Raw genomic sequence first — 56,837 nt, forward strand, 5'->3', positions numbered from 1 at the left:
GGCCCGAGCTCCCCCCCCTCGGCGGCGCCCTCCGCGGCGGCGGCCTCCGGAGCGCGGGGCTCGGCGTCGGCCGGCGCCGCGGCCTGGTCCCCGGCCCCACCGCCGCGCCCGCGGGCGCACCCGCCCCCGGCACCCCGGCCGGGTCCCTCGCCCGCCCCGTCGACGACGTGGCGGCCCCCCCGGCGGGACGGGCCCTGGCCCTCGCCGGCGCGCCCTACCTCGTGCTGGTCGGCGTGGTGCTGGTCACCCGGCTCGTCCCGCCGGTCCAGGACGCCCTCCGCAGCGTGTCGTGGAGCTGGACGGTCGCCGACGCGTTCAGCGGCTCCGTCGAACCGCTGTACCACCCCGGCACCGTCCTGGCGGTCGGCTTCGTCGCCGGCGTGGTCGCCAACCGCCTCGGCCGCGCCGACGTCGTCGCGGTCGTCGGCTACACCGTCCGGAAGCTCGGACCCGTCGCCGTGGCCTTGCTCGGGATGCTCGGCCTGTCGCGACTCATGGTCCACGCGGGCATGACCGACACCCTGGCCACGGCTGCCGCGGGCGCCGCCGGCGGGCTGTGGCCGCTCCTCGCCCCCTTCGTCGGGACGCTCGGGACCTTCGTCACCGGGTCGGCGACGGCGTCGAACATCCTGTTCACCGACTTCCAGGTGTCGACGGCCCAGGCGGTCGACCTGCCCGTGGCGGCCATCGCCGGCGGCCAGAACTTCGGCGCGGCGACCGGCAACATCATCTGCCCGCACAACATCGTCGCCGCGGGAGCGACCGTCGACCTGGCGGGCGCGGAGGGGGAGATCCTCCGCCAGACCCTGTGGGTCGCGGCGCTGTACGCGGCTGCGGGGGGTCTGCTCGCCCTGCTGGTCCTCACCTGAGGGTCCCGACCGGAGGTCCCGGCCGGCGTGGGGACCTCCGTCCCGCGCGGTCAGGGCCGGTCGGCATGTCGCGGACTGAGGGACTCGGCGAACGTGTGGGTCGTCCCGGAGACACCAGGAACCACCAGGTGTGGGACATCGGCACACGAGGAGTCGATCCAGATGAGCACCATCGAGCGCGAGACCGTCGAGACCACCGAGACCGCCCCCCTGGCGATGAAGCTGCGGACCCACCGCCTGTTCTCCATCGTCGCCATCGCCGCCATGGTGATCGGCATCGGCTCGGTGCTGGGCGGCTTCGCCGGCGCGGTCTACACCTACGACCAGGCCGCCACCCAGGACATCACCACCCCGGAGGACGCCCGCATCGCCGAGGCGCCCGTCCGCGGCCCGCTGACGATGTGGGCGCAGTCCGACATCATCACCCACCACCAGCTGGACCGGACCGGCGGCCTGTACTACTCCCAGATGGAGCGCGAGGTGCAGGCGGTCGACGAGGAGGGCAACGCGGTCGTGGACGACGACGGCCAGCCCGTGATGGTGCCGAACGAGGCCCGGATGTCCTGGCTCGACGCGACCACCCTGACCACCAGCCTGAACATGGGGATCATGGCCTACGCACTGGCGGCCTTCGCGGTCGTCGTCGGCCTGGTCCTGACCGGCACCGGCTGGGTCATCTGGCGCCTCCGCGACGCCGAGGTCGCCCTCCACTGACACGATCGGCGCGACCAGCCCGCCGACCACCCATCACCGACCCGAGGGCCCCGCGACGCGGGGCCCTCGCCCGTTTGGGCGGACGGAGGTCGCCTCGCTACCGTCCTGCGCCATGACTCGAGTCAGGTGGGTGCTGCTCGTCCTCCTCGGAGTGCTGGTCGTCGCGCTCGGCGGGGCGTACCTCTACGCCAGACCGCTGCTGCTGACCGGCACCGGGTACGCCGCCCACAACGCCTGCGCGGTCCAGCTGGTCGCCGGTCGCGACGCGGCCGCCCCCGCGCGGGACCTGCCGCCGAACCCGCTGGTCCCGTACCTGCGCACATCCGTCGACGCCGAGGAGGGGACCGTCACGTCGTCCGTCCTCGGGCTGCTGGCCCGTCAGACCGCGTACCACGCCGAGGGGCTGGGCTGCACCCTCGCCGACGCGCGGCCCGAGCTGACCGCCCCCGACCCCGTCGAGGCGGGGGAGGGGGAGTGGCCCGCCGGCGAGGACGTCGGCCCCCCGCCGGCGGACGTCGACGTCGATGCGCTGACCGCCGCGGTCGACGCGGCCTTCGCCGAGGGGCACCCGAGCGGCCTGGAGGTCGGCACCCGCGCCGTCGTCGTCGTCCACGAGGGCCGCATCGTCGCCGAGCGGTACGCCGCGGGGTTCGACGCCTCCACCCGCCAGCTCGGGTGGTCGATGTCGAAGAGCGTCACGGGGATGGCGCTCGGGCGTCTCGTCGCCGACGGGGTCATCGACGTCGACGACGCCGGGCTGCTCGAGGCGTGGGACGACGAGCGCGCGGACATCACCGTCGAGGACCTGCTGCGCATGTCGAGCGGGCTGTCCTGGGACGAGGCCTACGACCTCGGCACCGAGATCACCCGGATGCTCTACCTCGAGGACGACATGGGCGCCTTCGCGGCCGACCAGCCGCTCGCCCACGACCCCGGCACGTTCCAGTCGTACTCCTCGGGCACCACGAACATCCTCTGCGACGTCATGCAGCAGCGGTCCGGGATGGGCACCGAGATGCTGCACGAGCTGGTGTTCGAGCCGCTCGGCATGGCGTCGGCCATCATCGAACCGGATGCCGACGGCGGGCTGGTCTGCGCCTCCTACGTCTGGGCGACCCCGCGGGACTGGGCCCGGTTCGGCCTCTGGGCCCTGCAGGGCGGTGAGTGGGACGGCGAGCAGCTCGTCGACGAGACCTGGGTCGGCGACACGACGTCCCTGGTCGACGTCGAGACCGAGGAGCTGGGCCACGCCGCCCACTGGTGGGTCAACGAGACGGCGCAGGGGTCCCTCCGGTTCCCCGAGATGCCCGCCGACGCGTTCTGGGCGTCGGGCCACGACGGGCAGCGGGTCGTCGTGGTTCCCTCTGCCGACCTCGTCGTGGTCCGCCAGGGCTTCACCCCGGGCCTCCCCGGCGAGGAGCTCGGCATCGACGTGCTGGTGCGCGACGTGATCGCAGCCCTCGGCGCCTGACCCTGGTCGACCGAGGCCCTTGACCCTCAGGTGACCTGAGGGTCGATGCTGCGCACATGCCCGCATCGCCTCCGCTGCTCAGCATCGGCAGCTTCAGCCGTCTGGCCCACCTGAGCGTCCCCGCCCTGCGGCACTACCACGAGCTCGGTCTCCTCGAGCCCGCGGCGGTCGACCCCCGGACCGGGTACCGCCGCTACGCGCCCGAGCAGGCCGAGGCCGCCCACCTGATCCGTCGACTGCGGGCGCTCGAGATGCCCCTCGAGGAGGTCGCGGCGGTCCTCGCCACCGACGACCCCGACGCCCGCGACCGGGTCATCGCTGCCCACCTCGCCCGCATGGAGGCGGCCCTGGACCGCACCCGCTGGGCGGTCGCGAGCCTCCGCGCCCTGCTGTCCGATGACGTCGAGGGCGGCCTGGTCGTCGAGCGGCGCCACCTCCCCGCCTGCCGGGCGCTGACCCGCACGACCGTCGTCGACGTCGACGCGATCAGCGACTGGTTCGCCGACACCCACCCGCGGCTGGGGCGGGCCCTCGCGGACCTGGGGGTCGCGCCGGTCGGCCCGTTCGGGGCGACCTACGACGATGCGTGGTTCGCCGACGGTGCCGGGACGGTGACCGCGTTCGTCCCGATCGCCACCGCCACCCGCGTCGGCGCGGACCTGGGCGGCCTTGAGGTCATCGAGCTGCCCGCCGGCGACGTCGCCGTGGCCACCCACGTCGGCGGCTACGGCGACCTCGACCGGACCTACGGCGCGCTCGGCCGCCACGTGGCGGAGGCCGGCGTCGAAGGGCCCGGCCCGATCCGCGAGCACTACCTGATCGGTCCCGGCGACGCCCCGGACCCGGCGGGCTGGCGCACCGAGGTGTGCTGGCCCGTCACCCGCTGACGACGAGGAGGAGCACACCATGTCCGCACGCATCGCCCACATCTGCGTCGACGCCGTCGACGCCGCCGCCCTGGCCGCCTTCTGGAGCCAGGTGCTCGACCAGCCCGTCGACGAGGGCGCGAGCCCGTACTACGCCGGCATCGGCATCGCCGACCGCCAGCCGGGACGGACCGCCATGATGTTCCTGATGGTCCCCGAGCCGCCGTCGGGGACGAAGAACCGGGTCCACGTCGACCTGGTCGCCGACGGGGACCTCGCGGCGGAGACCGCGCGCGTCGTCGCCCTCGGCGCCACCCACGTCGGGGACTTCGACGAGTACGGCACCACCTGGGCCAGCTTCACCGACCCCGAGGGCAACGCCTTCGACATCGCGGTGGCCGGCGCCCACCAGTGACGCCGGCCGAGGGGGTCAGCTCGCCAGGTCGCCGACGATGTCGGCGGCCACCGCCTCGCTCACGTACGAGGTGTCGCCGATGATGAACGCCGTCGACGCACGGGGGTCGAGCGCCTGCAGGAACCCCGCGGTCTCCGCGGGGCAGCGGTCGCTGCCGACCCCGAGCTGCGGCGCGTCGTTCCGGGCCGACAGGGGTGCGGAGGCGAGCGTCAACGCCCACCCGTCCTCGCGGTCGAGGTTGGTGATCACGACCTGGTCGACGGGCCCGTCGAGGACCGCCGGCCACAGGGTGGTGGCGACCGCGGCGGCCGTCCCCATCCGGTTGTCACCCGCGATCCGACGGCTGCCCGGCGCCGCCGCCGCTGCGACGTCGCTGATCGCGTTCGGACCGCCGAGGACCGTCGTGGTGGTGATGCCCAGGTCGGTCAGCGCCCGCTGGGCTGCGGGGTGCAGGGCGGCGGTGGGGGTCAGGACGATCGGCACGCCGGCCTCGGCGCCGTACGCACCGCCGGTCACCGCGTCCGGGAAGCGCTCGCCGAAGGCCAGCAGCGCCTCGGTGGCGCCGGGACGCTCGGTGACCACCCGGCGGGCGATCGCCTCCGCCGTCTCGTAGCGCGTCGGGCCGGCGAAGCGCTCGACGACGTAGCCGGCCGTGGTCAGCTCGGACTCGACGGCCGTGGAGACCGCGTTCGTGCCACCCATGATCCGCACGCGTCCGCCGTCGGGGAGGGCGCGGTCGAGCTCGGTCCGCGTGGCCGGGTCCAGCGCCGCGGTCGGCCCCCCGGCGGTGTAGAGGATGCACGAGTCGTCCGCGGCGAGCGGCGCGCCCGCGAGCGCGTCGGCGAACACGTCGTCGCGGGCCAGCACCACCGTGCGGGCCTGGTCCGGTTCGGTGAACAGGAACTGGCACAGGTTGATGGCCACCCGCTGGACGCCGTCGCCCTCGATGCGGGGCACGTCCCCCTCCACCACCTGGACCGGTGCGGTCGGGCCGGTCGGGCTGACCGTGTGGTCGACGGCCAGCGCGGTCGCCTCGTTGTGGTAGGTGCCCGGCACCGCGCTGGCGGTGACACCGAACGTCAGGGTCACGGTGCCACCGGCCGGGGCGGTGAGCGGGCCGTCCCAGGTGAGGGTCCGCCCGGTCACCTGCGGGTCGGTGGTCGTCGCGCCGGTCGTGGTGCCCGCGGTGTAGGTGAAGCCCTCGGGGAGGGTGTCGCGCACCTCGGTCACGGTCACGGCCTCGTCGTTCGGGTTGTGGACGGTGATCGTGTAGCGGTCCGGCGCGCCCGGGCCGACCGGCGTGGCCTCCGCCGTCTTCGCCGTCGACAGCGGGATCCGCCCCTCCGGCGAGAACGTCGTCAGGTGGGAGTAGGTCGCCGCAGCGGACGGGGCCAGGGAGAACGACCAGCTCAGCCCGGCGCCGTTGTCGATCTGCTCGTCGCAGCGGCAGGTGTCGTCGAAGGGCTGCTGGGCGCCGATGCGGGCCCACACCTCGCTGTAGCCGGCCTCGTAGGAGTGGCTGCCGGGGGTCAGGGGGAGCCACTGCTCCACCCGGTCGCCCGGGCCGGTGCCGTCGGCGTCCACCGCCACGCAGGCGATCGCGCCGCCGGGCCCCTGGCGGCCGTAGCCGTCGTCGGAGTCCTGGAGGTAGCAGTCACCGGCCCGGTACAGGATCCCGTCGGCACCGAGGTCGCCGACGTTCTCGACGGTGACGTCGGTGCGGTAGGACTCCTCCCCGGCGACGTAGCTGTCGACCTGGGTGATCCGGAGGGTGGTGCCGGGCAGGTCGACGGTGGTGGTGATCCGGTGGGGGTCGCCCTGGGTGCCCGACCCGCTGACCGCGGACTGGCTGACCGGCGTGAACGTGGTCCGCGGTCCGGCCGCGCTCCCGGCGGGGATGTCGGCGGGACCGAACAGGGTCCCCGCCGTCGCGATCAGGGTGGCGCAGGCGGTGTCGCCGTAGAACTCGCCCTGGTCGTCGGCGATGTGGCGCACCGCGCAGTTCAGGACGTCGCTGATCTCGATCTCGGTGAGCGCGCCGGTGGGGACCTCGATCGTGGCCGTCCCCTGAGCGCCTGCGGGTCTGGGCGTCAGGAGCGCGGCCAGGACGACGGCGACGATGACCAGTGCCGTACAGGGGTGGTGGCGGCGCGCGCCGGTGCGGTGCGGGACGCCGATCGAGGAGCGGTGGGAGACGGACGTGCGCATGACGACCTCCGACGTCGGGGAGACCCTCCGATCGTCCGCCTCGCGGGCCGGCCGAGGTGAGGCCGGTGGTCCTCGGCAGGCGATGACGTTCGGCCCTCGGGAATGCTCCCGCCCGCGCCGACCTTGTAGTTCAAAATCCAACTACGCGGAGGCGATGACGTGGAGCTGCGGGACGACGTGACCGGCCGGGCCGGTTCGCGGGCCCGGCGACGGGTAGGGCACCGAGTCCAGAGGTCACCCGAGAGAGGAGCCCGCCATGGCCCAGGACCACAGCGCGAACGACCAGAAGCCGACGGACCGCCCCACCGACGAGCGCGAGGTGGAGGAGCTGCGCGAGTCCGCCAAGTCGATGGGCGTCGAGGACGCCGACCAGAAGGACCCCGACGAGGTCGTCGAGGCCGTCCAGCACACCCAGACCGACTCCGAGACCTCACCCAGCGGGTGGAAGGCCGAGGAGGAGGGCGGTGACCGCGACCGCTGATCGCGCACGGGAAGCCATCGCGGCGGTCGGGCCGGACAGCCCGGCCGCCGTCGTGCGTGCGGGCGCTGTCCGCGACGTCGAGGTCGTCGTCATCGGCGCGGGCCAGGCCGGCCTGTCCGCGGCGCACTTCCTGTCCCGGCGTGGGTTCGGCGGCGACGAGTTCGTCGTGCTGGACGCGGACGCGGCGCCGGGCGGCGCGTGGCAGCACCGCTGGCCGACGCTGACCATGCGCGACGTGCACGGGATCCACGAGCTGCCCGGGATGGACGTCCCGCCGGCGGACCCCGACGCCCGGGCCAGCGACGTGGTGCCGGCGTACTTCGCCGACTACGAGCGGACGTTCGACCTGCCGGTCCGGCGACCGGTCGCCGTGCGGTCGGTGGAGGAGGCTGGCGACGGGCGACTGGTCGTCCGCGCCGACGAGGGGGTGTGGCGGACCCGGGTCGTCGTGAACGCCACCGGCACGTGGACGCGTCCGTTCTGGCCCAGCTACCCCGGGATGGGGTCCTTCCGCGGCCGCCAGCTGCACACCCACGACTACGACGGCCCCGACGGGTTCGCCGGCCAGCACGTCGTCGTGGTCGGCGGCGGGCACTCCGCGATCCAGCACCTGGCCGAGATCAGCCGGGTGACGTCGACGACGTGGGTGACCCGGCGGCCGCCCCGGTGGCGCGAGGGTCCCTTCGACGAGGAGGCGGGGAGGGCCGCCGTCGCGAAGGTGGCCGACGCGGTCGAGGAGGGCCGGCGACCTGCCAGCGTGGTCAGCGTCACCGGGCTGGCGGTCACCCCGCCGGTGGAGGAGGCGCGTCGCCGTGGCGCCCTCGCGCGCCAGCCGATGTTCGACCGGGTCGTGCCGGACGGGGTGGTGTGGGACGAGGGGTCGGAGGGAGGCCCCCGGTTCGTCCGCGCGGACGTGATCCTGTGGGCCACCGGGTTCCGCCACGCCCTGGACCACCTCGCGCCGCTGCGGTTGCGAGGGCCGGAGGGCGGGATCCGCGTGGACGGGACGCACGTCGCCGGCGACCCGCGGATCCACCTGCTCGGCTACGGCCCCTCGGCCAGCACGATCGGGGCCAACCGCGCAGGGCGGGAGGCGAGATCCGCCGGCACCTCGACCGCGGCTGAGCTCGCGGTGGGTGCGGTCGCCGTCTCTGGGAGCGGCTGGTGCACCCGGGTGGTCGGGGTCGGTTCGGGGTGGGTGCGGTCGCCGTCGCTGGGAGCGGCTGGTGCACCCAGGTGGTCGGGGCCGGTTCGCCGTGGGTGCGGGCGCCGTCGCTGGGAGCGGCTGGTGCACCCAGGTGGTCGGGGCCGGTTCGGGGTGGGTGCGGGCGCCGTCGCTGGGAGCGGCTGGTGCACCCAGGTGGTCGGGGCCGGTTCGCCGTGGGTGCGGGCGCCGTCGCTGGGAGCGGCTGGTGCACCCAGGTGATGGCCGTGAGCGTGGACAGCTCGGCGTCACCCGGCCAGGCTGGGATCCGTGATCTCCACCGAGCTGGCCCGGGACCTCCGTGACGCCGGCCTGGTCTGGGACCCCGTCGACGGGGACCGCTTCCTCATCCCCGACCGGGACCTCGACGACCGGGTGTTCCGGATCTCCGACATGGTCTGCGAGGTCCGTCACACCCCCGCCGGTGCCGCGATCGCGTTCAACGGCACGACCGAGTGGGCGCTCGACGCGATCATGCTGCGCGAGGTGATCTGGTTGCCCCACGAGCACCAGCTCCGCGAGCGGCTCGGGAACGCCTTCGCCGCCCTCGAGCGGGACGGCGACCACTGGCACGTCCTCGTCGAGGTCCACGAGGTCCGCACGGCCTACACCGCACCGACCGCCGCGGACGCCTACGGCCGCGCGCTCCTCCACCACCTCCGGCCTGGCTGAGGACCGTCCCAGGACGCCGGAGGGCGCCGGACCCCACCGCGGGGGTCCGGCGCCGGGACGGTCGCGGCGCTGATCAGCTCATCTGCAGGGCCTTCAGCACGTCGACCCGGCTGGCCCGTCGGGCGGGGAGGATCGCCGCGGCGATCCCGGCCAGCGCGGCCGCGACGAACCCGATGACCAGCTGGGCGGCCGGCACCTCGAAGGTGCTGATCCCCTGGTCGGCGAGGGCGAGCGTCATCAGCCGCCCGAACGTGACCCCGATCGCCAACCCGAGGGTGGCGCCGAGGCCGGCGATCAGCACCGCCTCCCAGCGGACCATCGCCCGGACCTGCCGGCGGGAGGCCCCGACGGCGCGGAGCAGCCCGAGCTCGCGAATCCGCTCGTAGACGCTCAGGCCGAGGGTGTTCACGATCCCGACCAGCGCGATGACGATCGACAGCACCAGGAGCGCCGACATCAGCCCGAGCATTTGGTCGACCTGCGCCTGCAGGTCCGCCTTCAGCTCCGCCTGGTCCATCAGCCGCGCGGTGGGGAACGGGCCCAACGCCACCTCCAGGTCCGCGCGGGCCTCGTCGACGTCCACGCCGTCGGCCAACCGGACGAACAGCTGCCCCAGCGGCGCACCCTCGGTCACCTCGCGGACCGTCGCGTTGTCGAACAGCCACGAGGTGTCGACGTCGGCCTCGAACACCGCGCGGATCGGCACGGCGACCTCACCGGCGGAGGGGAAGGTCAGGTCGACGACGTCGCCGACGTGCCACCCCTCGTCCTCCGCCACGGCGGCCTTGACCGCCACCCCGCCCTCGGCCAGATCGGCCATCGCCCCCTCGACCTCGTCGACGACCAGGGTCTGGCCGAAGGTGGCCGGGTCGACGCCGGCGCCGAAGATCTCGGTGCCCGCGTGGGTGAAGTCGGTGTAGGTCATCGCGTTGACCGCGGCGACCCCGTCGACGGACTCGACCGCGCCGACGACCTGCTCGGGGATGCCGACGGGGCCGACCTGGGTGGAGCGGATGTTGAACTCGGCCAGGAAGGACTCGTCGATCGAGGCCGACGTGGACGCGGTGATCGACGACGCGAAGATCATCGTGAACGTCACCAGGCCGAGGCCGATCATCAGCGCCGACGCGGTCGACGCGGTCCGGGTCGGGTTGCGCATCGCGTTCTGGCGGGCCAGGTCGCCGCGGATGCCCATCACCCGGGCGATCGGCACCCCCATCAGCCCGACGACCGGGCGGGCGACCACCGCGGCCAGCAGGGACATGCCGACCATCACCATCGCCGCCCCGCCACCGGCCACCGCGGCACCGCCGCCGGCCAGCAGGCCGGCGCTCATGACGGCCAGGCCGCCGAGCAGGACGAGCACGCCGAGGACGTTCCGGACCCTCCCGCCCCGCGGGGTGGCGGGCACCGCGACGGCCTGCAGGGCCGCGACCGGGGGGACGCGGACGGCGCGCAGGGCCGGGCCGATCGCGGCGAGGGTGGTGACGACCACGCCGACGGCCAGGCCGACGACGGCGGTGGCGGGCTCGACGACCAGCGGGCCCTCGGGGAGGGTCAGGCCGAAGGTGTCCAGCACGCTGCGCAGCCCGGCGGCCACGCCGACCCCGACGCCGACGCCGACGACCGACCCGACGACCCCGACCGCCAGCGCCTCACCCAGCACCGACGCGACCACCTGACGACGGCTCGCGCCGACCGCGCGGAGCAGCGCCAGCTCGCGGGTGCGCTGGGCGACGATGATCCCGAAGGTGTTCGCGATGATGAACGAGCCGACGAACAGGCTGATGCCGGCGAAGACCAGCAGGGCGGTGGTGATGATCCCCAGCCCCTCGGTGACCTGGGACGCGGCGTCCTCGCCGAGCTGGGCGCTGGTCAGCACCTCGTAGTCCGCCCCGATCGCGCGGGCGATCCGGTCGCGGAGGACGTCGTGGTCGACCCCGTCGGCGGCGACGGTGACCATGGCGTAGCCGCCGTCGGTGTTGAACCGCTCGAAGGCGGTGTCCGGGTCGAACAGCGCCATCGTGGCGCCGGCGAGGTTGTCGAGGTCGCCGTAGCCGATGAAGCCGACGATCGTGTGGGTGGTGGCGGGGCCGTCGGCGACGACCTGCACGCGGTCGCCGACGACCAGGTCCTCGGTGGTGGCGGTGCCGACGTCGACGACGACCTCGTCGGCGGTCTCGGCGAAGCGGCCCTCGCGGAGCACGACGGCGGACATCCCCTCCTCGGTGGGCACCGATCCGGCGATGGACGGCGCCTGGGGGTTGCCGAGCTGCTCGCCGTCGAGGTCGAGCAGCACCGCGGTGCCCTGGACGTCGCCCATGGCGGCGGCGACCCCCTCCACCGCGGTGATCCGGTCCACGACGTCGACCGGGACGCCGGATGCGTCGGTGGCGACGGCGCTGTCGTCGGACTCCGCGCTCATGACGGCGACGTCGATGTCGGCGTAGGCCTCGGCGAACAGGTCGTCGAAGGTGGCGCGGAGGGTGTCGGTCAGGACGAGGGTGCCGGCGACGAACGCGACGCCGAGCACCACCGAGAGGGCGGTCATGGACAGGCGCACCTTGTGCGCCAGCAGGCTCTTGATGACGGTGGAGAGCATCGCTACGCACCCAGCCCCTTCATGGTGTCGAGGACGGCCTCTGCCGTCGGGTCGGTGAGCTCGCCGACCAGCCGGCCGTCGGCGAGGAAGACGACCCGGTCGGCGTGGGCGGCGGCGGTCGGGTCGTGGGTGACCATCACGATGGTCTGGCCGTGCTCGTCGACGCTGCGGCGCATGAAGCGGAGGACCTCCGCACCGCTGCGCGAGTCCAGGTTGCCGGGGGGCTCGTCGGCGAAGACGATGTCGGGGCGGCCGGCCAGGGCGCGGGCGACGGCGACGCGCTGCTGCTGGCCGCCGGACAGCTCCGCGGGGCGGTGGCCGAGCCGATCGCGGAGGCCGACCATGTCGACGACCCGGTCGAGCCAGCCGGCGTCGGCCGTCCGACCTGCCAGGCGCTGGGGGAGGGTGATGTTCTCCGCGGCGGTCAGCATCGGCAGCAGGTTGAAGGACTGGAAGACGAAGCCGATCCGGTCGCGACGCAGGGTGGTGAGCCGGCGGTCGTCCAGGCCGCTCACCTCGGTGTCGCCGATCGTGACCGTGCCGCTGGTCGGGGTGTCGAGGGCCGCCATGCAGTGCATGAGGGTGGACTTGCCGGAGCCCGAGGGGCCCATGACGGCGGTGAACTCCGCGGTGCGGAAGTCGACGGACACGCCGGCGAGGGCGTGGACGGCGGCCTCTCCGCTGCCGTAGACCTTCGTCAGGTCGACGGCGCGGGCGGCGGCCGGGCTGTGCTGCGGACGGGTGGCGTCCGGGATGGTGAGAACAGATGACATGGGGGCGGTTCCTCGTCGGTGGGGGTGGCCGGTGGCGGTCCCGACCGGTCGACGAGGACGCTATGGAGGGGACCCGGCGGCGCCGTCGGGCCTTGCGCCGAACGGCGAGTCAGCCCTTCGGCGGACCCGGCATCGGCCTCCCGTGCCGCACCAGAAGTGGAGATCGCGTACACTCGGCAGGTCCCCCAGCCGGCGGACGAGGGGTCCGGCGGCGTCCACAGGAGCCGTTCGCGATGTCCGTCCGCGTCCTCCTGGTCGACGACCACCGGGTCGTGCGCCAGGGCCTCCGCATGTTCCTGTCCCTCGACCCCGACATCGAGGTCGTCGACGAGGCCGCCGACGGCCGGGAGGCCCTCCACAAGGTCCGCCGCCACACGCCCGACGTGGTGGTGATGGACCTGGTGATGCCCGTGATGGACGGTGTCGCGGCGATCGCGGCGATCAAGGCCGAGATGCCCGAGGTCGAGGTCGTCGCGGTCACCAGCGTCCTCGAGGACGAGAAGGTCATCGGCGCGGTGCAGGCCGGCGCGACCGGCTACCTGCTGAAGGACACCGACGCCGACGAGCTGTGCCGCACCATCCACGCCGCCGCCCGCGGCGAGGTGCGCCTGGCCCCCGCGGCCGCCGCCCGGCTGGTGCGGGAGGTCCGCGGGCCGGAGCAGCCCCAGTCGCTGACCGCACGCGAGACCGACGTGCTGTGCCTGATCGCGCGCGGCTGTTCGAACCGGGACATCGCCCGCGAGCTGGTCATCGGCGAGAAGACCGTCAAGACCCACGTCAGCCGCGTCCTGGCCAAGCTCGGCGTGCAGAGCCGCACCCAGGCGGCCCTCCACGCGATCCGCGTCGGCCTGGTCCCGCCCGCCGAGGCCGGCGTCATGGCCAGCCCGGCGCGGTGACCCGGCGGGGGAGGGGCGGTCAGCAGCGCCCGCACGGCGTGCCGGCGCGCCGGTCGCAGACCTCGCGGAGCACGGCCAGCAGCGCGTCGTCGCCGTCGTGCATCGACACGAACGCCGTCGCCGACCCCTCGGACGGGCACGCGGCGCTGTCGTCGAGGCTCACGACCACGACCGGGACGCCCGGGTGGGTGCGCGCCGCCTTGGCCAGCGCGGCCAGCACCGCGTCGTCGACCCGCCGCGCGCTGAGCACCACCGCGTCGAGCGGCACGCCCGCCGTGGCGCGGGCGTCGGCGGTCGTGGCGACCACCTCCAGGTCCGCCTCGGCGGCCACCCGCAGCGCCACGCCGCGCCCCACGCCCGCATCCACGTCGACGACCGCGAGGCGGCGGCGGGGTGGTCGGGTGGGCACGGCGGTCCTGACGGGCGAGGGGACGAGCAGGTGACCACAGGGTCCCCCCGCGCCGACGTCGCGGCATGCGGTGTCCGGCGGAGATCGGGTCAGACCTTCGGCGGACCTCCCGGGGGGCCGCGGTGACGAGCCTGCGCGGGGCCACTCCGGACGAGGCCCTGGCCCGGCGCGGGGCGATCCTCGAAGCCGTCCGGCTGGCTGCCGAGAGCTTCCTCGACCCGGCTGAGCCCTGGGAGGCCAAGATGCCCCAGGCCCTGATCGGCCTGGCGCAGGCCACCGGCACCTCGCGGGTCTACCTGTTCGAGAACTACCGCTGGGACGGCGACGGGGAGGTGTGGGCCACCCAGCGCTTCGAGTGGGCGGCGCCCGGGGTCCGCTCGATCGCCGACGATCCCACGCTGCTGGCGATGCCCTACCGGGGGATCGGCTTCGGCCGGTGGGTCGAGCGGTTCCAGCGCGGCGAGACCGTCCACGGCCTGCGACGCGACTTCAGGCCCGTGGAGCAGGTGCAGCTGACCGCGGACGAGACCCTCTCCATCGCGGTGGTCCCCATCACCGTCGAGGGTCGCTGGTGGGGGATGATCGGCTTCGACGAGTGCGCCTTCGAGCGGGTCTGGACCGAGGCCGAGCTGGATGCGCTCCGGGCCGCGGCCTCGACGATCGCCACGGCGATCCGCGCCAGCCGGGCCGAGGAGGCGCTCCGCGGCCGGGTCCGGGCCCTCGCGGCCGTGGCGGAGAGCCTGACCGTCGACCAGCCGCTCGCCACCACCCTGTCCCGTCTGGCCGCCACCGTCGTGGAGGCCAGCCGGGCGACCGCCTGCTCGGTGCAGCTCGTCGATCCGGCCACGGAGGGGTTGGAGTCGGTCCACCACCACGGACTGCCCGACGGCTACCCCGAGGCGCTGGCCGAGCTGTGGCGCAGCGACGTCGAGACCCCCATCGTCACCGCCGTCCGCCGCCAGGAGAGCCTCTGGGTCCCCGACGCCCGCGACATGGTCCTGGCCGACGACGTCTTCGGCCCGCTCCAGCCGCTGATGCCCCTGGTGGAGTGGACCGGGATGCTGGTCGTGCCCCTCGACCCGCAGCGCCGCAACCTGGGCGGGCTGTGCGTCTACTACCCGCCCGGGGTCGAGGTCGACGACGGCGAGCGGGCCTTCCTCCGGGCCCTGGCCGACCAGGCGGCCGCTGCGGTGGAGAACGCGCGCCTGTACACGGCGGTGCAGCGATCGGCGGCCCTCGAGGAGCGCCAGCGGCTGGCGCGCGAGCTGCACGACTCGGTGTCCCAGGCCCTGTACGGGATCGCCCTCGGGGCCAAGACGGCCCGCCAGGTCGTCGACCGGGGGCCCGAGGCGCTGGTCGAGCCGCTCGACTACGTCGTCGGCCTGGCCGAGGCGGGGCTGGCGGAGATGCGCGCGCTGATCTTCGAGCTGCGCCCCGAGGCGCTCGAGGCAGAGGGGCTGGTCGCCGCGCTCGACCGCCAGCTCCGCGCCGTGCGCGCCCGCCACCAGATCGACGTGACGGCGGCACTGGGTCCCGAGCCGGACCTCCCGATCGCGACGAAGGAGGCGCTGTACCGCATCGCGCAGGAGGCGCTGCACAACGTGGTCAAGCACGCGGATGCGACGGCGGTCACGGTGACCCTCGGCGTCGACGGAGGGCGGCTGGCGCTGGTGATCGTCGACGACGGCGTCGGCTTCGACCCGACCGCTGACTACCCGGGCCACCTCGGCCTGCGGTCCATGCGGGAGCGCGCCGTCGGGGTGGGCGCCGAGCTCGGGTTCACGAGCGCCCCGGGCGAGGGCGCGCGACTCGAGGTCCGCATCGCGTGCGGGTGAGGCCCGGCCCTGCACGGCGTCGTGGCGCACCACCGCGCGAGCGCGCCCAGCTGGGCCGCTACATCCGCGAGCTGGTGCCCGCCTCCCCCGCGGCGTGCAGGCCGGCGTACAGCCCGCCGGCGGTGACCAGCTCGGCGTGCGGGCCGTCCTCGACGATCCGGCCGCGGTCGAAGACCAGGACCCGGTCGGCCTGCTCGGCGGTGGAGAGCCGGTGGGCGATGGTCACCGTCGTGCGGCCCTCGGTCAGCCCGGCCAGCGCCCGCTGGATCCGCACCTCCGCAGCCGGGTCCACCGCCGACGTGGCCTCGTCCAGCACCAGCACGTCCGGGTCGGCCAGGTAGGCGCGGGCCAGGGCGACGAGCTGGCGCTCCCCGGCGCTGAGCGCGTCGCCGCGCTCGCCGACCTGGGTGGCCAGGCCCTCGGGCAGGGACGCGACCCAGTCGGCCACGCCGAGGTCCTCGACGGCCCGGACGACCGCTGCCTCGTCCTGTCGCGGGTCACCCATCAGCACGTTGTCGAGGATCGAGCCGCTGAAGAGCATCCCGTCCTGGGGGACCATCACGACCCGGTCGCGGAGGCTGGCGAAGCGGACCCGGTCGAGTGCGATCCCGCCCACGCACACCGCACCCGCGGTCGGGTCCATCAGCCGCGTGAGGAGCTTCGCGAAGGTCGTCTTCCCCGACCCCGTCTCCCCGACGACCGCGACCCGGCTCTGGGCGGCGATCGCGACGTCGACGTCGAAGAGGACCTGCTCGCCCGACGTCCCGTCGGCCGTCGGGTAGGCGAAGTCGACGTGGTCGAAGCGGATGCCGAGCGGCCCCTGGGGCAGGTCGACGCCGTCCGGCCCGGGGTCGGCGACGTCCGGCTCGATGTCCAGCACCTCGATCACGCGGCGCCACCCGGCGATGGCGTTCTGCGCCTCGTTGACCGCCTCGCCGAACGCCTGGACCGGCTCCACGAACAGCTGGGCGAGGAAGAGGAACGCGACCACGTCGCCGACGGTGGTGACCCCGTTGACGGCCAGCACCGCGCCGGCCACCAGCACGCTCGCGATGACGACGGAGCTGACCAGCTCACCCACGCCGGAGAACGCCGCGGACAGCCAGCCCGCCCGCACCGCGGCCTGGCGGTGCTCGCCGATGGCGGTGTCGAGGCGGTCGCGGATGCGGTCCTCCACCCCGTAGGCCCGGATGACCTGCGCCCCCACGACGGTCTCGGCGAGGGTCCCGAGGAGCCGGCCGATCCGCTGGCGGACGATCTGGTAGGCGGCGTCGAGCCTGGTCTGGAACCGCCGGATGACCCAGACGATGAGGGGGATGAGCACCAGGACGACCAGCGCCAGCTGCCAGGACAGCACGAGCATGACGACGAGCGCCAGCGTCGCCTGCCCCGCGTTGGTGATCAGCTGCAGGCCGGCGAACTGCGTGAACCGGCTGATCTGGTCGATGTCGGTCGTGACCCGCGCGACCAGCACGCCCCGCTGCTCGGCGGCCTGGTGCAGCATCGACAGGTCGTGGATGTGGGTGAACGCCCGCTGGCGCAGGTTCGACAGCGCCCGTTCGGCGACGGTGGCCAGGCGCAGGTTCATCACCCCGGTGGCGACGGCTGTCACCGCGACGGCAGCCGCCCCCCAGCCCACCCGGATGGCGACGACGCCGAGGTCGACGGTCCCCGCCGAGGCGTCGAAGCCGTGGTCGAGGATCTGCTGGACCAGGACCGGCACGATGACCCGGCCGGCGGTGGCGACCGCGGCCAGCGCCAGGGTGACGCCCAGTCCGACGCGCAGCTCGGGTGACAGGCCGAGGCCGCGGCGGATCGTCGCACCGGCGCCGGCGCCGCTGGGCGTGCCCAGCTCGGGGCTCTCCGCGGTGAGCGCACCGGGCGGCATCAGCGCTCACCCGCCACGTCGTCGGGGACGCCGGCGCGGCGGCTGGCGTCGTAGGCGTCGATCAGGGCGGCGTAGCCGGGCAGCGTGGCGTACAGCTCGTCGTGGGTGCCCCGACCGACGATGCGGCCGCCCTCGACGTAGACGACCTCGTCGGCCAGCGCGATCGACGACCGCCGGTAGGCCACCAGGACCACGGTCGTGTCGAGCTCACCGAGCCCCTCCAGGATCGCGGACTCGACCGCCGGGTCGACCGCCGACGTCGCGTCGTCGAGGATCAGCAGCCGGGGGCGGCGCAGCAGGGCACGGGCCAGGGCGATGCGCTGGCGCTGCCCGCCGGAGAGGGACGCGCCCCGCTCGCCGAGCTGGGTGTCGTAGCCGTCCGGCAGCGCCGAGATGAACCCGTCGGCCTGCGCCAGCCGGGCGGCCCACCGGACCTCCTCGTCGCTGATCGGCGCGCCGAGGGTGAGGTTCTGGCGGACGTCGTCGTCGAAGAGGAACGCCTCCTGGAAGACCAGCGCGACCGAGTCGGCCAGCGACGTGCGGTCGAGCTCGGCCAGCGCGTGCCCGTCGAGCGACACGCGACCTCGCTGGGGGTCGAACAGCCGGGCCAGCAGGTGGGCGACGGTCGACTTGCCCGACCCGGTCGGCCCGACGATCGCGATCGTCCGCCCCGCCGGCACCTCGAGGTCGAGGTCGACCAGGCCGCGGGTGACGTCGGCGACCGTCCCGGCCGGTGCGGCCGCGGTCCGCGCCGCCAGGTCCTCGCGCACCACCGCGGGATGGCGGTACGTCACGGCGTCGGCGGTGGCGGCCGCCCCCGCTGCACCGCTGGTCCGGGCGTCCGCCGGCCCGCCGAGGACCGTCGGGCCGTAGCCGACCCGGTCGTCGGTGTCGAGCACCGCGTCCACGCGCTCCATGCCGACGATGCCGCGAGGCAGCTCGCCGAGCAGCCAGCCGAACACCCGCATCGGCAGGGCGACCAGGCGGAACAGGTACGCGAAGGTCACGAGGTCGCCGGCGGTGATCGCCCCCGCGGCGGCGCGCTGGGACCCGACGAAGAGGACCAGCAGGATCCCGATGTTCGGCAGCGCCTCCATCGCCGGGTCGAACACCGCCCGCAGCCGGCCCACCTGGATCAGCCGGTCCCGCAGGGCGTCGCTCCGCACCGCGAACTTGTCCGACTCGTCGGCTTCGCGACCCAGCGTCTTCACGACCAGGGCGGCGTCGAACGACTCGTGGGCGGTCTCGGAGACCTCTGCCCGCAACCGCTGCGCCTCGGCGGCGACGACGCGCATGCGCCGTTGGTAGACGTAGTTCGCGACGCCGAGGAGCGGCCCGACCGCGAAGCCCACGAGTGCGAGGAAGGGGTCGGTCCGCACGAGCAGCACGGCGGTGACGATCAGCATGACCACCACGCCGACCGCCATCGGGAGGGGAGCGGCGATGAAGCTGGCCGCCTCGACGTCGTCGTTGACGTTCGCGAGCAGCTGGCCGGTGGGGTGGCGGCGGTGCCACTCGATCGGCAGGTCCATGTACCGCTCGGTGACGTCCCGCCGGTCACGCTGCTGCAACCGGAACTGCGCCGAGTAGGCCCCACCGCGGCGCAGCGCGATCCCGACCGCGCGGACCATCGAGACCCCGACGACGGCGATCACCGCGACGGCCAGCGCGGCGGTGGTGACATCCCCCTCGGCCACGGCGGGGAACAGCAGCGTGTCGGTCACCCAGCCGAGCACCCGGGCGCTGACGACCGTCGCGCCGGCGTAGAGCGTCGTCCCGACCATGCCCCACGCGAACTGCGTCGGCGCCCGGCGCAGCTGGCGGCGGATCAACCGCCAGCCGGCGCCTGCGAGCGCGGGGCCACCACCCGCCGCCCGCTCGACGACGGCTGCCTCGTTCACGCTCATGTCGGGGTCACGCTCGTGGTGGGCACCCGGCCATCTTGGTCGCCGCACCTCCGCGTCGCACCGGCTCGGACCGTCGTGGGCGGCGGGCGGCGGCGCGGCTGCCACCATGGGCCGCCATGGACCAGGGACCAGACAGCAGCCGGGGGTTCGCAGGCGCACAGGGCCGAGGTGTCGGCATCGTCGCCGTCGCCGCCGGGTTGTGGGGCACCGACGCGCTGTTCCGGCGCGGGCTGGCGCTGTCCGCCCCCGCGGTGTCGGTCGTGTTCTGGGAGCACGCCGTCATCTCGGTCCTGCTGGCGACGGCGCTGTGGCGCCGCCGCGGCGAGCTGACCCGGCTGGGCCGGACCGAGTGGCTGCAGGTCGTCCTGATCGGCGGGGGCTCGTCGGTGCTCGCGACCACCCTGTTCACCCAGGCGCTGTCGATCGGCGACCCCACCCCTCCCCTGCTCCTGCAGAAGGTGCAGCCGCTGATCGCGCTCGGCCTGGCCGCCCTGCTGCTCGGCGAGCGACCGTCGCGCCGACTCGCCCTCTTCGCCGTGCCCGCGCTCGTCGGGGCCTGGCTCGTGTCCCAGCCCGAGCCGGGCGCGGTCGACCTCGACTCGGCCACCGCGGCGGCCCTGGCCGTCGGCGCCGCGGCGCTGTGGGCGATGGGCACCGTCCTCGGTCGTGGGCTCAGCGCCGTCGTCGAGCCGACCACGCTGACCGCGCTCCGCCTCACCGTCGGGTTGCCCGTGGCGGCCGTCGTGCTGGCCGTCGTCGGCGGTCCGGTCCTGCCGGCCGCCGACCAGGTGCCCGGCCTGCTCGGCCTGTCGCTGGTCCCCGGCCTGCTCGCCCTGGTCCTGTACTACCGGGGCCTGCGGACCGCGCCGGCGTCGCTGGCCACCTGGGCCGAGCTCGCGTTCCCGCTGGTCGCGATCGTGGTGAACCGGATCGCGTTCGACGCGACGCTGACGACCACCCAGTGGCTCGGGGTCGTGCTGCTGGCCGCGAGCGTCACCGGCCTGTCCCTCGTCTCCCGGCGCCGGGGTCCCGCAGCGGTCGGCGTGCGGGCTCAGGACCTCGCGCCGGACAGCCCGAGCAGCGCGGCCAGCCCCAGGGCGCTCCGCGGCCCGTAGGGGCAGGTCCACAGCCCGCCGTGCACCGCGGCGTGCGCCTCCTCCTGCCAGACGTGGGTGAGGGTGGGACCGCCGCCGTGGTGGAGGTCGGCGACCAGCAGCGCGGCCATGAGCGTGTTGGTGGTGTCGGGGTCGAAGATCTCCACGCCGAAGCGGTGGGCGCCGGCGTAGGCGGCGGCGAGCGCCCGGTTCTTCATCACCGATCGGGTGCGGGTGGCCGGCGCGACGTGCAGGGAGACGACCCCGCCGTCGGCCCTCGCGACCGTGGCGCGCCACCGGTGGATCCGCTTGGCCAGCGCGTAGTTGGGCCCCTGCTGGGGCACCAGCGCGTCGCAGATGCCCGGATCCACACCGGGTGCGTAGCCCCGGCGCAGCAGCCGTCCGGCGGACAGGGTGCGCAGCGGGCGGGCCATCAGCTTCGCCGTCCTCGACCGCCCCTCGTAGGCAGCGGTCGCCTTGTCGACGTCGGAGGCCGGGACGGCGAACACGTCGGTCGGGGTCGCCAGGAACGCGAGCGCGACGTCGGGCCGCGACGCGTGCACCCGGCAGGTCAGGGCGTCGACGGCGACGGCGGCGCGGACGTGGGTCGCCCCGTCGGCGTACACGTAGTTGCCGAGCACCGGCGCGGTGCCCTCCAGCCCGGCGATCCACTCCGCGGTGGCGGGGACCTCGCGGATGAGGTCCAGGCCGGCGCGCTCCTCCAGCGGTCGGCCGTCCTGGTCGCCGGGCTCGTCGACGGGCACCAGGAGCGTGCCGGCACCTCGTCGTGCGGTGTCGAGCACGCGGCGCCACAGCTCCGGCCGGCGCAGGTCGACGCCGGCCACGGTCGCGCCCCAGCGCAGCAGCGCCGGCAGCGGCCCCATCTCCGCGCCGGCGCCCAGCACGACCACGGTGCGGCCGTCCAGGCGCAGCCACTCGGGGTGGGCCATCACCTCGCGGACGGACTCCGCCGCCGACGGCTCGAGGATGCCGTCCGCCACCCAGCGGTCGAGCTGACCGGCCAGTGCGTCGCCGCGGAGCTGCTCGCCGCGGTACGCGAGGACCAGCTCCTCCTCCGGGTCGGCGTCGCCGCGCACTACCTCGGTGGCCGGCACGGCGTCCGGCTCGAGGGTTCTGAGGACGTCGAGGTCGTGCTCGTCCCCCCCGTCGTCGACCACGCGCATGTGGGCGTGGACGGCGGCGAGTCCGTCCCGGGCGATGGCGACCGCGCCGTCACGTGACGACAGCCCCGCGACGGTCAGCTGCGCGACGTGGTCGAGGTAGCCCGACCGCCAGTTGGTCTCGCGCTCGGCGGCGAGCGCCCCGGCGGGGTCGACGTCGCGGAGGGCCGCGGTGACCACGGCCCGGCCCACGGCGGAGGTGCTGCGCGACCCGTCCTCGGCTCGCCGGAACACGACCCCGGTGTCGTCCTCGGTGCCCATGGGCCGATCATGCCCGGACCGGCGGGCTGCGGGAAGGGGTGGCTCAGCCCTGGAGCAGGTCCTGGTAGTCGGGGTGCTCGGAGACCCACGACTCGACGAACCCGCACTCGGGCAGGAGCCGCTCACCGCGGCTGCGGATGTCGTCCAGGGCCTGGCGGACGAGGCGGCCGCCGACGCCCTCGCCGCGCAGCGACTCCGGCACCTCGGTGTGGACCAGCGCGATCACGGGCGGGTCGACGTCGTCGCGCAGCCGGTAGGCGATCGTCGCGAGGTCGGGGGGTCCGTCGCCCCCGGCACCGTCGAGTCGCCCCTCGTAGCGCTGCGCGTCGGCGTTGCGGGTCACGGTCAGGTCTGCCATCGGGTCTCCAGTCGCGTCGGTGACGACCTTCCCGGCGTGATCGCCTGCGCAACATCGGGCGCGATGGCCGGCGGCCCGGGCGCGGGGCGCCCGATGCGGAAGCCCTGCAGCCGCCGGCAGCCGGCGTCGCGGTGGACCTCGACCGGGACGGGCTCCTCGACCCCCTCGGCGACGACCTCGAGGTGGAGCTCAGCCGCCAGCGCCATGACCCCGCGCACGACCGCCACCGAGGCCGCGTCGTCCGGCAGGCCGTCGACGAAGCTGCGGTCGAGCTTGACGCGGTCGACGGGGAGCTGCTGGAGCCAGGTGAGGGTCGAGTAGCCGGTCCCGAAGTCGTCGAGGGCGAGGCGGGTGCCCATCTGCCGCAGCTCGATCAGCCGCTCGACGACGCCGGGCAGGTCGGTGAGCGATCGGCTCTCGACGATCTCGAGGCACACCCGCCCCGCGTCGAGGTCGTTCCGCGCCAGCGCCCGGCGGAGCGTCCCCGGCAGCCGGGGGTCGAGCAGCGTGGCGGCCGCCAGGTTGACGCACAGCATGAGCGTCGGATCAGCCCAGGTCGCGAGGTCGTCGCAGGCGGCCGAGAGGGCCCACAGGTCGAGCTCGACCACCAGCCCGCTGTCCTCGGCGGTCGGCAGGAACGACCCGGCGGTCAGCTCGCCGAGTCGGGGGTGCGCCCAGCGGAGCAGGCACTCCCCACCGACCACGGCGGCGGAGGCCACGTCCACGATCGGCTGGACGTGCAGGTGCAGCTGGTCGGAGGCCAGGGCGACGGCGAGCTCCTCCTCGAGCGAGCGGGGTGCCGACGTGCTGAGGGGCAGGGGCGTCCGCGCCGTCGCGACCTGGTTGCGGCCCTGCTCCTTGGCCCGGTACATCGCGTCGTCGGCGTGGCGCAGCAGCTCGTCGCTGCGACCGCCGGTGCCGCGGTGCACCGCGACCCCGACGCTGGTGGTCACCCGGATCTCACGACCTTCGATGCGGAACGGCTCGGCGAGGTCCTGGACCAGCCGCCGGGCGAGGTCGCCCGCGACCAGCGAGTCGGCGATCCCGTCGAGCAGGACCGCGAACTCGTCGCCGCTCAACCGGCCGACGACGTCGCCGGGCCGCAGGACGCCGCGGAGCCTGGCGGCGATCTGGCGGAGCAGCTCGTCGCCCGCCGCGTGCCCGTAGCTGTCGTTGATCTGCTTGAACCGGTCGAGGTCGCAGAACAGGACCGTGACGTCACGCCCCTCCCTGAGCGTCTCGTCGAGCCGCTGGGTGAACGTCTCGCGGTTCGGCAGCCCGGTCAGGGAGTCGTGCGCCGCCTGGTGGCGCACCGTCGCCATCAGCTGGGCGTTGCGCAGCGCCGTCGCGGCCTGGTCCCCGACGCCGCGGAGCCGGTCGAGGACGTCGCCGATCGCGTCGGCGGTGTGGGCGACCTCCCAGCCGGAGGCGACGACGCCGAGCAGCTGGTCGCCGCTCAGCAGCGGCACGACGACGACGTGCGGCACGCCGAGCGTGTCGAGCAGCCCTCGCAGGGTCGGCGTCGCCGACCCTGCGGCCACCACCATCGGCTCGCGGCGACCCAGCAGCTGGGCCAGCTCCGGGATGTCCTCCGCGCGGAGGCTCGTGGCCATGAGGAGCGCCGACGCGGCGTCGTCGAGCCCGTCGGTCGCCTCGGCGCGCAGCGTCCCGCTCGAGGGGTCCCACAGGAAGACCGCGGTGCTGTCCGCGCTGACGATGTCGCTCAGTGCGGCGGTGACCAGCCGGGCCACCTCCGCGGGCTCGTTCGTGGTCGCGAGCTGGTGGGCGAGCCGCAGCAGCGCGTTGGCGCGACGTTCGTCGCGTCGGCTGCCCTCGAGGGCGGTCAGGACGTCCAGCGCGGCGGCGGCGTGCCGCGCGTACGCGTGCAGGAGGGCTGGTTCGACGTCGTTGTGGACGGTGCGGTCGGTGTACACCGCGGCGAGCCGCCCGTACCAGCGCCGGGCGGACTCGACGTCGGCCACGAGGGCGTGCGGCAGGTGCCCGGTCGCGAGCAGCTGGCGGGCGAACTCGTCCACGCGGTCCGGGTCGAGGCCGGCGCTGCGGACCAGCGGAGGACCGCCGGCGGGGGGTTCGACGGCCAGCAGGTAGGCGGGGGCGAGCACCGCGGACGCCGCGCGCTCGGTGACGCGCTGCAGGACCACCTCGACCGAGTCGGAGTCGACCAGGTCCGACGCGGCGGACTGCAGCGCCTCCAGCTGGCCGCGGAGCGCGACCAGCTCGGCCTGGTTGCCGGAGCTGCGGTCGCGGCGACGCCACGGCAGACGCGACCGGGGCTGCCACCCCACCCTGAAGATGCAGGCCGGGTGGCCGTCGACCTGGCAGATGTGGTGGGTCGTGCGCGCCCGCGGCAGGCCGAAGACCTGCGGCACGATCGACACCAGGCCCTCGGCGAAGGTGCACACCGCCCGGTCCGGCCGGTGGCCGTCGCGCACCCGGAAGCGGATGACCGCGTGGGTCGGGCCGGTCTCGAGGGCCGCCGCCTCCGCGGCCGACGTGAACCGCTCCACGACGTCGGGCAGGCGGCCGTACACCTGGCGGGTGGTGTCGAGCGCACGCGCGACCAGCACGAGGGCGGGGTTCAACCCGTGGCGGAGGGCCTCGGCGCCGACGTCGTAGGCCAGCCGCGGGTTGTCGAGCTCCTCGGCCGCGGCGTGGATCAGCGCGACCCCCACGTCGTGGGGCACCCAGGTCGAGGCGTCGGCCAGCGACGCCGGGTCGTCGTCCACACCGGCGCGGGCGAGGACCCGGGCGACGGCTGCGTCACCGCCGTGGTCGCGGACGTGGGCGATGAGCAGGCCGATCGCGGCGCCCGACGTCTCCCGACCCGACGTCTCGCGGGGTGCCGGATCCTCCGCCTCCCGTGCCACTGCGCTCCCCACCCATCTCCGTCGACTGCGTCGGATGTCTACCCAGGACCCGTGCGGACGGCAACATGTGCGCTCTGCCAGTCTGTCGACCTACCGCACCGAGGGGAGGGCCACACCATGCCGACCCCGCGATCCACGCCGGACGTCGACGCCGTCGTGGTCGTGGACTGGTCGGCCTCGAGCCGGCCCGCCCGCGCGGGCGGCGGTCCCGACGGCATCTGGGCGGCGGTGGCCGCGACCGGGCGGGATGACCACGTGCGGTCCTTCCGCACCCGCGCCGACGCGACCGGCTGGCTCGTCGACCACCTCATCGAGCTGGCCGACGCGGGTCACCGGGTGCTGTGCGGCTTCGACCTCCCGCTCGGCTACCCGACGGGCACCGCGGCGGCGTTGGGCGCACCCCGGGAGGCCGTCCCGTGGCGCTGGCTGTGGCGGCACCTCGACCGGATCGTGGTGGACGGCGTCCGCAACCGCAACAACCGCTTCGAGGTCGCGTCGGACGCCAACGCGCGGATGAGCGGTCGCGCCGGACCGTTCTGGGGGGTCCCGCAGACCAGGTCCCTCGCCCACCTCGCCCCGGGTAGGGTCCCCTTCCCCTTCACCCTCGCGAACGGCGAGCCCATCGCTGAGCACCGCGCGACCGAGCTGGCGGTCCGCGACGTGGGCGGGGCGGCGCGGTCGGTGTGGCAGCTGCTCGGCGCCGGTGCCGTCGGCAGCCAGGCCCTGCTCGGCATCCCCCACGTCCACCGGATCCGCCACGCGCCGTCCCTCGCCGGCCGCTGCGCGGTGTGGCCCTTCGAGACCGGGTTCGCGCTCGCCGGAGCTCCCGCGGTCGTCCTGGTCGAGGTATCGGTGTCCCTGCTCGACGTCGATCCGACCCTCCACCCGGTGCGGGAGGCCGCGCAGGTGCTCGGGATGGTCGACGGGTACCGGCAGATGGCGGCGGCGGGGGAGCTCGCCTCGGCGTTCGACCCGCCGGACGTCGACGAGGCGACCCTCCGGGCGGCGTCGACGGAGGAGGGGTGGATCCTCCCGGTCCGCCGCGAGGTCACCGGCCCGTCGCCGTGGTCCCAGGGCGTCCTGCTGCCCCCGACCGCGGCGCCGGCCCACGGCGAGCGGTTCGAGGAGCTCGTCCACCGCCGCGGGGTGGTCGTCGAGCAGATCGTCAGCTCGTCGTCGCCCGACACCTCGGAGCAGATCCAGGACCACGACGAGTGGGTGCTGCTGCTCGACGGCGCCGCGACGCTCGAGGTCGCCGGCGTCCCGCTGGACCTCGCCGCCGGGCAGTGGGTCGTGCTCCCCGCCCGCACCCCGCACCGGGTCGTGTCCACAGCGGCCGGCACCCGCTGGCTGGCCGTCCACGTCCACAGTCGCTGAGCCGCGGCGTCGGACGTGCGACGCCGCGGGAACCCGGCGCGCGACGCCGGCGTCAGAGGGAGATCGAGCGGCGAGCCCCGCCGCCCCCGTCCAGGAGCCGACGAGCCCGATGTCCCTCCCCTCCCGCCCCGCGGCGCGTGTCCCCCTCCCCCTCCTGGCCGTCCTCAGCGCGGTGCTGCTGGCGGTCCTGGCCCTCCCGGCGCTGGCCCAGGACGGCGCTCCAGGTGATCCCAGCGATCCGGGTGGCGAGCCGGTGACCCCCGGCTCCGTGGTCACCGGTCGGCTGGCCGGCGACTCGCGCATCGAGACCGCGGTCGCGATCAGCCAGCGGGCGTTCCCCGACGGGGCGGCGACGGCCTACCTGGCCAACGCCGACGTCACCGTCGACGCGGTGGCCGGCGGGTCGCTGACCGACGGTCCCGTCCTGCTGGTGCCGGCCTGCGACCTGCCCCAGGTCGTGGCCGACGAGCTCGCCCGACTGGCCCCCGGCGAGGTGCTGGCCCTCGGCGGCACGGTCGCGGTCTGCGACGACGTGCTGGCGGCCGCCGGCGAGGCGGCGGCGACCGGCGGCGGCGACCCCGGTGACGGGGACCAGCCGGATCACCTCATCTCCGCCACCGCCGAGCTCGTCGACGCGAGCGGCGACGTGCCGTTCACCGTCTCGGCGACCGATCCGGGCATCGCCTACGAGGGCGGGACCTCCACCCACCTGGTCCAGGCCACGGGCACCGACGGCACGATCGTGCTGGACGACCCGCGGTTCTCCGGGGTCCTGCGAGACGGCGACGGGCAACTCGTCGTGACCGGCCGCGGGTGCGGCCCGTCGACCGAGCCCGACGGCGAGCCGACGATCGCCTGCACCGACGACTTCGCCTACGTCGAGGTGGAGGAGGGGGAGACGACGGACTTCGAGGTCACCCTCCACACCGCCGACGAGTCCGTCGGCGACGCCCCGCTGCTCGACGGCACCTACACCCTCGACCAGCCGGTCCGCTGGGAGGCCGACGCGACCGACCCCACCAGCGGCGACCCGACCGCAGAGGCCTCGGCCTTCGACGACGGGTCGGCCACCATCCGCGTGACCTACACCGTCACCTCCCCCGACGGTCCGGACGTGCCCGAGGAGCCCGGCACCGAGGTCGTCGAGTGGGCGACCCCGGACGGGACCTTCCGCACCACCGGCCACCACGACGTCGACCTCGCCCGCATCGAGGAGGGCATCGCCGCCGGCGAGCACATCGGCATCCCGAACGGCGTCATCCACCGCGGCGACGGCGGGGTGAACGTCGGGCACGACTGGCACCTCACCGACGTCGAGATCGTCGACGTGACCATCGAGGTCTGCGACGGCACCGCGGCGTACGTCGACGCGCACCTCGAGGACTTCCTCGAGATCGGCCGCTACTGCCCGTGGGGCGCGATCCCGATCGCCATCGAGCGCTGAGCCCGTGCATCGCTGAACCCGTGCGTCGCTGTGCCACCGACACCCCCTGGCGGGTCACTCCGAGGTGGCCCCCCGCTGGCTGCCGGCGTAGGCCGGACCGCGGAGCCGGTTGAGCAGCCCGGCCGGGCGCAGGCCCGGTGCGGTGTTCCACGGGTGGAAGCGGATCCGGCGCGCCTCGTCGGCCGGCAGCCGCCGTTGGAGCTGCAGGTGCGCGACCGGGTGCCACTCCCCGGACGGCGAGGCCACGACGAGGGTGAACGCCGCCTCGCCCCCGTCGACGGCCGCCTCCAGGTCCGCGATCCGCAGCGGTTCGGCCCGGGGCGGCCCCGCCCAACGCGCACCGACCACGCGGGCGCCCCCCTCCACCCGGTAGGGCAGCAGGCTCGAGAACGTCCGGCGGTCCACCCCGCGGGTCGGGCGCAGCAGGTGGCGGGCGACCGGCGCGGTCCCCGCGGTGGACAGCAGGAGGTCCTGCGGGCGTCCAGGCCCGAGGGCATCCGGCAGCCGGACCGCCAGGCCGAGCACGTCGGGGACGCCGTCGGGCAGCCCGGCTCCCTTCGAGAGGCGGACGAGCGCCGGACCAGCCTCGACGCCGGGCAGGCGCACACCCCGACCGACCAGGGTCAGCGCGCCGGCGAAGGTCACCCCCCGCGGGTGGAACGCGCGGGCGTCCCGGACCCTGGCGAGCGCGGTGAACAGCGCCGTCGTCGCCCGCCGGATCACCGGCGGCACGGGCTGGTCGTGCGGGGGAGCGGTCTGGTCCATCACCTGGCCCTCCCCCGGTTCGCGTCACCGCACGCGGTCACCCGCGCTCGGCGGCCACCTGCTGGCGGACGGCGGGGGCGACCTCGCCGGCGAAGCGCTCGATGGTCTCCGCCTCGTCGGTCTGCAGGATGAAGCCGCTGATGCCGTGCTCGAGGGCCATGTCGACCAGGTCCTCGGCCCACCTCTCCGGCGGACCCTGGAGGACCCCCTCGGCTCGGGGTCCGAACCGGCCCTCGATGTTCAGGAGCCGGCGGACGTCCCCGGGGTCACGACCCGCAGAGGCCGCGCCCTCGTCGATCCGGCGGCTCATGTCCCGGAGGGCTGCGGGCCCGTCGGAGAGGTAGCCGAGGGACGGCAGCCACCCGTCGGCCAGGCGGCCGATCAGCTCGAGCATCCGCGGCCCGTACGCCCCGACCCAGATGCCCATGTCGTGCGCCGGCGCCGGCCCGCGCTTCGCCCCGTCCACGCGGTGGTGGTCGCCATCGACGACCAGTCGGCCGCGCTCGTCCGCCGCCCAGATCCCGCGGATGATGGCGATGGCCTCCTCGAGCGCCTGGACCGACTCCCCGGCCGACAGCCGCCGGCCGCCCATCGCGACGATCGCGTCCCAGAACGCGCCGGCGCCGAGTCCGAGCTCCACCCGCCCGCCGCTCAGCCGGTCGAGGGACGCGGCGCTGCGAGCGAGGACCGCCGGGTTCCTGAGCGGCAGGTTCGCCACGTCGGGGACCAGGTCGATGCGGTGGGTGACCGCGGCGACGTAGCTGAGCAGCGTCCAGGTGTCGGCGAACGCCGGTTGGTACGGGTGGTCCTGGAACGCCACCAGGTCGAGGCCGGCGTGGTCCGCGACCCGGGCGAGCTCGACCGGGCCGTCGGGCGGGTCGGTCACCGGCGTGAGGAACACCCCGAACTGCAGGTCGTGGCCGAGATCGGGCATCGGGGGCTCCTGTCCGTCGGGCGTGCGGCAGCCCCAGTTGTACCGGCCTGCGGACCCGGGTCCTCCGGTATGCTCCCGCCCCCGCTCGAGGAGCAGTCCCCATGAGCCGTGCGCGTGCCCGCGCAGCCCTGTCCGTCGTCGTCGCGGCGGCGCTCGCCCTGGCCGCGACCGCCGTCCCGGCGACCGCGATCCCCGAGGGGCCAGACCATCCCTCCCCCGAGTGGACCGCGCGGGAGGCCGCCAACTACGCGCGGACCCTCGAGTCGCCGGCCGAGCACCTGGCCGACCCGACCTTCCAGGCCCGGCTGGCCGAGCAGGGGATCGCCAACGTCGCGGCGTTCACCGAGCGGACGCTGACCGAGCCGTGGTGGCGCAGCGAGGGCAACATCTGCGCGACGTGGGGTGAGGAGTGCGCCGGCGACCCGTTCCGCTACCCGGGCGTCGACCCGTTCCACGACCTGGTCGGCCAGGTCGAGCCGGTCGAGTTCCACGACGCCCAGGGCGCCCGCCTGAGCGGCCGGGTGTGGGCGCCGCTCGACGCCGAGCCCGGCGACGACCTGCCCGGCGTCGTGATCGTCAACGGCTCGGTGCAGGCGCCCGAGACCCTCTACTGGTGGCTCGCCCAGGCGCTGGTCCGGACGGGCTACGTGGTGCTGACCTTCGACCCGCGGGGGCAGGGGCGGTCGGACTCCGTCACGCCCGACGGGATGCCCGGCTCGAACCTCGAGCCGTCGGTCTTCCAGACGAACCTCGTCGACGCGATCGACTTCTTCCTCTCCACCCCCGACCGGCCGTACCCCGGGGAGGGGAACGGGCCCGCCGGGACCGCGCACAACCCGTTCTGGGACGTCATCGACCCCGACCGGCTCGGGGCGGCGGGGCACTCCGCTGGCGCGGTCGGGGTGACGGTCGTGCAGGGGCTCGAGCCGTGGCCGGGCGTCAGCGGCACCGAGAACCCGATCGACGTGATCGTCGCCCTCGACAACCTGGCGCTGCAGGACGACCAGATCGACTCCGGCGGGACCGACCTGCCCGCGCCCCCGTCGGGCGTGGCCGCCGACGACGTGACCCCGCGGGTGCCCGCGATGGGCCAGGCCGGCGACTACTTCCTGACGCCGGTCCCCTTCGTCCAACCACCGGACCCGGAGCTGAAGATGTACGGGTTCGACCTGTGGCGCGACGCGGGCGTCCCCGCCTACCAGGTGCAGCTGCAGGCCGGCACGCACTTCGAGTTCTCCCAGCTGCCGCTGTTCCCCGCGACGCCGTGGGAGGAGGGGAACGCGATGGCCCAGCACTTCGCCGTCGCCTGGTTCGACCGCTGGTTGAAGGTCGAGGGGGAGGAGGGGTGGGCCGACGCCGACGCCCGACTGCTCGACGACGCGACGTGGCGGCAGGACCTGTCCTTCTACTTCCGCTCCGCCCGGGCCTTCGCCGACCGGGGCGGCGCCGCCCACGTGTGCCTCGACATCCGCGCGGGCTGTGACGACGTGCCCCTGCCGGTCGTCGAGCGGGTGGCCGGGACCGACCGGATCGCCACCGCGGCGGCGGTCACCGACCGCACCGTCGAGCGGGCCGACGTCGTCGTGCTGGCCCGCGCCGACGACCACGCCGACGCCCTGGTCGGCGGCCCGCTCGCGACGGTCCTGGGCGCCCCGCTGCTGCTGACCTCCTCCGACGGGCTGTCGGCGGCCGCCGCGGACGCGATCGAGGCCGTCGATGCCCGCCACGCGATCCTCCTCGGCGGCGAGGCCGCCCTCGGCCCGCAGGTCGTCGCGGACGCAGAGGCCCTGCACCTGACCGTGTCCCGCCTGGCCGGGGAGGACCGGTTCGCCACCGCCGCCGCGGTGGCCGACGAGATCGGGGACACCGAGGTTGTCTTCCTGGCCGAGGGCGCCGACGTCGACCCGGCCCGCGGGTGGCCGGACGCGCTGTCGGCCTCGGGCCTGGCCGCCGTGCTCGGCGTGCCGGTCCTGCTCGCCACCACCGACGACCTGCCGCCACCGACCGCCGAGCGGCTCGCTGACCGCGAGGTCCTGCTCGTCGGCGGGCAGGCGGCTGTGGGCCCGGCGGTCGAGGCCGAGGCAGCGTCGCTGGCCGCATCCCTCCGGCGCCTGGCCGGCCCCGACCGCTACGCCACGTCGGCGGCGGTGGCCGCCGAGGCGATCGAGCGCGGGGCGGACCCGGCCATCACGTACGCCGCCTCCGGCGGGGGCTGGCCGGACGCCCTGCTGGCCGGCGCCGCGACGGGGCACGCCGGCGGGCTGCTCGCGCTGGTCCACCCGACCGACCTCGACGCGTCGCCGACGACCCGGGACCTGCTCGCCGCGACCCGGCCCGACATCGAGTCCCTCCGCGTGGTGGGCGGCCCCGCGGCCGTGGCCGACGCGGTGTTCGACCGCGTGGCCTCCGTCGCGTCCTAGCTCCTGCCGTCCCCCTTGGCGCCACCGGGGCCCGGCCCCCCTGTGTCGGGATGTCAGGGGTCTCGCGCCTCGTGGGCCAGCAGCGCGATCTGGGTGCGGTTCCCGAGCCCGAGCTTGGTGAAGATGTGGGAGACGTGGGCCTTCACCGTCGCCACGCTCATGAACAGGGCCTCGGCGATCTCGGCGTTCGATCGCCCGTCCCCGATCGCGTGCGCCACCTCGCGCTCCCGGTCGCTCAACGCCGCCAGCGCGTCCCGCGCCCGAGCCCGGGTCGCCTCCGCGTCGAGGGCGAGGTCCAGCAGCCGACGGGTCGCGTCCGGGGACAGGATCGGCTCGCCCCGTGCCACGCGGCGGATGGCGTCGACGATGGCCTCCGGCGGGGTGTCCTTGACGAGGAACCCCGTCGCGCCCGACCGCACCGCCGCCAGCACGTTCTCGTCGGTGTCGAACGTGGTGAGGACCACGACCTCCGGGGCGTCGGGCTTCTGGCGCAGCCGGCGGGTGGCGGTGACCCCGTCGACGTCGGGCATGCGGATGTCCATCAGCACCACGTCGGGTGCCGCGGACGCCACCGCCGGGGGGACCTCGCGGCCGTCGGCGGCCTCGCCGACCACCTCGACGTCCGGGGCGCCGTCGAGGAGCAGCGCCAGCCCCTTTCGGACCAGCGCGTCGTCGTCGACCACCAGGACCCGGATCACGGTGCGGACCACGGTAGTCGGGCGCGGACGCGGAACGACCCCTCCACCGGTCCGACCTCGAGGTCCCCGCCGGCCAGGGCCACGCGCTCGGCCATGCCGACCAGGCCGGTCCCGCTGCCCGGGACCGCCGCGCCCCCACGCCCCGTCGGGTCGACGCGCACCGGGTTGACGACCTCCACGACCAGCGACCCGCCCTCCGCGCCGGCGACCGCCACCTCGACGGGGCGGCCCGGCGCGTGCTTGCGGGCGTTGGTCAGCGCCTCCTGCACCACGCGGTACGCCGCGCGACCCGCGGCCGCCGGCACCCCGTCGGGATCGGCGGAGCAGGTGAGCTCGACGATCGCGCCGGCCCGCCGCGAGTCCTCCACCAGGGCCGGGAGGTCCGACAGGGTCGGCTGGGGCGGGGAGGTGTGGCCGTCGGCGGCGGTCCCGTCCTCGGCGCGGAGCACGTCGATGACCTGGCGGAGCTCCTCGAGCGCCTGGTGGGCACCGGTCCGGATCACCGATGCCGCCTCGGCCAGCCGCTCGGCGGACGCCTCGCGGTTGTACTCGACCGCGCCGGCGACCATCGCGAGCAGGCTCAGCCGGTGCGCCAGCACGTCGTGCATCTCACGAGCGATGCGGACCCGCTCGGCGCGACGGGCCTCGGCCACGCGGGCGGCCTGCTCGGCCTCGGCCCGCTCTGCCCGCTCGGTGAGGGCCACGAGGACCTGGCGGTGGGCCTGGGACCACGCGCCCCAGCCGACCACGGCGGCGTACCCGGCGGCCACCGCCACGAGCCACCACCCGAGCAGCCCGCCCTCCGCCGGCCGCCACGCCTGGCGGACGACCTGTGCGGCCACCGCCGCCACCGCGGCCGGGACCGACGCCGCGAGCGGCACCTGGGTGGCGAGCCACAGCAGCGCGGTCCCCGCGAGCGGCGTCGCGGTCGGTGCCACCGCGCTCAGCGCCACGTACCCGACCGCGGCGGCGAGCGGCTGGCGGAGGGCCAGGGGGAGCGCCAGGGCCCCGCCGAGGCCGACGACCGCGTCCAGCACCACCACGACGCGGGAGGGGCGGGGGGTGACCGCCAGCTGTCCCGTGAGGACGCCGGCGACCAGGACGGCGGCCACGACCACCACGATGATCGCCGTGCCCCCGGCCGGGTCGGACGACCGGACCCGCCGTGCCGCGCCGAGCGCCGCGACGGCGGTGCGTGCGCGCGGGGGTGACATGACGTCGACGCTATGCACCGGGCGGGGCCGGCGAATCCGACCGAAGTCGATGTCCTGCCGACGGACGGTGGTGGCGGTGCCGACCGGTGCCGGATGCGTGATGCCCGTCGTCCGCGCGACGGTGGTCCGGTCCGATCAGCGAGAGGAGCCCATCGTGCAGACCCGATCCCCCCGTCCCCGAACCCGCATGCGCATCGGCGCGGTGCTGGCCGCCACGGCCTCCGCGCTGATCGCGTGGTCCGCCATCAGCCCGCTCGGCGGCGTGGACCTCGTCGTGCCCACCGGGACGACCACCCGCACCGTCGACGCGCTCGACGTGGCGTTCGCGGCCGTCCTGTCCGGTGTCGCCGGCTGGTGCGTCGCGGCACTCCTCCAGCGCCGCGCCGACCGGCCGCGCCGCACCTGGCTGGCCACGGCGACCACCGTGTTCGTCCTCTCCCTCACCGGCCCCCTCACCAGCGGTGCGGCGGCGTCGGTCACGGGATCGCTCGTCGCCCTCCACGCCGTCGTCGCGGCCGTGGTGATCCCCCAGCTCGCCCGCACCCTCCCCGCCGGTCCGGTCCGCGTCGGTCGCGCCGCGCCCGCCCGGTCCTGATCCGGTGTGTCGGTACGCCCGTCACCGGGACCGGCGTACCGACACAGGATGGTCTCGCGGCCTCGTGCCCGCCCGGCGGTCCCGGCCACCACCGTGCAGCGATCGTGCAGCGGCCCGGCGCACCATCTGGACATGCGATCGACGGGCATGCGGACGGTGGGGGAGCACATGGGACGGACGGCGACCAGACGAGCCCGCGGGGTGGTGAGCGGGTTGGTGCTGGTGCTCACCGCGGTGGTGCTCGCACCACCGGCGCAGGCGCAGGGCTCCGGCACGATCGTGTTCATCCGGGACGCGAACGTCTGGATCATGGCCGCCGACGACCCCGCGTCCGCGCGAGCGGTGACGACCGACGGCACCGCCGACGCCCCCTACATCGCCCCGACCCAGGACGACGAGGGGACGATCTACGCGGTCACCTCCGACGGCTACGGCCAGATCGTCACGCTGTCCCAGGACGGGGCCCAGCTCGCACCGCCGTTCCGCCCCCAGGTCCAGCAGAAGATCGACGACCTCGACCTGTCCCCCGACGGCCGGGTGCTCGCGATCACGTCGTACCAGTCGAACTCGACCTCGATCGGTGCCATCTTCACGTTCTTCATGGACTTCGTGCACGTCGACGGCAGCGGGTCCGACGGGCTCAGCCGCAACGTGGACGGGTCGTACGGCTCCTTCTACACCGACGATGACGTGGTGCTGGCCCCCTACGCCGACAGCCCGTACGAGATCGCCGGCCTCACCACCCACCGGGTGGGCACGAGCGGGCAGGACCCCTGGTTCGACACCTGCCGCAAGGCCGATGACATCTTCGGGCCGGACGGCGCCTTCCCCGACGGGTGCGCCATCGTCTCGGAGCCCCAGATCGACCGGTCGCTCAGCCGCATGGCCGCGCTCGGGTTCGACCCCATCGCCGAGACCGGCGAGCTGATCGTCTATGCGCTGTCGGGGCCGCCACCGACCCAGCCCTCCCGGGAGTGCAGCCTGCCGTTGCCCGACGGCTCGGCCAGCTTCGACCGGCCGGATTGGTCCCCCGACGGAGACGCGCTGGTCTGGGGATACGGAGGGTCGCCGTCCGCCCCGGCGGGCATCTACGTGGCCACCGGCGTGGCCGGCGGCTGCCAGGCGGCGTTGGATGCAGCCCAGCTGGTCGCCCCCGGCGGCTCCTGGCCCGACTGGAGCCCCGCCCCGCTGGGTGCCAGCCCGTCCGTCCCCGACCCCTTCGACCCGTCCACCCCCACCCCCGGTGGGCCCGGCGCCCCCCTGGTCGACGGTGCCCGGCTGGACGGCGGCGGGACCACCGACCCGGTCGCCCAGGCCGTGGCGACCTCGCAGGCCCTGTTCGCCGACGGCCGTGCCGACCGGGTGGTCCTCGCCACGGCCGACCGCTTCCCCGACGCGCTGGCCGGCACCGCCCTCGCCGGCGACGACGGCCCGATCCTCCTGACCGCCGGCCTCGGCGACCTGGACCCGCGGGTGGAGGCGGAGATCGCCCGGGTCACCGGCGGTCACGGCACGGTCCTGGTCCTGGGCGGCACCTCCGCGGTGTCGGACCGGGCGGCGGCCCAGGCGATCGCCGCCGCCGGCAACCGCACCTGCGCCGCCCCGCTGCCGACGTCGTGCCGGTACGCCGGCAGCGGCCGGGAGGAGACCGCGGCACTCATCGCGGGGACCGTGATCGCCGAGGCGCCCGACGGCGTGGCGTTCATCGCCCGCGGCGACGACTTCGCCGACGCGATCACCGGTGGGGCCCTGGCCGCCGCGACGAGGGTCCCGATCCTGCTGACACCGCCCGATTCCCTGGCGCCACCCACCGCGGCCTTCCTGACCGAGCACGACATCGAGCTGGCGATCGTCCTCGGAGGACCGGCCGCGGTGGACGAGGCGACGTACGCGGCGTTGCCGGTCCCGCAGCGCAGGCGGGTCGCCGGAGACGAGCGGACCGGGACCGCGGCCGCCATCGCCACCCAGCTGTGGGACAGCGCCCAGATCGGCCACGGCGGGATCGTCCTGGTCAACGTCCGCGCCGCCGACGGCTGGCAGACGGCCTTGACCGCCGCGGTGGCCTCGGCGGTGCACGACGCGCCGCAGCTGGGCGTCGAGAACCCACCGGCGGGTCTGAGCGCGCCCACCCGCCAGGTCCTGGCCGGGGTGGAGGGGCCGATCATGGCCTTCGGCGGTCCCGATCTCGTCAGCGACGCCCAGCTCGAGGAGGCCACCGCGGCCCGCGGCTGACCCCACAGCGCCCCACGTCCGCGGGCGCAGACCGGTGTAGGGTCCTCCCAGGTCCACGGCTGGGAGGGATGCCCTGGAGTACCGACTCCTCGGGCCGCTGGAGGCGGTCAGCGACGCCGGTGTCGTCCGCATCGGCCGACCCAAGCCGCGCGCGCTGCTCGCCGCCCTCTTGCTCCGAGACGGCCGCACGGTCAGCAACGCTGCGCTCGTCGACGACCTGTGGGGCACGGCCCCACCGAGCAACCCGACGGCGACGTTGCACAGCCACGTCGCCGCCCTCCGCCGCTACCTCCGTCCCCACGGAGCCGCCGACGCGCTCGTCACCGAACCGGGCGGCTACGCACTGCGCATCCCACCGGACGCCCTCGACGTCGCCCGCTTCGACGCCCTGGCCGCCGCCGGGGCCGCCGCGGCCGAGCGAGGCGCGCTCGACGAAGCCGACCGGGCCTGCACCGCCGCACTCGCCCTCTTCCGCGGTCCACCCCTCGCAGATCTGCGCGACCTGGCGTTCGCCGCCGCGGCGGCCGCCCGGCTCGACCGGGCCCGCCTGCAGGTGCGGCACCGCCGCGTCGACGTCCGCATGGCGCGCGGCCGGCACGCCGAGCTCCTCGGCGAGCTCCACGAGCTGGTGGTCGCCGAGCCGCTCGACGAGCGGTTCTGGTGCCAGCTGATGCTCGCCGAGTACCGGGTCGGCCGGCACGCCGAGGCGCTCGAGACCTACGCGACCCTCTGCCGCCGCCTCGACGACGAGTTGGGGCTGCGGCCCGGCCCCGAGGCCCAGGCGCTGCAGCAGGCGATCCTCCGCCACGACGCCTCCCTCCTCGTCGCCGACGTCGAGGCGCCGGCCGGCGCCACGTCGACGGCGTCCCCGCGCACCCGGGAGGTCGTCGGCGCCCCCCCGCCCGCCGACAGGCTGATCGGTCGCGACGGGGAGGTCGAGGCGGTCCTCCGGCGGCTCCGGACCGACCGGGTCGTCACCCTCACCGGGCCGGGGGGCATCGGCAAGACCCGGCTCGCCGTCGCCGTGGCCACCGCCGCAGCGGCCCGGGATGACCAGCCGGTCGTCTTCGCCGACCTGGCATCGACCACCGACGCCGAGGACGCGCTCGTCGTCCTCGGCGACCTGCTCGAGGCAGACCGTCCACCGCACCGCACCGGACTCGAGGCGATCACCGCCCACATCGGCACGTCAGCGGCGCTGGTCGTGCTCGACAACGTCGAGCAGATCCCTGCCGTCGGGGCCGTCGTCGCCGGTCTGGTCCACGACTGCCCCGCCCTCACCGTCCTGGTCACCAGCCGCCTGCCGCTGCGCATCCCCGCCGAGGTGCGCCACCCCCTCCAGCCGCTCGCGGTGCCGCCCCCGGACGCGCCGGACCGGGTCGTGGCAGCCGCCGACGCGGTCGTGCTCCTCCTCGAGCGGGCCCGGGCAGCGAACGCGGACGTCCGCGGGCTCGAGGCCGACCTGTCCGACGTCGCGCGGTTGTGCCGGCTCCTCGACGGCGTGCCGCTCGCCCTCGAGCTGGCCGCGGCGCGCACGGCCGCGCTCCCGGTCGGCGTCCTGGTCGAGCGCATCCGCGCCGGCCTCGACCTCGGCGACCAGCGATCGGGACGGCCGGCGCGCCACCGCACCCTCCACGCGACCCTGGCATGGAGCCACGGGCTGCTCGGTCCGGCCGCCCGACGGCTCCTGGCCCACCTGAGCGTCTTCGCCGGCGGCGCGCCGCTGGCGGCCGTCGAGGCGGTCTGGGCGGCCCCGGGGGACGACCGCGGCGCGTCCGCCCTCGACGTCCTGACGTCGCTGGTCGATGCGGGGCTGGTCCGCCACGACCCGGTCGCGGGCCGGCCGAGGTACCGGGTACCCGAACCGGTCCGCGGCTTCGCACGGGACCGGTTGCGCGACACCGGCCAGCTCGACGCGGTGCGGACCGCCCACGCCGCGCACTTCACCGCGCAGGCCCGCCGGGACGCGCCGCCGTCCGGGTTCACCGACACCCGCCGGCTGCCCCACCTCGACCACGACGTCGAGAACCTCCGCGCCGCCCTGCGCTGGTGGCTCGACAGCGGCGCGGTGGGGCGGGCGGCGGAGCTGTCCACCGGCCTGTACCGCTGGTGGTCCTCCACAGGCCGCTTCGCCGAGGGACGCCGGTGGCTCGAGGCGGTGCTGGCCGCCGACGACCGCGCTGGGCGCGTCCTCTCCGCGCCCGCGCGCGCCGAGCTCCTGATGTGCGAGGGGTTCCTCGCGGCCAACCAGGCCGACTTCCCCCACGCGCAGTCCCGGTACGCCGAGAGCGCCGAGGTGTGGCGATCCGCCGGCGTCCCCGCCGGCGAGGCGCGCTGCCGGTACGGCCAGGGGTCGGTGGCCCTCGGGCTCAACCGGCCCGCGGAAGCCCAGCGCCACTACGACGCCGCGCTGGCACTCGCCCGGGAGGCCGGGGACGACGTGCTGGAGGTCAGGGTCCTGCAGGGTCTGGCCGGGGCCGCCGAAGCGGCGGACGAGGTCCCCGCCGCCCACGACGCGTACCGCATGGCCCTCGACGCGGCCCGGCGGTCGGGCAGCCTGGCCGACGTCGCGCACGGGGCCGTCGGACTTGCCCTGACGACGCTGGCCGGCGGGGACCCCGAGGGAGCTGAGGTCCTCGCCGTCGAGGCGCTCGAGGCCGCGGACGCCACCGGGTCGGCTGCGGTCGTGGCCGGCGTGCAGCTGCTCGCCGGCGTCGTCGCCGTCGGGCGGGGCGATGCCGACGCCGCCGCCCCTCGCTTCGGGGACGTGCTGGTGCGGTCGGTGCAGGCCCAACGGCCCGCCTACGTGAGCGAGGCGCTCGAGGGGATCGCCGCCGTGCTGGTGCTGCGCGGTGACCTGGTCGGGGCGGCCCGGTCGCTCGGGACCGCCGCCCGCGTCCTCGACGAGGTCGGTCTGCCCCCTGAGGACGGCATCCACCGGCAGGTCTTCGACCGCTGCGCCCAAGAGGTACGGGACCGCCTGCCGCCGGACGAGGTCGACCGCGCGATGGCGGAGGGGGCCGCTCGGGGGCTCGCCGACCTCGACGACGACGCGGTCACCGGCCTGCTCGCCGCCGCGGGCCTGACCGCGGACGTGTGACGGCCTCCCTGGTCAGCAGACCTGGTCAGCAGATCTGGTCAGCCGTCCGCGGCGGCGAGCGCCCGACCGTTCAGGTAGCGCTGCTCCGGCGTGCTGGACGTCAGCCGGGCGGCCGTCGCGAAGCGCTCGGCAGCCGCGGCGCGCTGCCCGGCCATATCGAGGAGGTGGCCGGTGACGGCGTGGAGGCGGTGGTGGCGACGAAGCGACGGGTCGTCCGCCAGGGGCCCGACGATCGCGAGGGCCGCGGTCGGCCCGTCCCGCATCGCGACGGCCACCGCCCGGTTGAGGGTCACCGCCGGTCCGGGGGCGACCCGCTCCAGCATCTCGTAGAGCGCGACGAGCTGGGCCCAGTCCGTCGCCTCCCAGGCGGGCGCCTCGGCGTGCACCGCGGCGATCGCCGCCTGCAGCTGGAAGGCGCCGACCTCGCCGACGGGGAGGATCCGCTCCAGGAGGGCGACCCCTTCGGCGATCTGGTCCTGGTCCCACCGGCGCCGGTCCTGGCCCTCGAGGGGGACCAGGTCACCGCGCTCATCCACGCGCGTGCCGCGACGGGCGTCGGTCAGCAGCATCAGCGCGAGCAGGCCGGCGACCTCCGGGTCCGTCGGCACGAGCTCGCAGAGCGACCTGGTGAGCCGGATCGCCTCCCCGGTCAGCCGCACGTCGACGAGCCGGTCACCGCGAGAAGCGGTGTGCCCCTCGGTGAAGACGAGGTGGAGCACGTGGAGGACCGCGGCGCTGGGCGGTCGTCAGGCCCGCAACCGCCCGCAGGGTCAACGCGACCTGGGAGCTCCGCGTCAGGACGGGGTGGCAGCACAGCAGCAGCAGGGGGAGGGTGTCGTCGCGGTCCGGCACGGCGACGGTCTCCGCATCGGGCGACAGGGCGACGCGCGCCTCGCGGGCGGACCGTGCGCGCTCGCTGCGGATCGCGTCGACGACCCGGCGAGAGGCGACGCGCACGAGCCACCCCCGCGGGTGGTCGGGCACACCCTCGACGGGCCACTGCACCGACGCGGCGAGCAGCGCCTCCTGCGCGGCGTCCTCACACCGCTCGACGTCGCCGTACCGGCGGATCAGCGCCCCGAGGACGTGCGGGGCCTCGCGGCGCCACACGTCCTCGAGCCGGACCTGGCTCACCGCCGGGTCACTGGTCGCCGCCACCGGGCCACATGGCCGGGCGCAGCTCGACGGTCTCGCCGGGGCCGGCGAACGTGGCCGTGATCTCCTCGGCTCGCGCCAGGCTCTACACGTCGATCAGGAAGAACCCGGCGAGGTGCTCCTTCGCCTCGGAGTACGGCCCGTCGGTCACGACGGGATCGCCGTCGGCCCAGCGGAAGAGCCGTGCGGTCGAGGGATCCGCCAGCGCCTCGCCGAGGACCAGCTCGCCGCTCGCCTCCAGCTCGGTGAGCAGCGCCTCGAAGGCGGACTCCATCCGCTCGCGCTGGGCGGCGGGCAGCGCCTGGAACTCGGGCAGGTGGTCACCCGTCGGGTGGCCCCACGGCTGGGGGTTGGAGTGGATCAGGATCACGTACTTCATGGCATCTCCTCGGGGAGGGAGGGCGCGGGTCGCTGGCCTCGTGTGGGGAGACGTCGGATCCGATCGCGCGTCATCGACATGTCGGGCGCACCGCCGGTCAGATCGGGTCGGTCAGATCGCGGTCGGGTCCTCGTCCATCTCCACGTCGAGCGCCGTCAGCGCCGCGTCGAGCACGCCCATGACCGCGACGGTGTCGTCGAGGGGCATGGTCGGGCTCTCGGTCAGGCCCTCGGCGAGGCAGCGGTGGACCTCGGCCAGCTCGTGGGCGTACCCGCCGCCCACGGGATCGGCGGTGATCTCCTCGGTCGAGGTGATCGAGCGGTCCCCGTCGGCGCGGTGCAGGAGGATCCGGGTGGGGTGGTGGAAGCGCGGGGGCACCTCGATCCAGCCGTCGGTGCCGTGGATGGCGGCGACGCCGGGGAGGGGGGAGCGCAGGGAGCAGACGGCCGTCCCGGTCCGCCCGCCCTCGCCGCGCCACAGGACCGTGGCCTCGGCATCCACGCCGTTGTCCGCCAGGGTGCCGGCCACCTCGATGGACGCGGGGGCGCCGCCCAGGACCATCTGGACCCAGCTGACCGGGTAGACGCCGAGGTCGAGCAGCGCCCCGCCGCCCTGGGCGGGATCCCACAGCCGGTCGGTCGCGTCGAAGGGCACGCGCAGGCCGAGGTCGGCGCGGACCGAGCGGACCTCCCCGATCGCACCCCCGGCCAGCAGCTCGCGGACCCGCACGACGACCGGCTGGAAGCGGGTCCACATCGCCTCCATCACGAAGACCCCGGCTGCGCGGGCGGCGTCCACGACCTCGCGGGTGCCGGCCAGGGTGCAGGTGAACGCCTTCTCGACCAGCAGGTGCTTGCGGGCCGCGATCGCCGCCATCGCGATGGCGTGGTGCTGGCGGTGCGGGGTGGCGATGTAGACGGCGTCGACGTCGTCGTCGGCGAGCAGCGCGGCGTAGCTGCCGTACGCCCGCGGCGCGTCGTGGGCGTCCGCGACGGCACGCGCCCGGTCGAGGCTGCGGGAGGCGACGGCGTGCACCACCCCTCCCCCGATCGCCGGGAGGTCGCCCATCACCAGGGCAGCGATGCGGCCGGGGCCGATCACGCCCCAGCGGACGGGGTCGGACGGGGCGCGGTGGGCGGGGGCGGTCACGGCCGGCAGCGTAGTCGCCGGCCGCGACCCGCTCGGCGCGGGATCAGCAGGCCTCGAGCGCCGCGGCCACGTCGGCCGAGACGATCCCGGCGCTGCCGGCCAGGAGCACGTCGACGTCGCCGGCCGGGCAGGCCATCTCGGCGGTCTCCGGCGGGACGGTGTCGCCGACCATGCCGATCGCCGCGCCGGCGTCGGCGGCCAGGCCGGCGGCGGGCAGGCCGAACAGCCAGCCGTCGGGGCGGAACCCGTTGATGACGACCAGGTCGCGGCGGCCGGTCGGGTCGTCCCAGACCAGCTCGGTGGCGATGGCCTGGGCAGTGCCGGCGCGGCTCGCTCCGGCGATCCGCCTGGGGGCGGGCACGGCCTGCTCGACGGTCGCCGACAGCGCGACCTCCCCGCCGAGCAGGACGGTCATCGCCGGGTCGACCTCGGCGAGGAAGGCCGCGACCGCCGGGTGGACCGCCGCGGAGTCGGTGACCACCGTGGCCATCCGCCCGGCGGCCGTCCACGCACCGACGCTCACGCTGTCGGCCCAGCCCGCCGTCGGGTTCTCCGCCGGACCGCCCGCGCGGGCGCTCGCCACGACGGGGCCGCCGCCGTACCCGCCGCCGGACGTGGCGGGACCCAGGCGCATCGCCTCCCGGGCCACCGCGACGGACGTCTCCACTCGGGATGGACCCGCCAGTCGGACGACCTCGAAGGTCGCCGCCAGCTGCGCTTCGATCTCGGCGCTGACCGCGCTGGTGCCGCCCAGGACGTAGACGCGACCGCCGTCTCCGACGGCGCGGGAGAGCTCGGCCGCGGTCATCGCGGGGAGCACGGTCGGTGAGGTGAACAGCAGCGGCCCCTCCCCGGTCAGGGCTGCGCCGACGAGGGAGTCGGGGAACGCGTCGTCCCGGCTGAGCACCGCGTGTGCCGCGGCGCCGTCGGCGAAGCGGGCCCGGGACACGGCGATCGCGTAGGCGATCGGGTCGGCGAAGTCCGCGCGCTCGGTCGTGGCCGGGTCGCCGTCGAACCCGCCGGGGAGCAGGGGGTCCTGTGAGGGGGGCGGACCGGGAGGCGGCCCGCTCGGCTGCACCGACCACGGCCCGAGCACCTCGACGGTCCGGTCGGTGAGCGGGCGGAGGTCGGACCCGTCGATCGCGACCGTGAAGGCCTGCTCGGACGTGAAGTCCTCGAGGAAGGCGATCCGCTGCCCGTCGGGCGACCAGCGCGGCTGGGACTCCTCCTCCTGCGGGAACGGATCGAGCAGGGTCGTGTCCCCGGAGGCGATGTCGCGGATGCACAGGGCCTCGACGTCCTCCTTCCGTTCGTCCAGGAAGGCGCAGGTGGCCACCAGGCGGGTCCCGTCGGGCGAGATCGACACCTCGTCGCCGGCCGGGACCAGGCGCGTGGTCGCCCCCGTCGAGCGGTCGACCTCGTACAGGGCCTCGTAGAAGTCGTCCTCCGCGTCCGCGGCCACGACCAGCAGCCGGTCCTGGGCGGTCCAGAACAGGTCGTCTGGGGAGCGGTCCAGCTCCACGGTCTGCAGCGGACGCCCGTCGACGCCCCCGAGTACCAGGTCGCCGAATCGCAGGAACGCGAACGACTGGCCGTCAGGCCCCCACTGGATCGACTCGGGGGTGTCGCCGTCCTCCGGCAGCTGCGCGACGACCTGCGGCTCGCCGCTGCCGTCGGCGGGGAGGAGGTGCACGGCGTCGGGGACCGGGACCAGCAGCTGGCTGCCGTCGGGCGAGGCGTCGACGTCCGCCATCTCGAAGGGGCCGATGAACGTCTCGAGCGTCGTGACCGTGCCGTCGGGCGCGATCGAGACCGGCTCGCCGTCGATCGTGAACGCGTAGATCAGGCCGTTCTCCCCGGGGTCCGTGGCGCCCGCCGGTGCTGCGACCAGCACCCCGACGAGGAGCGCCGCCACCGCTGCCGTCCCGATCCACCGCCCGCGCACGCTGCTGACCATCGCCATCGCCGCCTCCCACTCGCCGTCCGGCCGTGGTGTGCACGGTAGACCGGGGACGCCACCGGCCGACCGGCGTCGTTGGCCGTTCGTTGGTCTCCTGGCCCGACGGCCCCGCTCTGGCATCCTGTGCGGCGAGGGCGCCCGTCCCACCCGCCCGCCACCTGCTGCGCGCCAGGGACCTGGCGGACGCCCGCTACGCCGAGCGGATCGGCGTCGACGACATGGCCGTCGCGGCGGGGCTGAGCCGGGCCCACTTCAGCCGCGAGTTCGCGAACGCCTTCGGCGAGACCCCGCGGCAGTACCTGCTGACCCGCCGCCTCGAGCGGGCGGCCGCGCTGCTCCGCGGCACCGACCGGACCGTCGCCGACATCTGCTACATGGTCGGCCTCGAGAGCGTCGGCTCGTTCACCACCAGCTTCCGCCGGATGTTCGGCCAGACCCCGACGGCGTACCGGGCGGCGCACGCGCCGGCGAGCGCGCTGGCCCGCGTGCCAGCCTGCGTGGTGCGGGCGTACCACCGCCCGCAGAACCGCACGTTTCGAGAAGACGCCGCCGACCTCGCGTCCGTACCGTCCTCGTCATCGCCACCGGCTGACGACGGCCGGGCAGACCAGCAGAGGGAGACCCCGACATGATCAAGATCGCCACCGCCCAGCTGTGGGTCCACGACCAGGACGAGGCGCTGGACTTCTACGTGGACAAGATCGGCATGGAGGTCCGCGAGGACGTCACGGTCCCCGAGATGGGGAACTTCCGCTGGCTGACCGTGGCCCCTCCGGGTCAGGAGGACGTCACCATCGTGCTGATGGCCGTCCCCGGCCCGCCGATGCTCGACGAGCAGAGCCGCCAGCAGGTCCTCGACCTGGTGGCGAAGGGCTTCGCCGGCACGGTGTTCCTGACGACCGACGACTGCCAGAAGGCCTACGAGGAGCTGTCCGCCAAGGGCGTCGAGTTCACCGAGACCCCCGAGCAGCGCCCCTACGGGATCGACGCCGGCTTCCGCGACCCCTCCGGCAACTCCGTCCGCCTGACCCAGGTGATGGAGATGTCGCCGGCGTTGGCGTCGCACTGGCGCGCGGCCCAGATCTGAGGGTTGGGTGCGCATACGGACCTGACGCTCAGATCTCAGGCCCAGGTGACCGGATGCCGGGCCCAGATCTGAGGGTTGGGTGCGCAGACGGACCTGAGGCTCAGATCTGGGGTCTGGATCGGCGGCTGCCCCGCTCGACGCCAGGTCCGCCCCTCCATGGCCTTCTCGAGGTCCGCGCCGGTGAACTGCCGGCGCGCGGCCCCGCGGGACATCCGCCGTCCGGCGCCGTGGGCGGCGGAGTGGTAGCTGGCCGGGTTCCCGAGCCCGCGGACCACGAACGAGCCGGTCCCCATCGAGCCGGGGATGACGCCGAGCTCGCCCTCCCGCGCGCTGATCGCACCCTTGCGGGTGATCCACAGCTCGCGGCCGTCGTGGGTCTCGCGCCGCGCGTAGTTGTGGTGGTTGTTGATGGTCCGGACCTCTGCGACGGGTCGGCCCACGCGCTCGGCGAGGACGGTCCGGGCCACCTCGACCATCCGCCGCCGGTTGGCGAAGGCGTACGCCTGCGCCCAGGTCAGGTCGCGGATGTAGGCGTCGAACGCCGGGGTGCCCTGGACCAGGAACGCCAGGTCGGGGTCGGGGAGACCGGTCAGCGCGTCGCGCATCAGCCGCTTCGCGCCCTCGATGTGGCCCAGTGCCAGGCTGTTCCCGGTCCCCCGGGACCCGGAGTGGAGCATCAGCCACACCACCTCTCGCTCGTCGGTGCACAGCTCGAGGAAGTGGTTGCCCGACCCGAGCGTCCCGAACTGGGTTGGGGCCTTCGCGCGCAGGCGGGCGTCGTCGCGCACCGACGGGGGCGGGGGGTGGGCGGCGGCGAAGGCCTGCCAGTCCGGGTCCTCCTCGGCGTGTGCGTACCCGAGCCCGGCGGGGATCCGCTGCGCCCACCCGTCGAGGACCGGGGCCAGGTCGTCGGGGAGGTCGGCGGCGGTCAGGTCGGTCTCGGTCGCGACCACGCCGCAGCCGATGTCGACCCCGACCGCGGAGGGGATGATCGCCTCCCGCGTCGGGATCACCGACCCGATCGTGCAGCCCATGCCCCAGTGGGCGTCGGGCATCAGCGCGACGTGCCCGTCGATCGCGGCGACGGTCGCGGTCGCGAGCGCCTGGGCCCGCGCCGTCTCGTCCAGCATCGACGCCCAGCTGAGCACCCCGTCGCCCAGCCGCTGTGGCATCCGGTCCTCACTCATGCCCCTCCCTACCCCGCTGGTGCGGCGACGACCAATTGTCCGTACAATCTGTCCCGGACGCCACGATCGGGAGAGACGCCATGTGCATGCCAGCACGCTGTGAGACCTGTCAGAAGACGACGTGGTCGGGGTGCGGCCAGCACGTCGACCAGGTGATGCGCGCCGTGCCCGCCGGCGAGCGCTGCACCTGCACCGCCGCGGACCGCTCCCCGCGGAGCGGCTGGTTCCAGCGCCTCCTCGGCCGCTGAGCCGGCAGAGCGGGGGAACGGGGTCGTGTCACAGGGTGGGGCTACCGTCGTGGCCTGTTGACCGTCACCCAGCCGGTCCGCCGGTCCCACCCCGACTACTGACCCACCAGTGCCGCGCCCTGCCCCCACCCGACTCCTCATCCCGCTGATCGCGGTGATCGCGCTGGCCGCCTGCACCGCGACGGGTGAGGGTGCGCTCGAAGTCGCCGAGGCGAGGGACGGTGACTCCTTCGTCGCGACCGACGGGGTGGAGTACCGCGTCGGCCTCGTCAACACGCCCGAGCTGTCGGAGTGCGGCGGCCACGAGGCGGCGGACCGGACCGCCGCGCTGCTCGCGGACGGGTTCTCCGTCGATGCGTACGCCACCGACGACCACGGCAGGTCCGTGGCGCGGATCACCACCCCCGACGGCGACCTCGGCGTGATCCTGGCGGCCGAGGGGCTGGCCGACGACCGCTACCTCGACGCCCACCGCCACGAGCACCCGGGCTACGCGGCCGAGATCGACGACGCGCTCGCCCGCGCCCGCGAGGCCCGGACCGGCCTGTGGCGGACCTGTTGGGACGACACCGGCCCGCGGCCGACCCCCGACCCCGCCGACCGCAGGAGCATCCCTGATGGGTCCGCCTGCCACCCCGCGTACGTCCAGTGCCTGCCAGTCGGGCCCGACCTCGACTGCGCCGACGTCGGCCACGCCGTCGACCTGACCGGACCCGACGACCCGTACCGGCTGGACGGGGCGACGACGGCGCGGTCCGACGGGGTCGGCTGTGACACCTACCCGCCGTGGTCCGCGGACGAGACCTACCCCTACGCCCGCTGACCGGACGGGGTCAGCTCCACCCGCCAGTCGTGGGCGTCCATCGCGACGCCGTGGACGCGGAGGGCGGCGTGGCGGGTGCCGACCAGGGTGAAGCCGCACCGCTCGAGCACCTTCGCCGAGGCGACGTTCGCGTGGCTCGTGACCGCCTCGACCCGGGTGATCCCCCAGCGGGGCGCGGCCGCGAGCAGGTCGGTCACCGCCGCCGTCGCCACGCCGGCGCCCGCGACCGCCTCGGCGACCCGGTAGCCGAGCGATGCCCGGCCGCTATCGACCTCGACCAGGTTGGCGCGACCTGCCACCCCACCGGCGGGGTCGAGCACGACGTGCATCCGGTCGGTCCCCTCGGCCCACCACCCGGCCATGCGGACCAGCGACTCGGCCACGGCGGCCGGGGTGTAGTACGCCTCACCCCGGTCCGGGATCCACCGGGCGAAGAACGCGCGGTTCGCCACCTCGAACGCGTGCAGCGCGGCGGCGTCGACCTCGTGGGCCGGCACGAGCCGGAGGCCCAGGCGGTCCAGGGCACCCGGACCGCCCGGTCGCGCCGACGGGACATCCACCGGCGGCAGTCTCGCCGCCGGGGTCGCTCACCGCAGCTCGTGCTTGAGCACCTTGCCCGTGGGGCCGTGCGGCAGCTCGGCGCGGAACTCGATGATCCGGGGGTACTTGTACGCGGCCATCCGCTCGACGAGGAACTCGCGGAGCTCGTCGCGGTGCAGGGCCATGTCCGGCTTGGTGACCACGAAGGCCTTCACCTCCTCACCCAGCCGCTCGTCGGGCACGCCGATGACGGCGGCCTCCGCGACCGCGGGATGGGTGTAGATGACCTCCTCGACCTCGCGGGGGTAGACGTTGTAGCCGCCGCGGATGATCAGGTCCTTCTTGCGGTCCACGATGAACAGGTAGCCGTCGTCGTCGACGTAGCCGAGGTCGCCGGTGCGCATCCACCCGCGGGTGAACGCCGCCGCCGTCGCTCCCGGGTCGTCGTAGTAGCCCTTCATGGTGTTGACGCCGCGGACCACGATCTCGCCGACGTGGTCGGCACCGCGGGGGAGCACCCGGTCCCCCTCACCCCAGACGGCGACCTCCACGCCCCAGATCGGCTTGCCGACGCTGTAGATCCGCCGGTCGGTCGCCGAGACGTTGAAGGTGATCGTCGAGGCGGTCTCGGTCATCCCGTACCCCTCCAGGATGACGATGCCGAACCGTTCCTCGAACGCGTCCAGCACCTCCGCCGGCAGCGACGCACCACCGGCGACGCCGACCCGCAGCGTGGCGACGTCCTCCGGCGCGACCTCCTCGGCCAGCAGCGCGAGGTACATCGTCGGCACGCCCTCGAAGATCGTGACGCCGTGCCGGCGGATCGCCTCGATCGCCGCGGCGGCGTCGAAGCGGGGCATCAGCACCATCGTGGCGGCGAACCGCACGCACACGTCGAGCTGGCTCGACAGCCCGAACACGTGGAACAGCGGGAGGGCGACCAGCACCACGTCGTCGTCGCGGACCCCGAACACCCGACCGGGCGTGTCGGCGTTCATCAGCAGCTGGAAGTGGGTCAGCTCCGCGCCCTTCGGCGTGCCCGTGGTGCCGGAGGTGTAGACGATCACCGCGGTGTCGTCGGGGCTGGTCTGCTCGAACGGCGCGGGGGCGTTCGGGTCGCCGGCGCCGAGGAGGGTCTCGAACCGCAGCCCGACCTCCGCCTCGGGGGTGCCCGGGGTGTTGACGACGTAGAGGTGCTCGACCCCGACGGCCTTCACCGCCCGGTCGGCCTCCTCGGCGGTCCCGGCCCAGCTGATCAGCGCCTTCGCGTGGGAGTTGCCGAGCTGGAAGGCGATCTCGGGCGCCTTGAGCAGCACGTTCATCGGCACGACGACGCACCCGGCCTTCAGCAGCGCGAAGTAGCCGATGACGAACTGCGGCAGGTTCGGCAGCTGCAACCCGATCGCGTCCCCCGGCTTGAAGCCGCTGGCGCGGAGGCCGGCGGCCATCTGGTCGCTCAGCGCATCGATCTGGGCGTACGTCAGCTGCACGTCGCCGACGATCACCGCTGCCTTGTCCGGGTGCGATCTGGCGGATTCGCGCAGCATGGTCGCGATGTTCAGGCTCATGGTCCGTCCCTCCAGGCGGCCGCCGCGGCGACGGCCGGTGGAGGGACGGTAGGACCGCGCCTGACCGCGGACCCGGGTCGAAGGGCCCGGGGGGACGCGCCGGAGGTCCCGGTGCCGCGCGGCGCGCGCGGATCAGGTCAGGTGCACCCGCAGCTCGCTCGCGGCGTGGTCGCTGATCGCGGCCGGGCCGCCGACGAGCATGCCGGAGGTCAGCTGCCCGGCGTGCCGGCGGATCCAGCGGATCGCGTTGCCGTCACCGGGTGCGCCGGTGCCGTCGATCAGCACCAGCGGGTCGCCCGAGCGGACGGCGACGGGACCGGCGGTCACCGCGTCCGGCCAGTCCAAGCCCGTCGCGGCCCAGATCCAGCCGTCGAGGGCGACCATGCCCCGGTCGACCATGAAGTCCACGACCGCGGTGGCGGTGGCGTACCGGTCGGGGCCCTGCAGCCGGTCGACGTGGCCGACGTGGCGGGCGACCGCGGCCTCCACGGCCTCGTCCAGGGCGGCGAGGCCCCCGACCAGCACCGCCCGGTCGGCACCGGCGAGGGCTTCGTCGACGGCGCCGGGCACCTGCCCCGGGGCGACCGGCAGCAGGGCCCCCGAGGCGCCGGCGGCGAGCGCCGATCCGGTCAGCGCGTCCGGCCACGACCGCGCGGGGTCCGGGTGGGTGCCGAGCGCGATCACGGCGACGTCGGTGTCGGTGTCGGCCCAGATCCGCTGGGCCAGGGTCACGGCCACGCGGGGGAGGTCGTCGCTGACCACCAGGTCGACGGACAACCCGGCTCCCTCGAGCGCGGCGATCACCGGCGGCTGGGCCGGACCGACCAGGGTGACCTCGGTCGCGCCGAGCCGGGCGATCTCGGCCAGCACGCGGGGGTCGAGCGCATCGGGGAACGTCAGCAGCGACGGGACGTCGAGGTGGGCGGCGTAGCTCGAGGCGACGAGCGGCCAACCGGGCTGGTGCGCGGTCGACAGCACCACCCGGGGGGCGGCGCCCCAGCTGGCGGTCGACAGCTGGATCGCGGTCGCGAGCCGGTCGGAACCGGCCTGGCGGGCGACGCCGTCGAGGGGGACGCCCGGGTCGGTGGAGACGTCGCCGCGCGTGCGGGCGGCCACGAGGGAGGGGTAGGGGTTGATCCGCGTGTCGCCGTACGGGTCGACGACGCGGTCGTCGAAGATGTCCAGGTGCAGGTGCGGACCTGTGCCCTCGGCGTTGCCCGAGTCGCCCATGTAGGCGATGAACTGGCCGCGGCGCACCTCCACCCCTCGCCGGATGCCGGGTGCGAAGGCCCAGCGGGGACCGCCGCGACCGTCGTCGGTACCCGGCGTGTCGTTGTTGATGTGCAGGTAGCGGTACTCCCGCCCGTCGACGCCGCACACGGTGACGGCGTAGCCGTAGCCGGGCTCGACGCCGTCCTCGCCGGCGACGTGGCAGATCCGCCCCTCCACCGCCGCGTACAGCGGGGTCAGCTTCGGACCCATCAGGTCGGTCGCCTTGTGGCGCCGGCTGCAGCCGGAGCGGCAGGCGTCGTAGCTGTCCCCGAACGACACGTCCGGCCGGGTCGGGAACGTCATGTCGACGACCTGCTGGTAGTCCGTGGACGGCGCGGGCGCGTCCTGGGCGGACGCGGCCGGCACCAGCCCGACGACCAGGGACGCCGCGGTCAGCGCGACGACCAGCGCGGCCCGCAGGGCGCGGGAGGGGAGGGGGAGGGGGACGGACATGCAGACCTCAGGGGATCGGGCCCCCGGCTGACTGCGTAGGGGGCTCAGCCCACCTCCATCGGCGACCTGCCGCTGGCCTTGAGGGTTGGACCGCTCGCCCGGCACCTGCACGGGGGGCACCGGGCGAGCGGTGGCCTGTCAGACCCTGATGGACCCGCCGGCTCGCCCGCAGGAACCGGACAGCGATGTCCGGTTCGGAGTGTACAACTGGCAGATGCCCACACCCGACGGCGCACCCCCGCGCGCACCCAACCGAGGGCCGGCCGCGGCTGCGGACAACCGTCGGGCGCTGCTCGACGCCGCGCGGCGGCTCTTCGCCGAGCAGGGCCTCGACGTCCCGTACCGGGCCATCGCCCTCGAGGCGGGGGTGGGGCAGGGCAGCCTGTACCGCCACTTCCCGACGCGCCTCGACCTCGCGCTCGCGATCTTCCAGGAGAACTTCACCGAGCTCGAGGCGGCCGCGGCGTCGCCCGGCCCCTCCGCCTTCGCGGACGTGTGGCGCCTCGTGATCGAGCAGACGCTCGCGTCGGCGGCCTTCGTCGAGGTGGCGGTCCAGGCACGCCGCGAGCTCGACGACGACACGATGGCCGGTCGGCTCGCCGACGTCCTGGCCGGACCGCTGGACCGCGCGCAGGCCGCGGGGCTGGTCGACGCGCGGTGGGACGTCGACCAGCTCGTGCTGGTGCACCGCATGGCCTACGGGGTCCTGGTCACCGAGGTCGATCCGGAGCGGGCGCGGGCGGCGGTGCTCCGGGCGCTGGCCCTGGTCGATCCGGCGCTCGCGGATCCGCTCACCCGAGGAGCGACTTCATCTTCCGGGTGATCAGGTGCGTCGCGCGGCGCGGGGCGATGCGGGTCGCGAGGCCCATCAGGCGGGAGTCCCGTCCGACGTGGATGTGCAGATCGCCGGCTTCGATCCCGTCGACGACGATCCGGGCGGCGTTCTCGGCCGACGTCATGGGGAACCGCGAGCGCTCCGCCGACTGCGCGCCGCCGGGGGTGGCGACGCCGGAGTTCGCGGTGATCTCGGTGGCGACCGCGCCGGGCATCACGACCGACACGCCGACGTGGGTGTCGAGCAGCTCCGCGTAGAGCCCCTCGGTCATCAGCTTCACGGCGGCCTTCGAGGCCCCGTAGATCGTCTGGCCCGGGACGGGCAGGAACCCGCCCATGCTCGAGAAGGTCGCGATGTGCGCCGCGGGGCGGACCAGTAGGTGGGGCAGGAACGCCTTCAGCACGTGGATCGTGCCCCACAGGTTGATGTCGATGACCCGCTGGATGGCGTCGTGGTCGAGCTCGGCCAGCCTGACGAACGGCTGGATCACCCCGGCGACCACGATGACGCCGTCGACCTGCCCGAGCGCGTCGATCACCTGGCCCGGGAGTGCCTCGACCACCGCCCGGTCGGTGATGTCGACGGTCATCGTCATCAGCCGGTCGCCGGCGGCTGCGATGTCGGCGGTCTCGGCCAGGCTGTCCGCCCGGATGTCGGCCGCGGCGACCCGCGCCCCGCGTCGGAGCAGCTCCAGCACGACCTGTCGACCGATCCCGTTCCCGCCGCCGATGACGGCGATGACCGTGCCCGCGACCTGCATGACGACCTCCCATCAGAACCGGACTGTGTTGTCCGGTTTGGTGCTGATCGTATCGAGCCGCACGGGGTGCGGGAGGGACGGACGACCCGTCGCCCGCGGGCCACACGTCCCGGCACCGCCCCGGCACCCGCGTCCCGGCACCATGGGGCGCGTGGACGAGCCGCGCGCGCCAGCAGCCGAGGAGGGGGAGGGCTGGGCGGTCCCCGGCGCCGCTGCCGGTGAGCGGGTGGTCGACGTGTGCCGCGACCACCTCGGCGGCGTCGCACGTCGTGCGATCGGACCGTTGATCGCCGCCGGGGACGTGACCGTCGACGGACGCCCGAGCCGGATCGCCGATCCCGTCGCCGCCGGCCAGGTCCTCCGGGTGACCCCGGGGACGATGGCGCGGTTGGCCGGCGACGGGCTGGTCACCCCGCCGTCGGAGCGGGCGCTCACGGTGGTCCACGCCGACGACGACCTGCTGGTGGTCGACAAGCCCGCCGGCCTGCACGTCCACCCGATGGGCGCCCACCGCGGCGACACCCTCCTCGGCCGGGTGCTGTGGCACGTCGGCGCCCGCCCCGACCAGCCGTGGACGACCTGCCGGCCGTCGCTCGCCCACCGGCTGGACCGCCCGACCAGCGGGCTGGTGGCGGGCGCCCTCGACGTCGGGATCCGCGACCGGCTCCAGACCCTCCTCGAGCAGCGCCGCGTCGTGCGCACCTACCGGGCGGTCGTGCACGGGCTGGTGGCCGAGGACGAGGGCGTCGTCGACGTCCCCCTCGGTCGCGATCCCGACGACCGCCGACGGCGGGCCGTCGTCGAGGTCGGCCACGGCGGGCAGGCCGCCCGGTCGCGCTGGCGGGTCCTCGACCGCGACCCGGCGGCGGGGACGACCGCGCTCGAGCTGCACCTCGACACCGGCCGCACCCACCAGCTGCGCGTCCACCTGGCCCCCCTCGGCCACCCCCTCGTCGGTGACGTGGCCTACGGGGCACCCGCGACCGGCCCGCCGGCGGACCCGCGCGTCGGCTCGGCGATCAGCCTGCGAGCCGTCGCCCTGCGGCTGCCGCACCCCCGGACCGGCGCGGTGCTCGAGGTCATCGCGCCGCGGGCGGCCCCCACGTCCTGACGGCCACCACGTCAGTGGTCATGGACTGGACCGTGCGCGGCCTGACCTCGAGTGGACGGCCTGCCGGCCGATGGAAGAACCATGCGGAGGGGACGACAGCCCGGCGACCGGCCGACGTCGTGGAGCCTGCCGGCCCACCGACCCGCCCGTGACCGGTCTCGGTGGCGCCGGCTCCACCACCACCTCCGCACCACCGAGATCCGCACGCGGTCAGGGGCGGTCGTCGCGGCGTTGGCCGTCCTGGCCGCCGTCGCCGGCCCCGGCGTCGTCGTCAGCACCCGTGCCGCCGCGCTACCGACCACCCTCGCGCTGGTGGTCGCGGTCCCCGAGGGCACCACCGCCGGCCCCGACCTGGTCGCTGCCGTCGAGCACGAGGCCCAGCTGGCCGCTGCGTGGCTCGAGGCGCAGACCGGCGGGACCCTCCGCGGCGACCTCCGCTCGGCCCGCGTGGTGGAGGTCCCCCTCGACGACGCCCCCCTCCCCGGCCACGAGGACGACGCCGCGGCGGCCGTCGAGGACGCCGTCGGCCTCCGCCGGATCGACCCCGACCTCCTGCCGGTCGTCGTGACCCCCCTCGCGCTCGCGGACGCACCGGACACCTGCGGCCTGGGCGGCCCGGTCGGTGTGGTGGTGTTCCTCGGCAACTGCGACGCGAGGCGCGGATGCCCGCCGGCACGTTCGGCGACGGGGTCAACCGGACGATCGCGCACGAGCTCGTGCACGCGCTCGGCGGCGTGGCCGACTGCGCGCCGAACGCCGGGGAGGAGGGGCACGTCACCGACGACCCGCGCGACCTGATGGTGGCCCGATCGGTCGCCGGCTCGGGTCCGCCGGTGCTGGACGTGGCCGGCGACGACTACCTCGGTCGCGGCCAGAGCGCCTGCGCCGACATCATGGCCAGCTCGCTGTGGCGGTAGGGTCGGCCGGGATGGAGCTGTGGCACAACCCCCGGTGCACCAAGAGCCGCCAGGCGAAGGCCCGCCTCGACGACGCCGGCGTCGAGTACGTCGAGCGGCGCTACCTCGACGACCCGCCGACGGTGGCCGAGCTGGCCAGCGTCGTCGCCGCGCTGGGGATCGAGCCGCGGCTGCTCATCCGAACAGCTGACGCGCGGGCGCTCGAGCTGGACCTCGACGCCGCCGGGGACGACCCGCAGGCGCTCCTCGAGCTGATGGCGGCCAACCCGCGGATCATCCAACGGCCCGTCCTGATCGCCGACGACGGCCGCGCGGTGCTCGGCCGTCCGCCCGAGAGCGTCGACTCGCTGATCGGCTGACAGGCCCTCGTCGGGCTCGCTAGCGTGAGCTGGTGCGCACCCCGACGACGTCCCGACCCCGGCTCCTCGTCCTGGTGGCGGTGCTGACCCTCGCCTGGGGGTGCGGGACGGCCGACGACCCGACGCGAGACGCCGGTGCGACGTCCGAGCCCACCACCCTCGGCGATCCCCAGGGCGTCGAGGTCGACCGGATCTCCGTCCTGCCCGAGGAGGTCGACGCGATCCCGGCCGTCGCCGTCGACGCCGCGGGTCTGGAGGCGCTGATCGCCGCCACCACCCCCCACGGCGCGGACGCCGACGCCCTCGGGGCCGTCGACCTGGATGGCCAGCTGGTCGCCGCCCTCCACGTCGGCGAGTGCCCGACCGGCGAGGCCCGGCTGGTGCTCGACGGCACCACCCTCACCCTCGAGGGTCGCGGGTCCGACGGCGTCTGCGAGGCCATCGACGAGGAGATCCAGCTCTGGGCCGTCGACTGGGACAGCCTGCCCGACGAGGTCGTGATCCGCGGCACGACGGCCACCCGACCCGGCTGACCCGACCCGCGCTGACCCGATCCGCGGGGTCAGCGCGAGGTCGCCGCGCGGATCTCGATCAGCCCCTGCACCTCACGGACCTCGAAGACCGGCTGGGGCGAGGCCGCCGGCCCGCGGACGACGGTCCCGTCCGGCTCGTACCGGCTGCCGTGCCACTCACACGTCACGCAGCCGTCGGCCTGCACCGCCCCCTCGCCCATCGGCAGCCCGGCGTGGGTGCACCGGTTGGCCATCGCCATCACCCGCCCGTCGCGGCGGTGCAGCAGCACCTCGCGGCCCGCGACGGTGACGACCGACGTCGCCCCGTCCTCGAGCTCGCCCGCCGGCATCGCGGTCGTCCACTCGTCGGGTCCCTCGTCGAAGGCGGTGTGGTCGACGCCGATCCCGTTCACGTAGCTGAGGTGCCCACCCAGGTAGCCGCCGACGCCGACGCCCGCCATGGCCGCCAACGACCACATCGCCCCCCGGATGTGCTTGCCCTGCCGCCGGGCCCGGAACGAGCGGGTCTGCATCGCCAACCCGACCACGTTGACGGCGCCGTGCACCAGCGCAAGGCGTCGAGGACCGCCGTACAGGTCGGCGTAGTCGCTCAGCCCGGCCGCGGCGGTGACCGGGCTGGCGAGGATCCCCACCCCGACCAGCGTCGTCGCCGCCCCCCGCGCCTTCTTGCCCGCCATCACGTCGAGGATCGACGCCGACATCCAGGCCCCGATCACCACGTCGGTGAGCA

The 56,837-nt window shown here is 75.1% G+C and carries 46 protein-coding genes and 3 pseudogenes (1 of these 49 running past the window's edge); 26 read left to right on the top strand and 23 right to left on the bottom strand.

Translation table 11 applies throughout. The annotated features are described in order from the left end of the window. From ACEQ2X_RS19260 to ACEQ2X_RS19280, 5 genes are all read left to right on the top strand, one after another. On the top strand, positions 1–869 hold an 869-nt coding region (locus ACEQ2X_RS19260), incomplete at its 5' end, for an L-lactate permease (RefSeq protein ID WP_370327483.1). A gap of 162 nt (positions 870–1,031) precedes the next feature. Then, positions 1,032–1,583, top strand: coding sequence for a hypothetical protein (locus tag ACEQ2X_RS19265; RefSeq protein WP_370327484.1), 552 nt, complete (start codon positions 1,032–1,034; stop codon positions 1,581–1,583). Positions 1,584–1,695: 112 nt separating this feature from the next. Next, on the top strand, positions 1,696–3,054 hold the full coding sequence (locus ACEQ2X_RS19270) for a serine hydrolase domain-containing protein (RefSeq protein ID WP_370327485.1): 1,359 nt from the start codon (positions 1,696–1,698) through the stop codon (positions 3,052–3,054). 56 nt (positions 3,055–3,110) lie between these two features. Continuing rightward, positions 3,111–3,941, top strand: a complete 831-nt coding sequence (locus ACEQ2X_RS19275) for a MerR family transcriptional regulator (protein ID WP_370327487.1) — start codon at positions 3,111–3,113, stop codon at positions 3,939–3,941. A 19-nt stretch (positions 3,942–3,960) separates the two neighbouring features. Further along, positions 3,961–4,335, top strand: coding sequence for a VOC family protein (locus ACEQ2X_RS19280; protein ID WP_370327488.1), 375 nt, complete (start codon positions 3,961–3,963; stop codon positions 4,333–4,335). Positions 4,336–4,350: 15 nt separating this feature from the next. Here ACEQ2X_RS19280 and ACEQ2X_RS19285 read toward each other — a convergent pair whose 3' ends face one another. Then, complete coding sequence (locus ACEQ2X_RS19285) at positions 4,351–6,543, bottom strand: cell wall-binding repeat-containing protein (RefSeq protein ID WP_370327489.1); 2,193 nt, start codon at positions 6,541–6,543, stop codon at positions 4,351–4,353. Positions 6,544–6,799: 256 nt separating this feature from the next. On the opposite strand from ACEQ2X_RS19285, the gene ACEQ2X_RS19290 reads away from it, so the two are divergent. The 3 genes and pseudogenes from ACEQ2X_RS19290 (at position 6,800) to ACEQ2X_RS19300 (ending at position 8,900) form a co-directional block, all read left to right on the top strand. Then, positions 6,800–7,024: a hypothetical protein gene (locus ACEQ2X_RS19290; protein WP_370327490.1), complete on the top strand. Its 225-nt coding sequence runs from the start codon at positions 6,800–6,802 to the stop codon at positions 7,022–7,024. Between the two features lie 52 nt (positions 7,025–7,076). After that, positions 7,077–8,120 (top strand): annotated as a pseudogene (locus ACEQ2X_RS19295) (NAD(P)-binding domain-containing protein); the annotation flags it as partial. Positions 8,121–8,498: 378 nt separating this feature from the next. Next, positions 8,499–8,900, top strand: coding sequence for a pilus assembly protein CpaE (locus ACEQ2X_RS19300; protein WP_370327491.1), 402 nt, complete (start codon positions 8,499–8,501; stop codon positions 8,898–8,900). A 73-nt stretch (positions 8,901–8,973) separates the two neighbouring features. Here ACEQ2X_RS19300 and ACEQ2X_RS19305 read toward each other — a convergent pair whose 3' ends face one another. Beyond that, positions 8,974–11,502: an ABC transporter permease gene (locus tag ACEQ2X_RS19305; protein ID WP_370327492.1), complete on the bottom strand. Its 2,529-nt coding sequence runs from the start codon at positions 11,500–11,502 to the stop codon at positions 8,974–8,976. 2 nt (positions 11,503–11,504) lie between these two features. Beyond that, complete coding sequence (locus ACEQ2X_RS19310) at positions 11,505–12,275, bottom strand: ABC transporter ATP-binding protein (RefSeq protein ID WP_370327493.1); 771 nt, start codon at positions 12,273–12,275, stop codon at positions 11,505–11,507. A 233-nt stretch (positions 12,276–12,508) separates the two neighbouring features. On the opposite strand from ACEQ2X_RS19310, the gene ACEQ2X_RS19315 reads away from it, so the two are divergent. Next, positions 12,509–13,171 carry a response regulator gene (locus tag ACEQ2X_RS19315; protein ID WP_370327494.1) on the top strand — a complete coding sequence of 221 codons (663 nt, stop codon included), beginning with the start codon at positions 12,509–12,511 and terminating at the stop codon, positions 13,169–13,171. Between the two features lie 19 nt (positions 13,172–13,190). Here the strand turns inward: ACEQ2X_RS19315 and ACEQ2X_RS19320 are convergent, their stop codons facing one another. After that, entirely contained in the window at positions 13,191–13,580 is a 390-nt protein-coding gene (locus tag ACEQ2X_RS19320) for a hypothetical protein (protein ID WP_370327495.1), read from the bottom strand. Positions 13,581–13,702: 122 nt separating this feature from the next. On the opposite strand from ACEQ2X_RS19320, the gene ACEQ2X_RS19325 reads away from it, so the two are divergent. Next, positions 13,703–15,415 (top strand): histidine kinase, encoded by a 1,713-nt coding sequence (locus ACEQ2X_RS19325; protein WP_370327496.1) that lies wholly within the window; start codon positions 13,703–13,705, stop codon positions 15,413–15,415. A 58-nt stretch (positions 15,416–15,473) separates the two neighbouring features. Here the strand turns inward: ACEQ2X_RS19325 and ACEQ2X_RS19330 are convergent, their stop codons facing one another. Further along, positions 15,474–17,303, bottom strand: coding sequence for an ABC transporter ATP-binding protein (locus tag ACEQ2X_RS19330; RefSeq protein ID WP_370327497.1), 1,830 nt, complete (start codon positions 17,301–17,303; stop codon positions 15,474–15,476). Further along, the gene (locus ACEQ2X_RS19335; protein WP_370327498.1) at positions 17,303–19,210 is read right to left on the bottom strand and encodes an ABC transporter ATP-binding protein; all 1,908 of its coding nucleotides are present in this window, start codon (positions 19,208–19,210) and stop codon (positions 17,303–17,305) included. Before ACEQ2X_RS19335 ends, ACEQ2X_RS19330 begins: the two co-directional genes overlap by 1 nt. Positions 19,211–19,326: 116 nt before the next feature. Between ACEQ2X_RS19335 and ACEQ2X_RS19340 the strand changes: the two genes are divergently transcribed. Then, a complete protein-coding gene (locus ACEQ2X_RS19340) occupies positions 19,327–20,325 on the top strand; it encodes a DMT family transporter (protein ID WP_370327499.1) in 999 nt (332 codons plus the stop codon). Here the strand turns inward: ACEQ2X_RS19340 and ACEQ2X_RS19345 are convergent. Genes ACEQ2X_RS19345 through ACEQ2X_RS19355 form a run of 3 tightly spaced genes read right to left on the bottom strand, consistent with a single transcriptional unit; the run spans position 20,262 to position 24,992 of the window. After that, positions 20,262–21,746, bottom strand: coding sequence for a hypothetical protein (locus ACEQ2X_RS19345; protein ID WP_370327500.1), 1,485 nt, complete (start codon positions 21,744–21,746; stop codon positions 20,262–20,264). The genes ACEQ2X_RS19340 and ACEQ2X_RS19345 overlap by 64 nt on opposite strands. A 43-nt stretch (positions 21,747–21,789) precedes the next feature. Then, positions 21,790–22,104: a GNAT family N-acetyltransferase gene (locus ACEQ2X_RS19350; protein WP_370327502.1), complete on the bottom strand. Its 315-nt coding sequence runs from the start codon at positions 22,102–22,104 to the stop codon at positions 21,790–21,792. Beyond that, on the bottom strand, positions 22,092–24,992 hold the full coding sequence (locus ACEQ2X_RS19355) for a putative bifunctional diguanylate cyclase/phosphodiesterase (protein WP_372530575.1): 2,901 nt from the start codon (positions 24,990–24,992) through the stop codon (positions 22,092–22,094). Before ACEQ2X_RS19355 ends, ACEQ2X_RS19350 begins: the two co-directional genes overlap by 13 nt. A gap of 117 nt (positions 24,993–25,109) precedes the next feature. On the opposite strand from ACEQ2X_RS19355, the gene ACEQ2X_RS19360 reads away from it, so the two are divergent. Continuing rightward, positions 25,110–26,369 carry a cupin domain-containing protein gene (locus ACEQ2X_RS19360; protein ID WP_370327505.1) on the top strand — a complete coding sequence of 420 codons (1,260 nt, stop codon included), beginning with the start codon at positions 25,110–25,112 and terminating at the stop codon, positions 26,367–26,369. A gap of 109 nt (positions 26,370–26,478) precedes the next feature. Further along, positions 26,479–27,813, top strand: coding sequence for a cell wall-binding repeat-containing protein (locus tag ACEQ2X_RS19365; RefSeq protein WP_370327506.1), 1,335 nt, complete (start codon positions 26,479–26,481; stop codon positions 27,811–27,813). Between the two features lie 54 nt (positions 27,814–27,867). On the opposite strand, the gene ACEQ2X_RS19370 is transcribed toward ACEQ2X_RS19365, so the two are convergent. Both ACEQ2X_RS19370 and ACEQ2X_RS19375 read right to left on the bottom strand, forming a co-directional pair. Beyond that, positions 27,868–28,578: a phosphodiesterase gene (locus ACEQ2X_RS19370; protein WP_370327507.1), complete on the bottom strand. Its 711-nt coding sequence runs from the start codon at positions 28,576–28,578 to the stop codon at positions 27,868–27,870. A 37-nt stretch (positions 28,579–28,615) separates the two neighbouring features. Beyond that, positions 28,616–29,512 (bottom strand): LLM class flavin-dependent oxidoreductase, encoded by an 897-nt coding sequence (locus tag ACEQ2X_RS19375; protein ID WP_370327508.1) that lies wholly within the window; start codon positions 29,510–29,512, stop codon positions 28,616–28,618. Between the two features lie 101 nt (positions 29,513–29,613). Here ACEQ2X_RS19375 and ACEQ2X_RS19380 point away from each other — a divergent pair, with 101 nt between their 5' ends. Beyond that, entirely contained in the window at positions 29,614–31,932 is a 2,319-nt protein-coding gene (locus tag ACEQ2X_RS19380; RefSeq protein WP_370327509.1) for a cell wall-binding repeat-containing protein, read from the top strand. A 53-nt stretch (positions 31,933–31,985) separates the two neighbouring features. Here the strand turns inward: ACEQ2X_RS19380 and ACEQ2X_RS19385 are convergent, their stop codons facing one another. Together ACEQ2X_RS19385 and ACEQ2X_RS19390 are read right to left on the bottom strand one after the other, a co-directional pair. Beyond that, entirely contained in the window at positions 31,986–32,630 is a 645-nt protein-coding gene (locus tag ACEQ2X_RS19385; RefSeq protein WP_370327510.1) for a response regulator, read from the bottom strand. Further along, positions 32,627–33,844 carry a sensor histidine kinase gene (locus ACEQ2X_RS19390; RefSeq protein WP_370327511.1) on the bottom strand — a complete coding sequence of 406 codons (1,218 nt, stop codon included), beginning with the start codon at positions 33,842–33,844 and terminating at the stop codon, positions 32,627–32,629. Before ACEQ2X_RS19390 ends, ACEQ2X_RS19385 begins: the two co-directional genes overlap by 4 nt. Positions 33,845–33,998: 154 nt before the next feature. Between ACEQ2X_RS19390 and ACEQ2X_RS19395 the strand changes: the two genes are divergently transcribed. The 3 genes from ACEQ2X_RS19395 (at position 33,999) to ACEQ2X_RS19405 (ending at position 39,771) form a co-directional block, all read left to right on the top strand. Then, on the top strand, positions 33,999–34,439 hold the full coding sequence (locus ACEQ2X_RS19395; protein WP_370327512.1) for a DUF6069 family protein: 441 nt from the start codon (positions 33,999–34,001) through the stop codon (positions 34,437–34,439). Positions 34,440–34,571: 132 nt separating this feature from the next. Further along, positions 34,572–36,671 (top strand): cell wall-binding repeat-containing protein, encoded by a 2,100-nt coding sequence (locus ACEQ2X_RS19400; protein WP_370327513.1) that lies wholly within the window; start codon positions 34,572–34,574, stop codon positions 36,669–36,671. A 130-nt stretch (positions 36,672–36,801) separates the two neighbouring features. After that, positions 36,802–39,771 (top strand): BTAD domain-containing putative transcriptional regulator, encoded by a 2,970-nt coding sequence (locus ACEQ2X_RS19405; protein WP_370327572.1) that lies wholly within the window; start codon positions 36,802–36,804, stop codon positions 39,769–39,771. Between the two features lie 38 nt (positions 39,772–39,809). On the opposite strand, the pseudogene ACEQ2X_RS19410 reads toward ACEQ2X_RS19405, so the two are convergent. The 4 genes and pseudogenes from ACEQ2X_RS19410 to ACEQ2X_RS19425 all read right to left on the bottom strand — a co-directional run bounded on the left by ACEQ2X_RS19410 (position 39,810) and on the right by ACEQ2X_RS19425 (position 44,417). Beyond that, positions 39,810–40,905, bottom strand: a pseudogene (locus ACEQ2X_RS19410) (RNA polymerase sigma factor). A 7-nt stretch (positions 40,906–40,912) separates the two neighbouring features. Then, positions 40,913–41,305 (bottom strand): annotated as a pseudogene (locus ACEQ2X_RS19415) (YciI family protein). Positions 41,306–41,416: 111 nt separating this feature from the next. Next, a complete protein-coding gene (locus tag ACEQ2X_RS19420) occupies positions 41,417–42,454 on the bottom strand; it encodes a Gfo/Idh/MocA family protein (RefSeq protein ID WP_370327514.1) in 1,038 nt (345 codons plus the stop codon). A 43-nt stretch (positions 42,455–42,497) separates the two neighbouring features. Further along, complete coding sequence (locus ACEQ2X_RS19425) at positions 42,498–44,417, bottom strand: cell wall-binding repeat-containing protein (RefSeq protein ID WP_370327515.1); 1,920 nt, start codon at positions 44,415–44,417, stop codon at positions 42,498–42,500. Positions 44,418–44,500: 83 nt separating this feature from the next. Here ACEQ2X_RS19425 and ACEQ2X_RS19430 point away from each other — a divergent pair, with 83 nt between their 5' ends. Both ACEQ2X_RS19430 and ACEQ2X_RS19435 read left to right on the top strand, forming a co-directional pair. Continuing rightward, on the top strand, positions 44,501–45,046 hold the full coding sequence (locus ACEQ2X_RS19430) for a helix-turn-helix transcriptional regulator (protein WP_370327516.1): 546 nt from the start codon (positions 44,501–44,503) through the stop codon (positions 45,044–45,046). Next, entirely contained in the window at positions 45,043–45,501 is a 459-nt protein-coding gene (locus ACEQ2X_RS19435; protein ID WP_370327517.1) for a VOC family protein, read from the top strand. The genes ACEQ2X_RS19430 and ACEQ2X_RS19435 overlap by 4 nt, the downstream gene beginning before the upstream one ends. A gap of 35 nt (positions 45,502–45,536) precedes the next feature. Here the strand turns inward: ACEQ2X_RS19435 and ACEQ2X_RS19440 are convergent, their stop codons facing one another. Then, positions 45,537–46,673: an RtcB family protein gene (locus ACEQ2X_RS19440; protein ID WP_370327518.1), complete on the bottom strand. Its 1,137-nt coding sequence runs from the start codon at positions 46,671–46,673 to the stop codon at positions 45,537–45,539. Positions 46,674–46,774: 101 nt separating this feature from the next. Here ACEQ2X_RS19440 and ACEQ2X_RS19445 point away from each other — a divergent pair, with 101 nt between their 5' ends. Then, positions 46,775–46,936 (top strand): hypothetical protein, encoded by a 162-nt coding sequence (locus ACEQ2X_RS19445; RefSeq protein ID WP_372530576.1) that lies wholly within the window; start codon positions 46,775–46,777, stop codon positions 46,934–46,936. Between the two features lie 109 nt (positions 46,937–47,045). Continuing rightward, complete coding sequence (locus ACEQ2X_RS19450; RefSeq protein WP_370327519.1) at positions 47,046–47,759, top strand: thermonuclease family protein; 714 nt, start codon at positions 47,046–47,048, stop codon at positions 47,757–47,759. Here the strand turns inward: ACEQ2X_RS19450 and ACEQ2X_RS19455 are convergent. The 3 genes from ACEQ2X_RS19455 to ACEQ2X_RS19465 all read right to left on the bottom strand — a co-directional run bounded on the left by ACEQ2X_RS19455 (position 47,747) and on the right by ACEQ2X_RS19465 (position 51,592). Next, positions 47,747–48,319: a GNAT family N-acetyltransferase gene (locus ACEQ2X_RS19455; protein ID WP_370327520.1), complete on the bottom strand. Its 573-nt coding sequence runs from the start codon at positions 48,317–48,319 to the stop codon at positions 47,747–47,749. The two genes, ACEQ2X_RS19450 and ACEQ2X_RS19455, sit on opposite strands and share 13 nt — an antisense overlap. 27 nt (positions 48,320–48,346) lie before the next feature. Next, entirely contained in the window at positions 48,347–49,867 is a 1,521-nt protein-coding gene (locus ACEQ2X_RS19460) for a long-chain fatty acid--CoA ligase (RefSeq protein ID WP_370327521.1), read from the bottom strand. Between the two features lie 132 nt (positions 49,868–49,999). Continuing rightward, positions 50,000–51,592 carry a cell wall-binding repeat-containing protein gene (locus ACEQ2X_RS19465; protein WP_370327522.1) on the bottom strand — a complete coding sequence of 531 codons (1,593 nt, stop codon included), beginning with the start codon at positions 51,590–51,592 and terminating at the stop codon, positions 50,000–50,002. Between the two features lie 214 nt (positions 51,593–51,806). Between ACEQ2X_RS19465 and ACEQ2X_RS19470 the strand changes: the two genes are divergently transcribed. Beyond that, positions 51,807–52,415 (top strand): helix-turn-helix domain-containing protein, encoded by a 609-nt coding sequence (locus ACEQ2X_RS19470; RefSeq protein ID WP_370327523.1) that lies wholly within the window; start codon positions 51,807–51,809, stop codon positions 52,413–52,415. Here ACEQ2X_RS19470 and ACEQ2X_RS19475 read toward each other — a convergent pair. Beyond that, complete coding sequence (locus ACEQ2X_RS19475) at positions 52,384–53,187, bottom strand: SDR family NAD(P)-dependent oxidoreductase (protein WP_370327524.1); 804 nt, start codon at positions 53,185–53,187, stop codon at positions 52,384–52,386. The two genes, ACEQ2X_RS19470 and ACEQ2X_RS19475, sit on opposite strands and share 32 nt — an antisense overlap. Before the next feature lie 151 nt (positions 53,188–53,338). On the opposite strand from ACEQ2X_RS19475, the gene ACEQ2X_RS19480 reads away from it, so the two are divergent. From ACEQ2X_RS19480 to ACEQ2X_RS19495, 4 genes are all read left to right on the top strand, one after another. Further along, positions 53,339–54,298, top strand: coding sequence for an RluA family pseudouridine synthase (locus tag ACEQ2X_RS19480; RefSeq protein ID WP_370327525.1), 960 nt, complete (start codon positions 53,339–53,341; stop codon positions 54,296–54,298). 81 nt (positions 54,299–54,379) lie between these two features. Next, positions 54,380–55,096, top strand: a complete 717-nt coding sequence (locus tag ACEQ2X_RS19485) for a hypothetical protein (RefSeq protein ID WP_370327526.1) — start codon at positions 54,380–54,382, stop codon at positions 55,094–55,096. Between the two features lie 130 nt (positions 55,097–55,226). Continuing rightward, positions 55,227–55,574: an arsenate reductase family protein gene (locus ACEQ2X_RS19490; RefSeq protein WP_370327527.1), complete on the top strand. Its 348-nt coding sequence runs from the start codon at positions 55,227–55,229 to the stop codon at positions 55,572–55,574. A 32-nt stretch (positions 55,575–55,606) separates the two neighbouring features. Beyond that, a complete protein-coding gene (locus tag ACEQ2X_RS19495; RefSeq protein WP_370327528.1) occupies positions 55,607–56,107 on the top strand; it encodes a hypothetical protein in 501 nt (166 codons plus the stop codon). A 29-nt stretch (positions 56,108–56,136) separates the two neighbouring features. On the opposite strand, the gene ACEQ2X_RS19500 is transcribed toward ACEQ2X_RS19495, so the two are convergent. Next, on the bottom strand, positions 56,137–56,837 hold the 3' portion of the coding sequence (locus ACEQ2X_RS19500; protein WP_370327529.1) for a Rieske 2Fe-2S domain-containing protein. The gene runs 163 nt beyond the window's last position; 701 of the gene's 864 nt are visible here — the last part of the coding sequence; the start codon falls outside the window, past its right edge; its stop codon occupies positions 56,137–56,139.

Source organism: Euzebya sp., from assembly GCF_964222135.1.
Classification (GTDB): domain Bacteria; phylum Actinomycetota; class Nitriliruptoria; order Euzebyales; family Euzebyaceae; genus Euzebya.

Bases quoted from the DNA above. Each gene is read 5' to 3' on its own strand.
- ACEQ2X_RS19290 (WP_370327490.1), top strand. From the start codon at position 6,800: ATGGCCCAGGACCACAGCGCGAACGACCAGAAGCCGACGGACCGCCCC.
- ACEQ2X_RS19335 (WP_370327498.1), bottom strand. From the start codon at position 19,210: ATGAGCGTGAACGAGGCAGCCGTCGTCGAGCGGGCGGCGGGTGGTGGC.
- ACEQ2X_RS19270 (WP_370327485.1), top strand. From the start codon at position 1,696: ATGACTCGAGTCAGGTGGGTGCTGCTCGTCCTCCTCGGAGTGCTGGTC.
- ACEQ2X_RS19340 (WP_370327499.1), top strand. From the start codon at position 19,327: ATGGACCAGGGACCAGACAGCAGCCGGGGGTTCGCAGGCGCACAGGGC.
- ACEQ2X_RS19280 (WP_370327488.1), top strand. From the start codon at position 3,961: ATGTCCGCACGCATCGCCCACATCTGCGTCGACGCCGTCGACGCCGCC.
- ACEQ2X_RS19425 (WP_370327515.1), bottom strand. From the start codon at position 44,417: ATGGCGATGGTCAGCAGCGTGCGCGGGCGGTGGATCGGGACGGCAGCG.
- ACEQ2X_RS19285 (WP_370327489.1), bottom strand. From the start codon at position 6,543: ATGCGCACGTCCGTCTCCCACCGCTCCTCGATCGGCGTCCCGCACCGC.
- ACEQ2X_RS19305 (WP_370327492.1), bottom strand. From the start codon at position 11,502: ATGCTCTCCACCGTCATCAAGAGCCTGCTGGCGCACAAGGTGCGCCTG.
- ACEQ2X_RS19380 (WP_370327509.1), top strand. From the start codon at position 29,614: ATGAGCCGTGCGCGTGCCCGCGCAGCCCTGTCCGTCGTCGTCGCGGCG.
- ACEQ2X_RS19345 (WP_370327500.1), bottom strand. From the start codon at position 21,746: ATGGGCACCGAGGACGACACCGGGGTCGTGTTCCGGCGAGCCGAGGAC.
- ACEQ2X_RS19435 (WP_370327517.1), top strand. From the start codon at position 45,043: ATGATCAAGATCGCCACCGCCCAGCTGTGGGTCCACGACCAGGACGAG.
- ACEQ2X_RS19365 (WP_370327506.1), top strand. From the start codon at position 26,479: ATGTCCCTCCCCTCCCGCCCCGCGGCGCGTGTCCCCCTCCCCCTCCTG.
- ACEQ2X_RS19400 (WP_370327513.1), top strand. From the start codon at position 34,572: ATGCGATCGACGGGCATGCGGACGGTGGGGGAGCACATGGGACGGACG.
- ACEQ2X_RS19470 (WP_370327523.1), top strand. From the start codon at position 51,807: ATGCCCACACCCGACGGCGCACCCCCGCGCGCACCCAACCGAGGGCCG.
- ACEQ2X_RS19460 (WP_370327521.1), bottom strand. From the start codon at position 49,867: ATGAGCCTGAACATCGCGACCATGCTGCGCGAATCCGCCAGATCGCAC.
- ACEQ2X_RS19370 (WP_370327507.1), bottom strand. From the start codon at position 28,578: ATGGACCAGACCGCTCCCCCGCACGACCAGCCCGTGCCGCCGGTGATC.
- ACEQ2X_RS19310 (WP_370327493.1), bottom strand. From the start codon at position 12,275: ATGTCATCTGTTCTCACCATCCCGGACGCCACCCGTCCGCAGCACAGC.
- ACEQ2X_RS19485 (WP_370327526.1), top strand. From the start codon at position 54,380: ATGCGGAGGGGACGACAGCCCGGCGACCGGCCGACGTCGTGGAGCCTG.
- ACEQ2X_RS19360 (WP_370327505.1), top strand. From the start codon at position 25,110: ATGCCGACCCCGCGATCCACGCCGGACGTCGACGCCGTCGTGGTCGTG.
- ACEQ2X_RS19275 (WP_370327487.1), top strand. From the start codon at position 3,111: ATGCCCGCATCGCCTCCGCTGCTCAGCATCGGCAGCTTCAGCCGTCTG.
- ACEQ2X_RS19330 (WP_370327497.1), bottom strand. From the start codon at position 17,303: ATGCCGCCCGGTGCGCTCACCGCGGAGAGCCCCGAGCTGGGCACGCCC.
- ACEQ2X_RS19350 (WP_370327502.1), bottom strand. From the start codon at position 22,104: ATGGCAGACCTGACCGTGACCCGCAACGCCGACGCGCAGCGCTACGAG.
- ACEQ2X_RS19440 (WP_370327518.1), bottom strand. From the start codon at position 46,673: ATGCCACAGCGGCTGGGCGACGGGGTGCTCAGCTGGGCGTCGATGCTG.
- ACEQ2X_RS19445 (WP_372530576.1), top strand. From the start codon at position 46,775: ATGCCAGCACGCTGTGAGACCTGTCAGAAGACGACGTGGTCGGGGTGC.
- ACEQ2X_RS19475 (WP_370327524.1), bottom strand. From the start codon at position 53,187: ATGCAGGTCGCGGGCACGGTCATCGCCGTCATCGGCGGCGGGAACGGG.
- ACEQ2X_RS19375 (WP_370327508.1), bottom strand. From the start codon at position 29,512: ATGCCCGATCTCGGCCACGACCTGCAGTTCGGGGTGTTCCTCACGCCG.
- ACEQ2X_RS19390 (WP_370327511.1), bottom strand. From the start codon at position 33,844: ATGTCACCCCCGCGCGCACGCACCGCCGTCGCGGCGCTCGGCGCGGCA.
- ACEQ2X_RS19465 (WP_370327522.1), bottom strand. From the start codon at position 51,592: ATGTCCGTCCCCCTCCCCCTCCCCTCCCGCGCCCTGCGGGCCGCGCTG.
- ACEQ2X_RS19315 (WP_370327494.1), top strand. From the start codon at position 12,509: ATGTCCGTCCGCGTCCTCCTGGTCGACGACCACCGGGTCGTGCGCCAG.
- ACEQ2X_RS19265 (WP_370327484.1), top strand. From the start codon at position 1,032: ATGAGCACCATCGAGCGCGAGACCGTCGAGACCACCGAGACCGCCCCC.
- ACEQ2X_RS19490 (WP_370327527.1), top strand. From the start codon at position 55,227: ATGGAGCTGTGGCACAACCCCCGGTGCACCAAGAGCCGCCAGGCGAAG.